The organism is Hyphomicrobium sp., from assembly GCF_019753045.1.
Classification (GTDB): Bacteria; Pseudomonadota; Alphaproteobacteria; order Rhizobiales; family Hyphomicrobiaceae; genus Hyphomicrobium_B.
In genome coordinates, this window is the sequence record NZ_JAIELN010000014.1 from 1 (window position 1) to 57,671 (window position 57,671).

Consider the following 57,671-nt stretch of genomic DNA (forward strand, 5'->3'; position numbering starts at 1 on the left):
TCCCTATAGCACCGGCATGACGGTTCTCAGCGCGGTTGCCAAGGCGGGCGGCCTCTTGGACCAGCGCGCAAATCCATCGCAGATGTTCATATACCGCGGAGAGCGACGTCAGACGCTCGAAAAATTGGATGTGAATCTCGCCAAGTTCGCACCCAATCAACAGTTCATACCGACTGTTTACAGGGTGAACTTCCGCGACCCCTCGGCCTTTTTCATGGCCCAGAAGTTCCAGATGCGGGACAAGGACATCCTCTACGTTGCCAACGCGGATTCCGTCGAGGTCGGGAAGGCGCTTAATTACATGACCCTCTGGAGCGGCTCTGCGGCCGGTTACATAGGAAATGCCGCGACTGTCCTGACGAGCGCTCAGATCCTCGGGGGCGGTGGCCCAGCTACAGCTTTGGTCGTCGGAGGACGGGCGACGCCCTGATCGGTCTGCCATCCCCAATGCCTAAATTGAATCCGGTTATTTGGGGGCTCAATCTCTAATTCTAGGGTGACTTAGGCCGTCTTGTCGGGGTCGCGCGGCGGCCGCGACGGCACGCGGTATCGTGTCATGTTCGCCTTTCGCTGTCTTGTCGTCGTTCTCACTGAGATTGCGATGAGCCCGAAACTGTCACCTTCACAATCGGCTCGATCTGGCCCGGCGGTTCTGACGAGGACCGTTCAGAATCCTAAGCGGATCCCCGCTTTGTGTGCCGAACAGTGATGACATCAAGGATAACGTTCGGGCGCTACTTAACCTCAGTGTGCTGAGCGATTTGCCTGACGGATGACTTCAAGTAATATCGTCACGGCAAAACAATCGCGGTCACCATTCCCTTCGATGATGGCGCTGCACCAGAAACGATTGCGCATCTGGCTGAGGCAGCTGCGCGTGCACCAGTACGTCAAGAACCTGCTTGTCTTTGTGCCGGTGATCACGGCTCATGAATTCAATGCCGATGCGCTGACGAAGAGCTTTTTGGCAGCCGCCGCCTTCTCCTTGTGCGCGTCCGCCGTGTACATTTTAAATGATTGGTGGGATCTGCAGGCAGATCGCGCTCATCCAACCAAGCAGTTTCGGCCTCTCGCGGCCGGAAAGATTAAGGTGCGGGACGCGCTCGCCGCGATTCCGGTTCTCCTGACCGCATCGGCTTGGATCGCGCTGTCGATATCGGGACTCTTCGCGATAATCATCGCCGCGTATTTTGTCATGACGACCGCATATACGTTCCTCATAAAGAGGAAGCTTATTGCTGATGTCGTCCTGCTCGCCATGCTGTACACCATCAGAGTCATCGGCGGGGCTGTGGCGATATCCGTACCGATCTCCGAGTGGCTCCTCTACTTTTCAATTTTTGTCTTTGCCTCCCTCGCGCTCGTCAAAAGAACAATCGAACTATTTGATTACGCGGATTTGGGCAAAGATCCTTACCCATCGAGGGGGTATTACGCCTCTGACGTCGGCACCGTTACCGCTCTTGCGGCAGCTGCCAGCATGAATGCGGTGACGGTCTTCGCGCTTTACCTGTCGTCGAGCAGCGCGGCGGGTCTCTACGCTCATCCAAAGTTTCTGTACTTGTTATGCCCGATCATGATTTTTTGGCTATTCCGCCTGATTGCACTGGCTCAGCGGAAGATCATTCACGACGATCCCATCGTGTTCGCCATCAAAGATCGGGTAAGTTGGATGACATGCTTGGTGACCGCAGTCATTTTGCTTCTCGCTTCAGTAAAATGGACCTGCGATTATGCGATTTGCATCAGTTGAGCTGCGCGCCATGGAACATGCGGCCCGCCTAAAACGGGTTCCGGCTGGAAAGTGCATCGTAACCGAAAGGTAGAGTCCGCGGATGAAGGGAGAAGCTTGGAACTTTGGCGCGATAATTCTAAGCGTGTGCTTGACTGCCAGCAGCCAACTCATCGTACGAGCCGGCATGCTGCACACGTCGCTCGCGGCTGAAATGACCAAATCAAGCAGCGCTTGGGAAAAGATCAGTCTGCTGATCTGGTCGCCCTATATTGTTTCGGGACTTCTGTTGTTTGGGCTGAGCGCGGGAACCTGGCTCGTCGTATTGAGCCGGACCCCTGTGTCGCTTGCTTATCCATTCGTCGGACTTGGGATCGTGCTGACGACGCTAGGCGGTTGGTTCCTGCTCGGTGAAGCGGTATCGGGATCGCGGTTGTTGGCCATAGGCGTCATTCTGCTCGGACTGATCTTGCTCGGAGCGAGCAAGTAGCTCGTGATAGCGCGGAAGCGGCCAGCTATGACCTCGCCGCATCAAGCCGAAGTCTGAAACGACGGATCGCGATCTCAACGTCTCGCATGACGACGATGCTGACGATGGGCAGTATCTCGTACAGGTTCCGCACTTCTCCTGGTTTCGCGCCGAGGAGCACCAGGATCACTTGAGGCGCGATCATGGCCACAGCGGCTCGGCGCAGGAATTGCGGGCATTCCGGCAGGCGAAATACAAGCCAAGCCCCAAGCCCCGCGAATACAAAAAATCTGACGATATGTTCGCGGTAATAGGGGAGCTGCTCAAACAGCCATGGTTCCATGCCCCAGCCGGGATTGTCCTGATAGACCCATCGAACCGTCCCGTACACGATCGCGAAGATGAGGACTTGGCATGAGATATCGAATATCCGTTGCCGAAGCGGGATCTTGTCCCAATAGACGGCGCCGTACGCAAACACGGCGAGAATAGCGGTTTCCTTATTTAGGCAGGCAAATATGAAGACAGCGAAGTAGAGCGCCCGGTTGCCAAGATGCATCGCCAGCAAAAGCATCATCATGAAAAACAGAACGGTGAAATCGTAGATGTGCCCGAGCTTTTGGCCAAGAAACGGCAGCAGAATTGCAAGCTGCAGGGTTCCGAGACACGCAATCGACTCGCTGCCGGGAAACAGTTCGGAATAAAGGGCGGTGCCAGCCAGCAAGTAACCGATCAGCGAGAGCGTGAGTATGGGAGCGAGCCAGAGAATTGCGCGAGGATGCTCGTTTGTGATCCCGGCGACGACCCCCGTCGCTTCTTCAACTTTGATTGCGATCTGATCGAGCTGCGAAGAGACAATGGCTGGAGTTAGGTTGTCGAGTCCCCGCAGTACGGTCGGAACCAAAACTCTGTATGCGAACGGACGACGAGCCTCTCCATCGAGATACAAGTCGAGCGAAGTGCGGGCCTCGCTCAGCATATTTGTCCTGAACAGCTGAAGTATGACCAACAGTCCGATGAGCACCGCGCTCGATATGCGACATACAGTTCCTCTAGAGGCTTGCAATTGTCACCTCATATCGATTGAGCACTGTCGTTAGGCGAATGCGTAGATTTCAGTTGAGCGTTCGCTTGGAAAGCCCCAACGCTGACAAGCGATGTCGTTGACGCTGGTCAAACGCTTTGTGGTTAAATTTACTCATTATGGGTAGGGAGGATGAAAGAGCTTTATCGAGGCGGCTTTTCGGGCGCCATTACTGGCAATGGGCCGAAAAGCCGTCACCTACAATATCGGGGGGAAATCACACCCGCAACAGTAGCAATATTTTTTGGTAATTGACGCCTATGGCGGCGGTAGCCGCTAAAGAAACATTCCGCTAGGTATCGAAGGCGAAGGGACACAGAGGAAACGCATGGCCGATGATCGCCGCGTCGTTGTTGTGGGGAGTGGTCCCGCTGGCGCAATGGCTGCGCTCGAACTTGTTCGCAAGGGCATTCCCGTAACGCTGTTGGAAACCGGAAACGAAATCCAACACGGCGTGCTCGTCAGAATTGGTGGAAGAAACCTCTATCGCCGCCTTCCGCCAATGCGAAAGGATGATGGCTTCGTTGTAACGGGCGATCCGGACACCAATCTGGATTACACGTACGCGTTAGGTGGCCTTTCAAACCAGTGGACGGGCGCCGTGCCGCGCTTTTGCGCCGAGGACTTCACTGCTGGCGAGCAGGTTCACGAGAAATTCCGATGGCCGGTGACCTATGACGAACTCGCGCCGTATTACGAGATCGCCGAACGGACCATGAGGGTGACGGCCGCTCCGGGAAGCGTCCCAAGCTTGCCCTCCGGCTACTCAGACTACCGGCATCAGATTCCAAGCGACTGGCAAGCCGTTGCTCGCTCGGCATTGAAGCATGGCCAAGGGCTTACCACGATGCCGCTTGCCGACGGGCCGCCGTTCCTGCTGCTTCGTCGGGGTACAGCGTTCAATAGCTTCTCGGTTCTATTGGAAAAGCTTCTCGAAGAACCCTCTTTCCGCCTTATCAGGGGCGCGCACGTTTTGCAGCTCGAATGGGACCGGGCGAAGAAAAGGGTGGCGGCTGCGGTCTACCATGACAACCAGACGAAGACCCAAAATCGCATCAGCGCTAGCGCGTTTGTCATCGCTTGCGGTCCGCTCAATTCACCCAAACTTCTGTTCAACTCGGCCTGCAGCGATCATCCTGACGGCCTTGGCAATAGCACTGGGTTGCTCGGCAAGTACCTCCACGATCACCCTCGCGAGTGGTGGGCCGTGGACGTCGATAAGCCGATCACCTCTTTGTCGCCGCCGGCGTATCTGACACGACTTCCCCATAAGGCATCCGACCCGCTCATGGCGTGCTCGTGGACAATCGGCGCCTTCGACACGATCGGAAAGATCAAGAGTCGCTTCGGACAAAAGACCAGATCATTTGGCGTGCAGGTTTTCGGGACCATGATTCCCGATGAGAAGTACTACGTCCGCCCATCCAAAGATCAGAAGGACGAGTTCGGATTTCCAACGCTCGAGGTTCACATCAAATTCGAAGAAGAGGTTCTGGCTAACGTCATTGGCGCTCGGGAGCACTTCCTGCGACTGATGGAAGACGCCGGTTACAAAGGAAAAATTCGGGACATCGTCCCGCAGCTTTTTCCGGGAACGGCTAAGCACTACGGCGGGGCGACGCGCATGCATGCTTCGCCGAAGTATGGCGTGACGGACAGCTACCAGCGGCTGCACGACGCTCCGAACGTCATCGTGGTTGATGCAAGCTCTTTCACGACCGGCGCGGAAAAAAATCCGACCCTGACTGTGATGGCGCTAGCGGCGCGATCGGTCGACCAGCTTGCGCGCGACCTGAAAGCCGCGTGACGGAAAAGGGGGCGCGGTGCAGTACAGAGTGTTCGGAAAAACCGGTTGGAAGGTCTCTGAGATCGGCTTCGGGGGCGCGCGGATCGGCGGGCTTCTCGCTCAAGACGGCGGCCGGAAGGCGTCCCTCGCGACCCTCGCCGCAGCATTGGACGCCGGCATAAATTTCTACGACACGGCGGATATGTATTCGCAGGGAGAGAGCGAAGTCCTTATCGGGAAGGCATTTCGGAAAGCGCGAGACAAAGTCTTCATCGCGAGCAAGGGTGGCTATTGCACGCCTGCGGGGAAGAAACTCATTCAGTTCGTGAAGCCACTCGCCAAGCCCATTGTCCAAGCGCTTGGTCTTCGGCGCGTGCGGGCGCCGTCATCGGGTGCCGGTCCGATTCCGCAGGACTTCTCACCGGGCTATCTGCGCAAGGCCGCCGAGGCGTCGTTGCGGCGCTTGGGGACGGACTACATCGATCTCTACCAAATGCACAGTCCATCGCCGGAGATGCTGCGCAGCGCGCAATTTCAGGACACGCTCGGACTATTGGCTGAGCTTAAGGCGGAAGGGAAAATACGCCACTACGGCATTGCGCTCGATGCGGTGGACGATGCGCGGCACTGCTTCGGCCTCGAGGGTATTTCAAGCTTGCAAATTCCCTTCGGCATTCTCGACATGGAAGCGCTCGACGACGGCGTTTTTGAAGAGGCTTCGAAACGCCAACTCGGCATCATCGCGCGCGGCTGCTTTGCCGGCGGGGCGCTGAAAGGATCGCTCACTGAGGCTGAGCTTCGAGCCTCGGAACCCAAATGGGAACGCGTTCTGAAACTGCGGCGCCTGGTCGAGAGGTTAGGTCGTTCACCGACCGAGGCCGCGTTGCAATTTTCGCTGCGCGAGCCCCGCATCGGCGTCAACATTATCGGGATGCGAACTCTCGATCAGCTCGCAACCAATCTCCAACACTATTCGCGGCCGCTCTCGGATGAAGAGTTTCACAAGCTTTTGACGTATCGTTCTGCTGCTGAGGCGTAGCCTGCCTTACGCCACCACGCGTCAGCCAAGAAAAGACGGGGTTTGGGTCTTGGCCATCTCGTCGCGCAGGCCTCTATAATATTGAAGATTGAATAAGCCGCTGTATGCAATTTCTTCGAGTCTTTCGACACGGAGCATGCCCGCGGCATTGGCCGCGAGCTTAAGGGCGGACGTCGTGAGAGATGTAAGTTGCGGTCTGCCCTTACACACGCCAACAAGCGAGCGGATCAGAACGTGACGCTCGTGAAACTCATTCTCGATGGCCGACAGCAACCATTTCTGGTTCCGGTCGCGCGCAAAAATGACGTCGTTGCCGCCATAGGTGTACGCGGCGTTGAGCCACGACGTGAAACTGCGCTCGGCGAAATGCATGCCCACGGCATCCATCGCGAAAACGAAATCCAAGCCCCGGTCGGCGAGGCGATACGCAAGCTCGACATCTTCCGCACGACGGAATTTTTCATCGAAGCCGCCCGCGGCCAAAATGCGAGCCCGAGGGACTGAGGCGTTGCCGGTATAGAATTGTCGAGCCGACGCCTGCCAAACGCCACCTTGCAAAGCTCGGTACTGCTTCATAAGCATCTCTTGCTCCCAGCGAACCCAGGGAGACATCACGAAGCCGTCAGGCGAAAGCAGTGGTCCGATGACGGCGACATCGCGCTCCACCTCACTGCGAGCCCGCATATGCGCCGCCAGAAGCATCGGATCCGCTACGACGTCGTCATCGACAAAGACGATAAGCTCTCCTTCTGCCTTAGCGATGGCTAAATTGCGCGCAGCGGCCGGGCCGCTATTGGCTTGCGTGAACCATCGCAAGTTTCTCTCGGAGCGATACGCTTTCAAATAGTCATCGGTGCCGTCGCTAGAGCCGTCGGATACAACGATGATCTCGTAGCATTCTGCCGGATACTGCTGGCGCTCGAGGGCCGAGATGACATGCTGCAGTCTGCCAAGGCGATTGTAGGTCGGCACGACGACGCTGATTTGAGGGGTGCTTATCTGCACTGCTTCTATCCCGCGGGTATGCCCCCTTCGGATTGACCCTGTCGCCAAACCAAAGTCGAGCAAAAAGCGCTCGTTGTGCTAACTAGTTTTCATCAAGGGTGGAGACTGCTAACACGCGAGCTCGCGCGTTGTCAGCGTTCTGCGGCACAAAATGATTGAGACCGCACTCTTCGCCAACCGACAGCCCAGAGTTCATGTTGCAGAAATCGCTGCGTCCGCAGCTTCGTGCCCGCCGGGCGCTCCCGACGGCCACGACCGGACGCTTCTTCTGCATGATGTTCTCAATACTCTTTGTCCACGAGAGAGCGTGCAAAACGTAAGGCCGCATAGCTAGCCGGGACCTTCACAAACAGTTGCTCGCGAATTCGTCCCGCTCTGGTCGGCTTGAACCAGTTCGGGAGGAATCGGATCTTCCCACCCTCGGCTGCAAACGGATCTTCAAGGTTGTTGCCGCCGTCCTCCCAAGTCATCGCGAGCATCGGGCGCGGAACCGATGTGTGGTTCGCCGTCCCGCGATGCCACACGTTCGAGGTTCGAACCAACACGTCGCCCCGCTTCAGTGGAACGCGCACACTGTTGCGTGCAACACGCTCCAGGACGAACTGGGTATACTTATAAAATCGCTTGTGCGTCCCCGGGATTGCCTCCATGGCGCCGTTCTCGATCGTCGAGTCGACGACGGCGACGTTGGCGATCATGAAGTCGCGCGTGAACGGACGGTCGAGGTGGTAATGCTGCGTGTGGCTGCCGGGCAGATTGAAGTTGCAACCCACGTTCGGCATGCGAACGACCCTGGGATCGAGCTCCTTGATCAGGTCGATGATCCCGCGTTCTTCCAGGGTGTCGTAGACGAACCGCGCACCTGCACCAGGGAAGCAGTTGAGATGGCCGCTCTTGAGGCCTCCTCCCGAGAATAGCGCGCCCGACTTCGATGCCGCGTCGAATTCCTGCTCGAGGGATCTATGCAATTCGGCAAGCCGCTCCGGCGAGACGACATTGCGAATGACAAAATAGCCATCGCGATCGAACGCCTGCTTCAAGTCTTCTTTTTCGCTCGCCGTGAGCGGGCCGCTCTTCGCGCTTCCTGCGCGAGTGCTGTCGTCTGCTGTTAACATCATGGACCTCCATTGACTCCCAATGAATTCGGAATGCTTCGCAACGCTTCGCCTCTGGAAGCAGCGACGATATTTTCGTAGCGCCTCGCGACCTCGCTACACTGCAAGCGCGGCGCAAAGCGAAGGCGGATTGTTTGCCGGGCGCGCTCTCCCAATCGCCGGCGGAGTTCTGGATCGCCCATCAGCATCGCGATTTCCATTGCGACCGCCCCAGCATCACGTTCCGCAACGAGCCGGCCGTCCACGCCGTGCGTAATGATTTCGGGAACGCCGCCGGTGCCGCAGGCTATGACTGGCTTTTGCATCGCCATCGCCTCGGCGATCGCCAGACCAAAGGGCTCGCCATACGAAGGATGAACGAACAGATCGAACGCGCGAAGAAACGGCCGGACATCTTTTTGAAATCCACCGAAATGCAGGCGATCGGCGATGCCACCCTCGCGTGCTCTCTTCTCAAATTCCGCCCGGACCTCTGGTACATTGGAGCCGAGGATCATGATGTGCAGGTCGGGGTGGGTTTCTCGCAGGAGCGCCACCGCACTAATAAGCTCGAGCTGTCCCTTCCAAGGATTCATCCGCGCCGCAATTCCAAGGAGCGGTGCATTTTCAGGAATGCCGAACTGCGCCCGAATGGCCTTCGGCCTTTCAGCTTCTCTTTGAGGGTCGAAGTGATCGGTGTCGACGGCGTTATAGACCGTATGGATTTTGTCCAGATTAAATCCCATATCGCCTAGGCCGCTTCGGATATAATTCGAGATCGCGAATATGGCTTTGGCATTCCGCATTCCCCAAAGTGTCGGGCCCGTGTGGTAATTCCCAAGGTGCGAATGCATATGTACAACAGACGCGGCCCCGGTCACGCGCCCGAGCAAGCTGGCGTAACTGGCATCTCTCGGCCTGTCGGTGGCGTGAATGATTTGTATGCGGTTACGCTTGATGAACGCCGCAGCCCGCGCCAATGACGCAGCGCTCGGTCCATAGGCAAACGCTTTGCCCAGTATGCCTCTGCTCGCCAGCGCGTCGGCCGGCTTTCCAAGCGGCAGAAACGCGCTCGAAACATGAGGCATCTCGGCGAAGCGAACTCGCATATCTTCTGCATCTGCCGCCTCGCTGTTGGATAGGACAAAGATCTTAGCTTCGTCGGGCGCGAAATTTTTCATAAGCGCCATGTGAACTGCAACATCCGCGCCACAGCTGTCGCGAGTATTTAGGAACAGTACGCGGATTGGCATATAGTGCCCCGTCGACCCTAGGAGTTTGATATCACCCCAGAATGCGTTTTTGGCATTCTCGCACGAGAGATAGCACTCTGTCTCGCGACCGCTTATCCCAAGTGCCAACTATGACAAGCAGTCTGCTCACATGTGGATAATTGGAAAACGTCTCTTTATTGGACAGTCGAATTGCCAATTCCGGCGAAGTCGACGACCGTAAGGCGTTTGTTCAGAATGCTATTGCGGATTTGATCTCTTCATAGCCGGCTGCCCAAGTCTCATCACCGACTATAAGCCGTATTTGAGTCCGACCCGCATCATTTTCTAGGCAAAAAGTTAATAGCACAAAGGGTGATCCTGCGCACATGGAATTCCACTTGCGGGGGCTCGTGCATTTCGCCCGTCCGATACCGACGGAGATATGCAACCAGATTAACACCGGTTACTTTGACGGTTTTGCGAACGAAAGTGGAGCAAGCCGGTGAAGCGGCATGGTTTCAGCTGAAAATGCCACGCGAACTTGGTGACGATTGGAATTTCCCGGTGTCACACGCTGCCGCTAATTATCTTGAGCAGTAGAGTCTTTGAGAACAGCAGCAAATCACTATAATTCATTGACAGTATGTCCGTTACTGCCTCACTGAGATACTTCCCGTATTTGGGCCGTCGGACCGACAAACTTAGCCTTCTCGACGCACCGTAACTTCGGATCTGAAACAAGGGACGCCCGTATGTTTGCTCCGTTGGGGCGCCTTCTTACCGGAGGTTTGGTGACGACTGAACGTAAGATGACGACAGCCGAACTGCTGGACGACTCGCTCGCGCTGTTGCGGGCACGGTGGTATCTCCGCAACGCGACTTCACTCGGCGAACGCGTGCGCGTGTGGGGCCGGCCCGTTGTTCGAAATTCCGGCAGCCTGATTATTGGTCAGCGGGCCAGCCTGGTGTCAGGCGCGATCCCCATTCAGCTCCGCACCGAGCGCGACGGAAAGCTTGAAATCGGGGCGCGAACGTTCATGAACTACGGCTGCTCCATTGAAGCGACGAAGCTCGTCAGCATCGGGCCGAACTGCAAAATCGGGATGGAAGTCCTCATGATGGACAATGATTTCCATCAGATCGACCCGGTCGAACGAGGCATTCGACCGCCCTCCGCACCGATCGTTCTGGAGGAAAACGTATGGCTCGGCGCGCGCGTCATCGTGCTTAGTGGTGTCACGATTGGAGCCAACAGCGTCGTTGCCGCGGGGAGTGTCGTGACACGCGATATACCCCCACGTTCTGTTGCTGCCGGTCAGCCAGCACGAGTCATTAGATCAATAGATAATTCGGGCAGCACGTCAGCGAGACCCGAATAGGCATGATCGACGGCCATCCTGAGTGCCGTTCGACAATCATACTGGGACTGTCGTGCAAACTGAACAAAGTGATCGAACAAAGCAGGTATTGCTGACGGTATCCGGGACTATCCCGCAGGATCTGCCCGCTCAGATAGCGGGCGGCCAACGTCCGCGTGCAGACTACTTGGAGCTCGCGCGCGGTCTCAAGGCCGATATTCTTGACTACACGAAGGCAAGAACTGTTGTTGGAGGCTTGGCGCCGGTTCTAGAGCGGCTGGGCGGAGCGAACTTGGTCCTCGCATACGCCTGCTGGAAACTGCGTTCACAGTATAGATTGATACTCACTGACGGCGAACAGATCGGATTGCCGTTAGCCGCGTTAATGAAGGTTACGCCAGGCTATCGGCCGCGCCATTTCATGATTACGCATATCATCTCAGTCCCCAAGAAGGCGCTGATCCTGGACGTTCTGAGGCTACACAGTCAGATCGATGGTTTTATCGTCTATAGCCGCTGGCAAAAGCGTTTCATCAAAGACCGCTGGCGCTTAGACGACAGTCGGGTGCTTTTCACACCTTTTATGGTGGATGATCAGTTCTTTGCCCCGGGCAAAGTCGAGCCCAAATCGTCACCTCGACCGCTCATTTGTGCGGTGGGACTCGAACGGCGTGACTATCCGACACTGCTCAAGTCGGTAGAGGGTCTGGATCTTGACTTAGTGATTGCGGCGGCGTCGCCATGGTCCAAGCGAAAGGACTCGACGACTGGGCAGCACATCCCCGGCAACGTCACTGTACGTAAATTCGACCAGTACGCGTTGCGGCAGCTTTATGCGGATGCCCGCTTCGTTGTCATGCCGCTGGAGCCGGTCGACTTTCAGGCGGGAGTGACCGCCATTCTCGAAGCCATGGCCATGGGCAAGGCAGTCATTTGCTCGCGCGTTCCCGGCCAGACCGATGTCATCGTCGATAACGAGAATGGCCGTTATGTACCCGTGGGCGATGCGTCAGCATTGCGTGAAGAAATCTCGCGCCTCTTGGCCGAACCAGAGGACGCTGCGCGTCTCGGCAACAATGGGCGCAGGCTCGTCGAAAATGAGATGAACCTTGACCATTATGTAAATCGCCTGGCCAATTTCCTGAACGCGGTGCCATAAGATTGATTAGGAATATTGAGATACTCTGAATAGGGCTAGGCAATCCGGTATCGCTTGGAACAGCAGGCCAACGGACGAAATAGTGCTGCGCCCAATTAGCCTTGGATACGGCTGACGCTTCACAATTTATGGCACTGCGATATATGGTTCAGCCTGGCCGAGTATCGATTTTTTACCACGACCGGAGCAGCCCGTGAAATCAAACACCACTAGGCTTCTGGTTCGTAACGTCTTTCACCTTGGAATTGGCCAAGTCGCATCCACGATCCTCGGCGTCCTTCTGACTGCGGTCCTTGGGCGCGCGTTGGGCGCCGCAGATTTTGGCGTTCTTTACTCCGTTTTAGCAATTACAGCATTCGTCGCCGTGGCAATCGATTGGGGCCAAACCCAATATCTCGTAAGAGAGGTGGCCCGAGGGCGCCCTGACGAACCCGAGTTGATTGGAAGTGCGCTCGCAATTCGACTGGCAACAACCGTCGTCGGCTGTGCGGTCGCGGTCGCCATTGCGTCGGCTCTGGGTTACAGCGAACACATAGTACTGCTGACGCTCTTGGCAATGATCGCCGGGTTGCCGGTCATCCTATACGCTCCGCTCAGCTTTAAATTTCGCGGCAAAGACCGGATGGATATCGATGCCTTTGCCAATATCGCTGGTAAGGCACTGACGCTGATCGCTTGCGCCATAGCTTTGCACTTTGGCGGTGGGCTGACGGATGTCATTCTGATGCAAGGCGTTGGCGGCATCTCAACGCTATTGGTCGGAGCATTCTTTGCCCTGCGGCTGGGTTTTGAAGTCAAAGCTCCCAGCACGAAAGTGGTTCGTGAAATTATGGAGCACGGGGTCCCGATCACGGCATTTTCGCTTGTGATCGCCTCGCAGCCCTTTGTCGAAATAATGATGCTGTCTGCCTTCGCCGGGCCGGCAGTCGTCGGATGGTACGGCGCGTCTCGTACCATATTCGGCATAATCAGCTCGCCGGCGACGATCATGCTAACGGCCTTCTTTCCTGAGCTTTCGCGTGCGTCGCGCTCGTTGCCGGACCTCCGGCGCATGATCGATGCGACCGCACGGGTCCTATTCATTGCAGCCGCACTGGCGTCCTCAGCTCTCTATCTTTTCGCCGATCACGTCGTTGCGATCATCTACGGGAAGGGCCACTTCGAGCAAACCGCATCGATACTGCGCGCGAGCGCCGTCTTTATCCCTCTGTTGTTCTTCGTGCTTTTGCTGGCAACCGCCATGACCGCGGTTGGCCGGAATAAGGCAATGGTCGGTATAAGTATTGTCAGGATCGTATTCTGTGTGGTTCTGGGCTGGTTCCTGATCGGCTACGGACAGCAGCACTACGGCAATGGGGCCATTTTCCTCGTGATTATAGCTGGTGTCGCGGAAATACCGGCAATGATTGCGTGTTTGGTTTTGCTGCCGCGGGGAGCAGTCGGGAAAACCACAACTTTGAATCTGGTGCGGGCTTGCGTTACCGCGATCTGCACGGTTCTGCCGCTTGCGCTCGTGGGGCCACTGCAGCTCTGGTACCTCATACCGCTCTTTGCGCTGATGTTCGCACTGGCTGCGATGGCTACTAGGCTCGTTTTGCCGAGCGATCTACAGCACGCGTTGGATATAGCTCGCGAAGGAGTGTCAGGCCTTCGGAGACCGAAACCCCAGCTGACGCCCGGCGCCTGAAGGCGTTAGTTGGGAAAAAAGGGATATTCGCGTGATGTCGCTCGTGACGGTCTCTGCCGCACTCTTGGTGGCGGCTCAAAGCAGCAGTCCGCTCAAATTTCAGCTACAGGGCCTGGGCCAGGGTCATTCAACGCAAGTCGCCGCTTCGGATGCTTCGCCCGCTCCTTCGGAAGAGGCGTCGGCATCACAGCAGAAGCCGGCCGTAATCATTCTCCAGGGCGACATCGCGCTCCAGCCCAATAAATCCTTGAAATTCACTGCGAGCGTGAGCGGAAATCCGAGCGGCGAGGTCATTTGGTCCATCCGGGAGTCCGCCGCCGGCGGATCGATCTCGGCCGACGGCGTTTACAGCGCCCCAGGTACGCCGGGCGTCTATCATGTCGTGGCGACGAGTGCCGCGCTCACCAAGAGCGATGAGGTCACAGTCACTGTGGCTGATGCAATTGAATGGCAGAATATTACTCCGCCGATCTCGCTTGATTTCAATAATCCGCCGAACAATTACGGCACGCAGATCGTTCTCTCGAGCCCGTCGGAGCCCACCACGCTCTATGTCGGCACAAATTACCAGGGCGTCTGGAAGAGCTTCAACAGCGGGAAAACCTGGTTCAAAGCCAACGTGGGGCTGCCGTCCGACCCTAACAATATCTATTTCGACGCCGATGGTCGTAGCGCCGGCAAAGGCGATGGCTGCGCAAGCATTGAACACAGAAATTGGGCGATGGCGATCGACCCGACGGATGCCGACGTCGTCTACACGAGCGATGGATTTGGCTGTGCGCAGGGCCTTTGGAAAACCACGAACGGCGGGGCAACGTGGCAACAAATGTTTTCACCCGACGTCGTCAAGCAGACGACGAATGACATCGGTTCAATCCATATCGATCCGTCGAACCATTTGCACATCCTCGTCGGGTCCCATAGCGCTTGGGCTCGAACCCCCGGCGCGGCCGGCGTTTGGGAAAGCGAGGATGGCGGCAAGACCTGGAAACTTCATCCGCTGCCGGAGGCACTCGGGCCGTCGTACCATCATGCGCTTTTCCTGGATTCGAAAACTTGGATCGTGAATACGCAGGATGCAGGAATCTGGCGTTCAGCTGACTCTGGCATGACGTGGAATAAGGTCAGCTCCTTCAGCAAACCCCACGGAGGAAGCAACCTTTACCGTTCCCGAAACGGTGTGTTTTTTCTAGGTGGCAACAATCGCCTCCTTCGTTCGGAGGACTTCGGGTTGACATGGTCCGACGCCGGAGCGCCCTTCACCCAGGACGGCTACATGGGCGTAATTGGAGATGGGACCTATATCTACACAGCCACCGCCAACACCGGAAAGAGCACCACCGGCCCGGTTCAATATCTCTACTCGCTTGAATCCGATGGCGCGAACTGGAAGCCTTACAATTCGCAAACGTTCGGCAACGGCCCAATGAGCATGACCTCCGATGCTCAAAACGGCGTGGTGTTCTCATCGAACTGGAACGCCGGGGTCTGGAAGCTCACGGGGCGCTAGGCCCAAATTATCAGCGAGCCCGCGGCACTGCAGGAGCGCTCCGGGCAGCTCCTACAAGGCGTCTATTGCCAAAATTCCTCGTTGACTGGATCGCCGATTGCCCCGGACGCAGTGCTGGCCGCATGCTCGGCAGCGAATCTCGAACCGATGCCGCTACCACGATGAGGTACAAGAACCAGACAGGCGTTGTCGTGAGCCACGCGGAATCCGTGAGGTTGATGAGAATGACAAAGAGCTCGATTGATAAATAGCCCCATGCCCGGACTGGATCCTTGCGCCTCACGCGTTCCAGGTAATGCAACGATGCGTAGATAAAAATCAAAAATATCCAATAGCCGATCCGGCCGGTTTCAAGTTTGACCTGCAGATACCCGCTATGGCTTGAGGGCATGTCCTTGATGTATCCCGGCGCCTGCTCTTGCGGCGAATTCGGGACGAAGTAATACGAGTGAAATCCCCATCCAAGCCAAGGCCTGTGCGATATCTGATAGTTTGTGAAACCCCATATGCCCGTACGCCCGGTGAGGGTCGCGTCTCCATAAAGCCTGTAGCCAATCTTCTCGATGGGATTGCTGACGAACAACGACGCAAATACGACGGCGGCTACGATGTAAGCGGGAGTGATCCGGAGTCTTTTGCAAGCAATCAACATGAGCCACGAGCAGCCGATGGAGAACAGTGCAAATGCCGTGGCGCTCTTTGATTGACTTGCCAGAACGAGCCAGACGCCCATTCCAATCGTGACAAGAGCGAGGTACCTCCGCCAGCCGCGGAACAACAGCTCATGACTCGAGAGAATAATTCCCGACGCGGCAAGGATGCCGAGCTCCTGCTTGTGTGTGAAATATCCGGGATGACCGATCGGACTGGCCGGCGTGGTCAAGACATAGATACCGCTGATCGCAAGAGCGATAGCAGTGCAAACGTGCAATCCAGGGATGATGTGCGACGTGCGGATGGGCAGGGCGAATGGCGCCACAATGACAATCGTGGACAGGATTGCGACGACAACACGACTGAAGGCGAAATACGGACTGTACGCCCAAATGACGCTTGCGGCCGCGAACAAAAAATACGCGACCAGACTCAAGATCGGTACGGATCGGAGGAACCGGCTATCTACTCGCGGCAAATTCTGCAGAACGAGTGTCAGCGTGACCGCGGCCACTATTGGCCACAACAGAATGTTCTCCGTACGCCCCTTTCCGTCATCGGGCATAAACGGCAGCACCAGCAATATATAAAAAAATGCGAACACGGGCATGGCTGCCAGCATTGCGGCGCCCGGAAAACTGCTGCTGGGGGATTGGGCCGTTCTCGCGCGGGAAATGTTTGGCATTCCGGAGCCACTTGTGTTCGAAATTGAAGCTTCGGAAACTCGTCTAAGTATCCGGGCGACCGTGAAAGGCAGAACCGATATCGACGCTTACTTGAAGGTTTTCACAATATTTTTCCTCTACAAAGCCTAATACACTGTGACACGCGCCGAGTGTCAACGTGCGTGAGATATCAGTCTAAATGGGCGGCACGACGGTCACTCCAGATCGGGGGCGTAAAGAAATTGCTGCGGCATTCGAGCGGTCACTTCTTTTCCTCGTTATCGATATGCGACGGCCTTCTGCCAATGGATTAAGCGACCGATGTCGGGAGCCTCCGGGAGCTGCTTCGCCCAGTTGAAGAGGAAGTGTTAAGTGATCAGGCTTCTTGACGTGCCCCTTAGCCTATGGGCCACGGCCAAATTTCGCCTAGCCGGTGCCCGTTCTGCCATCGTGACGGTGGACGGGAAGCGGCCGGTGATCCTCGCTACCGGATCGATCTCGTGTGGACGCTTGTTTCTACGCTGCAAGACTGTGCCGGTTGAAATCGGCGCCGGCAAGAATGCGTCGCTGGTGCTCGGCGAGCGCGTCTTTATCAATACCGGCGCGACCGTCATCGCCACCCAAAGCATCGTCATCGGCGACGACTGCCTGATCGGGGATTTCGTCGCCATCTTCGATACGGACCACCATCAGCTCGAGCCGTCACGGCCAATCCGGGTTGCCCCTGTCCGCCTCGGCAAAAACGTCTGGATCGGCCGTTCTGCAACGATCCTTCCCGGGGTGACTATCGGCGATCATGCGGTTATCGCCGCGGGATCGATCGTGACGGAAGATGTTCCGGCGCGGACCGTAGTAGGGGGGGTACCGGCTCGGCCGATCCGCACGCTGGATATTCCTGATGGTTGGCGCCGCGAGTGACGAAGGCAACCGCAGCGCTAGCCTCCTCTTAGGCGATACGAGCCTTCGCTTCCTCTCCCGGCAGCAGCGCCCAAGTCTTTTCTGGGGTGCCCTGCACCAGGAATTCAGCGACCTCAACGCCTTGCATCACCGAATGGTCGGTGTTGCCGATCTCATAGCGCCAGGCCCCAAACCGGCCCCGTGAATAGATCCCTTGCTGGGTGAACCACGGGTGGATTTTCGCCAAGGCACTATCGCGCCCAATTGTAGGGACCGGATAGGAGTAGGGGACCCGCATCAGTTGTCGGCTGACAATCTTGTGCTCGGCTTGCTCGGGCGTCAAAAGCTGGCTGCTCACCATACCCTTGATCGTGCGGTCGACGACGTCGTCCGCGTTCTCGTGCTTGAAGGGCGAGGCGGACACCTCGGCCAGCAGCGAGAAATGCGGACCCGGCGGCGTCATCTTCGGCGAGTAATTCGAAAGATAAGTTACGCGGTAGAATGGCGAGTCCGACTCCGGGAAGTACATCCAGCACTTCGTACTGGGGCACGGACCGGCAACGCCAATTCCAATGAACATACCCTCGGTATGATGCAGGTCTCGCGTTGCCGCGTGAATCTCTTCCGGGCAACCTTTGATTTTCTTAACGAGCTCTTTGATCGGCATCGTATTGATCAAGAGATCGTAGTTGGTCGAGCGGCCGCTCGCGAACGTTACGACTTTCGCCGCCGGGTCGATCGACACCACCTCCTGACGGAGATTGACCGGCTTGGGCAAAGCCTCGGCCATGCGGTCATAAAGCATTCCGGTGCCGAGCAGCGGAAACTTGAATTTGTTGTTTGGCCCCCACGATACATCATCGCGGTTCTCGAGGTGATTTTCGAGAATGCGAGCGATATCGACGCTGGGCACACGATCACCCTGCCAGGAGGCCGACATCATCTCGAGCGGATGGGCCCACACTTTGAAATTATAAGGCATCATGAAGTATTTCGCGATGCCGGCGCCGAAAACCGAGTTGATCCAGTTCTCGAAGTTGTCGCGCCCTAACTTGCCCTTCTGCGCCTCGATGATGCCCAAAACGCACTCGAGGAACACTTTCGGGGGTAGGCGGTGGATATTGTTCTGGAACGGGTAGGGCACGAACCGATCGAACATCCACACCCATGCTTCGCGCATATGCTGATCGTAGTCGCCGCGGAGCATCTTTTCGACGAGGTCGTCGAAATAGCTGTAATGGCTGAACATGACGTGTCCGCCATGGTCCCAGATGAAGCCGTGTTCATCGGTGAAGCTCGAAGCCAGGCCGCCCACATGGTCGTCGCGCTCGAACACCTCCCAGTCTTCATGACCGAGTTCGGCTAATCGATATGCTGCACCAAGTCCTGTCGGTCCCGCCCCGATAATAACGATCTTCTTCCCCACGCGGGATTCCCTCTTCAGTTTTTCTCGGTGTACAGCAGTGTCGTCCGGTCGACGCTGAACTTGAGCCCGCCGCGAACCCCTTGGACGAATCCCGTGAGGTAATCGACTTCGGCAGGGCGGCGTCCCAGTGCGCGTTTGATGATGACCTTGGTGCCCACCGTGATGAAATTCTTCGCGGCCAACCACGTAGCGTATGCATCCCGGCAGCGCGCATGCTTGGAGTAGAAAGCGCCGTCTCCAAAGCCGTAGGCGCGAAGCAATGCCGGCCAGTCTTCGATCTCGCGACGGCCGTCGTGGCGGACGATGACCTCGGGCCGCAAGAGTATGACCGCGTTCCTCCGGAAGGCGCGATATGCCAAATCGAAGTCCTGGGAGGATTTGAGCGGCCCACCGCCTCCGAGCGCCTCATCGAATAATCCCGTTCGCTCGAACAACGATCGTCGCGCGGCGAAATTCGCGCCCATGCCGAAGACCCGGAAGCCGTTCGCCCGGTCAAGCCGTTCGGGTTTCTCGATGCGCAGCAGCGGTGTCAGTGCCTCTCCGTTATTTTCAGGATACGCGGGGACAACCTGACCATAGATCAATTCGCCGTCTGGCTGATCCTCGAACGCCGACACGATCTTTTCGATCCAGTCAGCGGGCACAAGGCAGTCATCGTCAGTGAACGCGATAATCGGACCGGTCGTGCTTGCGATTGCCAGATTATACGCCCGCGACAGTCCGGATGTGCTCATTCGCTTGTAGCGGACACGTCCGTCGCGTTCTCCGATGCGGCGGACTATGGCCTCCGTCTCGTCGTTGGTGCTTTGATCTATGATCGTGAGATCGAAGTTCGAATACGCATTGGCCAGAATGGTTTCGATCGCGTTCCCGATCTTGTCGGGGCGGTTCCTCGTGCAGATGACGGCAGAGACGAACGGCAAATGAGTGTTTTCCATTTCGCTTCTTTGATCAAAACGGCATGAGGCTGCATATCCGATGCGGTGAGCCTAATACCAGCTACGCCTATAGACCTCGTTAATCCTCCGCCGACCCCGTACCATTTTCAAATCGGTTCGGCGCTTTCCGGTTGATGCACGCGAATAACGTGCCAGTTTATTTGCTGCCCGTGACAGTCCATTTCTCGTTCATCCGCGACAGATTCGACATCATTTCCGGACATCGAACGAAGGGTTGTGCCGAATTGAACAAGAAAACGGTGACGGGTCGGAGATACAATCTTGGCCGCCTCCGGAGACGCCTTTTATTATTTTAATCGGCCGACATTGGGGCTTCGTTACTTTCGGCATCGATAGGGCATCGCTCAATTGACATAGGGTGCCAGAGCCAAAATGTAGGCCGCCTGATATCCTGTGCTTGGTTCAGTGACTGCCCAAGAATTTGCCGGCCAAGGGTCGTTAAACTGGAGGTAAGATTTCGCGGGCGGTTGACCGAGCGGAGGTGAGAAGCCTTGGCGGCACAAGGAAAAAGCGCCCGACATGTAACATTTGAAGTTGGGCGCGCCGGAAGCCGCAAAGCAACACGGGTCGAGCGAATAATACGGGTTCGGCCCCCCGACCAGAAAGCCCGGCGCTGGGCCTGGATTTAATCCGCTCACTGTCGACCAGCGTCGGGAATTGTATGCGAACCAGGAGTGGTACATCGTATTGGCTGAATTTTCAGCACCTGCGGCTTTCATATTCGTCAGGTAAACAAGGCCGAGCGGGTTCACGCCATGGATGTAGTTCAGAAATCCGAGCCCAGCAGATTTTGCCAAAGCCGCTAAGTTCGGGTCGGGAGCGTAAGATGCGAGGAGCTCGTACAATCTCGCCTGTGTCGCCTTCGAGAAGTTACTGCCCCAGGTAAAATCCTTCATGGGCGCGCGATACGGGTCGTTCTTGCCAATGACCATTGGCAGTTGGTCGCCATTTTGCGTCATCCGGGTAGCGAATTTCGCGATGATCGCCGACTTGACGCTGTCGCTCGCGCCGGGAAGTCGTGCGTAATAGAGTAATGCTTCCTGGCCGACGGCATCCCACTGAGACGGACCCCACTCCGGCACGATCGACGCAAAATTCGCCTCCACCAATTTCGCGTATTCTGCATCGTTCGTGATCTCGAAGAGATAGACAGCGGCCTCGAAGCGCGCGGCCAAACGATGGGCGTCGTCCATTTCCTGTTGACCAGCCGCAAGTCCCTGCGAACCGGGCTGCTTCCCATCGTCATTGTTGTAATAAAGGACGCTTGGATTTTTCGAAGCCCATGTCCACGCTTCTTTTGCGCGTTTGGCCAGATCCGCCCCATAGGCTTTCAGTTCCGGTTCGGCGCGAGCCGAAAACACTTTGGAGGCATAAGCAAATACCGCAGCGCCCATCAGCGTAGCGCCGGTGGTCGGAGGACCATAAAAGCTTGGCCCCTTCGCTGCCGAGGGCGGACTCCCGTCTGCCAGAGATTGGACGGAGAGCAGAGAGCCGTCCGCATTCTGCATGCGTTCGAGCCAATCCAAACCCCATTTGGCTTCGTCGAGAATGTCCGGAATTCCGTTGCCTGATTCCGGAATGTCGAAGTCGTCCCCAAACGCGGCAGGGTTCTGGTCGTAGGCGCGCAGCAAAGAGATGATGTTGCGGGCCGCCCAGCTCGTATACTTGTTGTAGTCGCCGGCATCGTACCAGCCGCCTCTCAGGTCTTTCTCTTGAGACGGGTCGTCTTTGGCGAGCCATGAGCGGGTGAAAGGATCTTGCCCCGGGCCGAGATGGCTCGCCCGATCGGCCCATGATTGACCGGCTGTCTTCTCAGTCTTCTCGAAGCCGGCGCGCTGGTAGAAGAACATTCTTACCGCGTGCTTGAGAACCCGGCGGTAAATGTGATCGTCGATCTCGAACTCTACCGACCGCTGATTGTGCTCGGTGTCGACGATCGCATATGTGCCCGGCGTCTTCACGTCGGAGAAGTCGAACCACCAAACCTGATCGCCTGAAACGGTATCCGTCGCGCCGTTATTCCACGGCGTCGGCGCGCCGCTTTTTACGATTTTTCCCGTGCTGCGATCGACCACCTGATATTCGCGGCCCGGTTTGAAGGATGCGTCGATGTCGTATCCCGTTTGAGGATTTCGAATGACGGCGACCTTGGTGCTTTGCGTCGGGTAGCCGAATTGGTCGACGACGATGACGGGGATCGGTCCATTGGCGCCGGACTTCAATCCCTCGCGCCATGATGTGTCGGTACTTGGCTTATCTGCCGAAGCGGCAGTTGCCGCTTGCGTCTGGTCGGCTCTCGCGGCGGCAAAGGAGGCGTCTGAGATCACTATACAACTGATGGCGATCCAGAAGGCTGATCCGCAAAGCGCCAGATTTCGCATCGACCTCATGCCTACGTCCATCACCTTGGTTGGTTCATACGATGGCGACCGGAGATTTCGCGATGTCTCGCGAGCACGCACCAGTTTTTCGATCAAAGATCAGTAACGATGAATGCCATCCGCTGGTGCCTCAACTGAAATCGTTCTTAACTCCCGGCTTTTCGATGCCGAACTGCGGGAAGGGCAAACCAGTCAAAAGATGGCATTTGGGGCGTCCATCACTCCCTTAGGCCCGAGGGCCGACCAACGCAAAAGCTTCACGAAGAAATTCGGAGAGAACGAGACGCAGCCAAAAGCGTCGTCAAAACGCCCCGCGAAACAGGACGAAAATCGTGCGGATCATGATCTCGATGTCGAGCCATATCGACCAGTTGTCGATGTAATAGAGATCGTGTTCCACGCGCTTGCTGATATCCAAGGTCGTCTTGGTCTCTCCCCGAAAGCCATGAACTTGCGCCCATCCCGTCAATCCCGGACGAACGCGCCGGCGAAGCGAAAACAGGTCGAGCTGCTGATCGAATAATTGATCGTGAGCCAAGGCATGCGGACGGGGCCCGACGATCGACATGTCTCCAGTCAAAACGTTGATCAGCTGCGGAAGCTCGTCGAGGCTCGTGCGCCGTAAAAACCATCCGATGCGTGTAACCCTCGGATCGTTACGTTCGGCCTGCTTGATGTGCGCTCCATCCTCGGCAACGAACATCGTTCGGAATTTGTATATCCGGAAGATGCGGTTGTTCTGACCGTATCGGCGCTGCCGGAAAAATACGGGTCCCGGGCTGTCGAGTTTGATGGCGATCGCAATAAGAATGAGGAGGGGCGACAAGAGGAACAGGCCGACGCCTGCCAAGATGTAGTCGAGGGCCGCCTTGAGAACGCGATTGCTTTCCGACTGCGGCACCAAATTGACGATATCGGCGCGAAGCGTTCCGATATGCCGTGCGCCGCGGACAATGAGTGGTTCGCGTTCGAGCTTCGTGCAGAGAAGCAGTTCCGTGGAATACGACGCCAAATCGTTCACGGCCGCTTTGATAGACTGAGTCTGTTCCGCCGGGAAACCGATTATGATCGTATCGTACCGTCTCCGCTCTATCGCGTTCTTGAGTTCGTCGAGCCCGCCATCGGAATGAAGGTCCTCGGAACGAGCGCTCGTCGGCGCCAGATAAATCCCTTCGATCGCGGGTGAAGGATCAGCGATTTCGACGCTGGCTTTCATGGCGGCAATGAAATCTGGATCGCCGAACATAGCAATCCGTTGCCGAATTCTGCCCTGGGTCACCATCCGGCGCACACAGTGCATTCCAACGATCCGTACAGTGATCAACAGTAGCGCGCTTATGACGAACCACGAGAGGAACCACCCTCTCGAGTACCAATCCGCAACCTTGAGAATGTATAGAATTCCGAGAAGAAGAAGGAACGAAGTCACCAACACACCGAAGATCCTGCCATATGGCACGGCCGGTTGGCTGACAGAACTCGCGTCGTAGAGGTCAGCCCGCTTCAAGAAAAGATAAAGCGTGGTCGCCAATAGGGGCGCTGGCGCTAGATACGGCCACCACGGCTGCAGCCGGCCGATGAAGAGATCGATGTAGAGAAATTTGGCAGCGGCTGCCGCCAAAATTACCGATGCAGCTTCGAAGATTGCGAGCACGGAAACGCAAGTCTCGATCTTCGAAAACATGGAAGCCCAGGCTCGCGGAAGACGGGAAAGTTTTTGGCGAGGAAGGCCGCCAAGCTCAACGCGGGCACTAGTGTTAGCCATATACGCCGCCACACAGCTAAAATTAGATCATCTTCAGAAGAACCGCGCGGAGGGCTTGCTCACCCTCTCGGAAATTGGCACCCGATCTCTTTGAAACTGTCGCTATTTTTAAAGAGGATATTTAGCTCGGGTTAAGCATTTCGCAAGTATTAGCATGGAGCATGATTAAAGCGCTATGACAATTGGTCTCTTTCGTTGGTCGATGCCAAACCGAATAGCTCGTCGTTTTTCTTTCGAACTCTTTTCGCGAAAGTGCTGACCGCTTTGTCGGTTCGCGATCTGGACCTTTTAGTCTCCCGCGCCGCGAATTGACCCGTCACCTCAATTGAACGGTGTCTCGGAAGTACAATTGGATTACTGTCCGTAGGCTGAGGAAACGTTCGGACCATCGTTCGCTTCGCTTCACTTGAAAAGCGAAAGGCGGATTTCTAACCTGTTGCTTAGCTTGGCGATTTGAGAGAAAGCCCAAAAAGTCGCTGCAAAAGTCTGATCCAGCGCAGTGCGGATTGAGCCAAAAAACTTGGCGAATTACGAATTACCTGCTCCGTCTATCGGCGCTGCCGGTGGCTTTGAATGAAATATCTGTTGTATTGCTGCAGAATATCGCGCGTACGTTGAAACGGATGAATGGGGGATATTTTGCACGCACATGAACGATAACGATTTTAATTTACCCGCGCACTCACCGGTGGTGCTAAACGCAAACTACAATCTTAAATCCAGCAATTCGCTCGACTTAATAAACATCGATCTCCGTCGCGCTCCGGAGCTAGCCAGCGTTGGTGCTGAATTCGCGTCCGTGGCAAACCTCGCGGCGGGACGGCGCCAACAACCTAAGGCTCGCTCCGGGCGTCGTGTGGACTAATGCCGTGAAATTCTTCGCAGAGTTGCTCGATCCTAGAATTGCGATCGCCGAAGCCCCGCTCACGGGTGAACCTCCTGACCTCTTGGCCGACGAAGCGCTCGTCGTTACTCGTGCCGTTCCGCGCCGCCGTTTGGAATTTGCGATCGGTCGGGATTGCGCGCGCAAAGCCATGGCGGCCCTGGGCCACGCGGACGTGGCCTTGCCCCGGGGGCAGGATCGAATGCCGGTCTGGCCGGTCGATCTTGTCGGCAGCATCACGCATACCGGCGGGTGGGCGGCTGCGGCCGTCGCGCGTCGCGACCAGGGCTTCGTGGCGATCGGCATCGACCTCGAGCCGGCAGACGAACTCGCGTCGGATCTATGGGATTCGGTTTGCTCGGCCGAGGAGCGGGTGAAGCTGGCTGTCGTTTGCGGAGCAACGCCGGGCATCGCTGCTCACCTCATCTTCTGCATGAAGGAGGCAGCCTTCAAGTGTCAGTATCCGCTCAGTGGGGCAATGTTGGAGTTCGCTGATTTGGCAGTCGACGTCGACGCTCGAGCCGGTACATTTGCGGTGACCTATCAGAGGGCCGTACCGCAGTTCCAGATGCATGATAGACTCATCGGACGTTTCGCCATCAGAGACGGTTATATTGCGAGTGCGGTCGTCGTGACGTCGGAGCGCGCGTCGTGAGACAGGCGCGTACGGGCTGGCTGGTCGCTCTAGCAGCCCTGATAATCTTCACTGGCAACGGAGGCTTGGCCATGAGCGAAGAGGCGCGTGGGGCTCCCGGCACGCGGGCATGGGCGCCCAAGGATCACGTTCGCGCCTTCTATTCCGGCCACAGCCTCAGCGAAGGCGTTCCAGAGGTCGTCGAGCAGATCGCGCGGTCTCTCGGAAACCGCTTGGATTTCGAGGTGCAGGTTCTTGGCTACTCACTTTTGCGCCAACGGACGAAAGGGGAGGTGGCTTCCGCCTCCGAGTGGACGGGATATAGCGCTGGTCACAATCGGCAGGGTGCCGGCTTGAACGTCGCCGAGGAGTTGCGATCGCCCCGGCGCTTGTCGCCCGGCGACAAGTACGATGTGCTGGTGGTCACCGAACGTCACGACCTCCCGGCCATCGCGCGCAAAGAGCGTACGGCATTCTATTTGACCGAGATGGCAAAGCAGCTATTGGCGGGTAATCCCGATGCCGAGGTCCTGCTCTATCACACGTGGCTCAACGTGGACCCTGACGCGCCTTGGCCCTGGATCAATTACGAGCGGACGGTTTCGTTGATGTGGGAGTGCATCGCGAGCCGTGCGAACCTCGACTTGCCCGCGCGCGGCGATGTTCCGCGCGTACGCGTGTTGCCGGGTGCAGGCGCACTGGCGGAATTGGCGGCCGCCCTTTGGGAAGGCAAGGTGCCGGGCATCGCGGCCACTTCTCCCGGTGCGCGAGTGCGCCTCCTCTTCTCCGACACCGTTCATTTGAGCGACGTCGGACGTTACTATCTGGCGCTGGTTCACTATGCGGTTCTCTTTGGCCGGAGCCCCGAAGGTGCCGCGGTTCCCGCGCCAATTTCTCCTGAGACAGGCCGCTACATGCAGACGCTGGCGTGGAAGTATGCCGTCGCGTACGGCGAGCGCGCCAATGCCGCCGCGCGGCGCGGCATGGCTGACTGCCGGGAACTGATGCAAGACAAAGTCTGTCCGGCCTACGCAAACTTTCTGCATGGTTCGGGTATGCCGGTGGTGAGCGCAGTGAGGCGTCAGCTTGTCACCAATGCGTGCAGGCGCGACTACGCTGGGGCCCAGGATTCTGAGAACCCCTTCGCGTCACCGTAGGATGATCGAAGCGATAGGCTCGCCCAGGGCGGCAGCGATGCCGCCCCTTAAATCGCGCTCGCGTCGGATAACTCCGCGCTGCTGTCGAAATGGAAAACCGCAGCCGGTCCGGCTTGATCACTGGGCTTAGCGCACGCCTTTTCCAGAGCTCTGTTGAGGTGCCCCATCAGCACTTGGGAATTGGCTCCGAGCATAAGGGTATCGTGATTGCCGGGGATCACTACGGTTTCAACGCCGCCCGTTATCACCTTGTCCCAACCATAGGAGAGTTCTTCGCTTCTGAAGACGTAACTCGCGCTTGCCGCCCGGAACAGGATCGCTCGGCCGGACCACGGCTCAGGGTGGTATTTCGAAGCCGCGTTACCGAAATTATCCGTAAGATGACGATTCCGGAGGTGCAGGGGAACAATCTTGTTTTGCCGGATGCAACGTGAGATCTGCCAGCGCTCGCGTGCTTCGCGGAGCCAATGAAGTCTGACTGATACGATGTCCCTGAGGTAGCCGAGGCCTTCATTACGCAGGCGCGAAACCTTGCGCGCGAAGTCTACGGTCTGGATGGGCATTTGCGGATGATAGGTATCGAAGAAGACGACGAGAGGTACGTCTTCGCCGAGTTCGGTCAACTGCCGCGCCATTTCGAACGCGACCACACCCCCGCCGGAATAGCCCGCCAGCAGATAGGGACCATGTGGCTGCTGTATGCGGATTTCCTCGAGATAGGCCTTAGCCATCTCTTCTATAGATTCGTGCGGCCGGCTCGTCCCATCGATGCCGCGGGCCTGCAAACCAAAGAATGGCTGTTCAACCTGCAGCCCCCGGGAAATATCGCGGAAGTTGAGGACGTTGCCGCCGGCGCCATGGACGCAGAACAGGGCCGGGCGATTTCCGCCTTTGGCAATGCTGACCAGATACTGAAAGCGCTTCGGCGCGGGTTGTGTTCTTGCGCCAGCCCCGGCCGCTGTTTCCAACGGTTTGATGCTTGTCGCAGAATCCGTAGCCGGCGGCGCGTCGCCTGCGGCGGGCGGCGATGAAGCTTCTGCTTCGTCCGCTTTGAAAGGACCGCGCAGCAGTTCCGCCGTCGCGGCAATCGTCGGAGCCTGAAACAGAACGGATAGTGGCAACTCGACCGCGTAATGCTTGCAGATCCGATTGAGGAGACGGACTGCGATCAGCGATTGACCCCCGAGTTCGAAGAAGTCGTCCGTGATCGAAATATGCGGTACGCCGAGCATCTCCTTCCACATTGCCGCCAGTTCCCGCTCGACTGTGTCGCGGGGCGCGACGATATCGGTGTCGCTGCGCGCAGCGTCGGCCGAAACTTGGGCTGTGGTCGACCGCGCTCCAGACACGCGATGAGCGCCGGTATTCAGCCGGGAAAGCCAAAGTTCGACGTCGAGCGTCGAGGCAATGATTTGGGGAGAGATATCATTGGCAAGAATGCGGTCGAGCGCTTCCAATCCTTCCGAAGGCGTCATGCCTTCGCGCAGGTAGCCTTCCGCGGCGCTCTCCGCGACCCGCGGCTTGGCCGAAGCGGCGGTGTCTGAGACGGCGACGCCCGTCGTCGCGAACGATTGTGCGCGGCGCATGATATAGCGCTCAACGGATACGAGCACATTGCCGTGCTCATCGAGCAAGGTGGCATCGAAGATCGCGCTTTTGCCGTCCGCGGAGCGCAATCTCACATGACTGTAAAGTTTCGAGGTAAGACCTTGGCGCACCAGAACGCGGCCGTATGAAAACGGCACGTAGAATTCCTCGAGGGCGTTGAAGCCCGGGATAAGCATCTGCGCTGCGCCCGTCGCCATGTCGAGCATACCGGGGTGCAGTGCGCACTCTGCAAGATCGGAACTGTAGGCGTCCGGTAACGCGATGTGGATGAGCGCCTCGTTCTCTCCGAATTGGATCGACTCGATGTTGGCCCAGCGTGGACCGAAATCCATGAAGTGCTGCACAAGTCGACCGTTCGGCACCTCGACGGAACGGGAACAACGCTGGCGGATGGCCGGCACCGATTCCTGGGGCGCCGCCGGCGCATCGAAATACGCTACGTGAGCCGTCGCGAAAGGCTGCTCCTTTGAATCGCCAAACGCAGTGAAGATATGATCGCCATTGCGGCTCAGCGTGATATTCAACGTACGCGTCTCATCGACGCCGACAGTAAACGGCTGCAGGAAAGTAAGGTCGCGGATCTCGATAGGTCTGTCTTCGGGCCGATGGGCCAAAGCCGCGCGCGCAAGCTCCAGGTATCCTGTGCCCGGCATCACCGATTGGCCGCCCTTGACGACATGATCCCCGAGCACCCAGTGCGTCTTCCGGCTCAGCGCCGAGCGGAAACGCGACTGTTCCGCGTCATCGCTCAAACACTCGCCGAGCGGGGGACCTGTATGGGCGACGGCTCGAACGCCATGCTGTTGCGGCTCGCGAACCAGTGTCGCAAGCATGCCGACTTTCCATGCGTTCCAGTCGATGCTGATGGTCCGCGTGCGGCAACCGCGTGCCGCGCGGGCCTTCGCGAGTGAGTCGAGGAAAGCATTCGCAGCCGTGTAGTCCACCTGTCCCGGCAGACCGAGAACCGAGCTGACCGACGAGAACAGCACCAGGAAATCCAATTCGCTCTCACCGAAGAGCGACTGCAATACCAAGGCGCCCTTGGCCTTGACATCGAGAACAGCCGAGTGGGCGACTGGCGGTCTGAGCGCGATCAGCTGATCCTGCAGCAGGCCGGCGCTATGGAAGACGCCATTGATCCGGCCGAAACGCCGCCGCGCCTCTGAAATCACACCCGCCATGGCTCTGCGATCCGTGACGTCGGCCTCGGCCAGCATCACCTCGGCTCCCATGGCACGGAGCTTCCTGACGCCCCTGATCTTGCGCGAGGTATCGTCATCCTCGCCGTGGTCGTTCAGCCAGGAATTCCAGGCCGCTTCTTCAGGAAGCGCGGAGCGGCCGACGCTTACGAGACGGGCTTTCCCATGAAGCGCCAGATGCTCCATGACCTCTAAGCCAATGCCGCCAAGTCCACCCGTGATGAGGTAGACGCCGCGCTCCCGCAGCCAGGCACGCTGCGTCGGCGCCGGTTCAAGCGGCAATTGTTCGAAGCGTTGGACCCAACGGCCGTTCTTGCGAAGGACGACGAGGGGGCTGCGATTGTCGCCTTGCACCTCGGCCAGAAGCCGATCCGCGAGTTGAGCTTCGGCGTCCGACCCGGCTGGAGGGACGACCACATCCACAACGGAACATGAGGCTTCGGGCGTTTCGCGCGGCAAGACTCGGCAGACGCCTGCCAAGGTCGCCTTTTCAGGATGCACCTCTCGCTCGCCTTCGAGCGCTTCTATCGCCGTACCGATTGCAGTCAGCCGGAAGCTATCCCCGCCCAAGGCAAACGCTTGCGATAAGTGAAACAGGCTATCGTAGTAACGAACGACGTCGCGATCCCAGGCGGCAAGATCAGCATCGGGTGCGGAACGCAAGAGCCGCCATGGACGCTGCGCCAAAGCCCAGAGGTGCACGACATGTGCAGGGCTCGCGTTTTCCTGGCGTAACTCTGCCTTCAGTCGTGCGTAGTCTTCAGCGTTCGACGGATCGATGCCGAAGGCCAGTCCGCCGCGCACGGCGAAGCGGGATGCCGCCTCCACGGTCGCAACCGTCGCGCCGGATCGGCGAAGACGTGTCACGAGCGCGCTCGCCAACGACGAGCCGTCCGTAAATATCAGCCAAGGCTTGCCGAGCTCTTCCGGCGACAGCGGATCGGGCTGAACAGAACGATGGAAGGATGGCGCAGAGAACCAGGTTGTTAGATCGTTCCTCCGTTTCAGCTGAGGCTGAGCGGAAGGGGCCACGCCCTTTTCAATCCAATACCGCTGATGCTCGAAGGGATACGTGGGGAGCGGCACCCGGCGTTGAGAACCGCGCTCCAACCGGCTGAGATCAATGTTGCCGCCAGCGGCCCACACCTTACCGACGGCTTCCAACAGGAACCCGACGTCGGACACGCTCTCCTGAGAATGGCGCAACGTATTGGCGACGACCGCGGCCTTGACCGGCTGCTGCCGGCATAGGCTCGAAAGCGTGCGTCCGGGACCTACCTCAATCAGTGCAACGCCACGGGTTTGCAACAACGTTGCCGCGCCTTCGTCGAAGCGCACCGTATTGCGCAGATGGCGAACCCAGTAGGTAGGGTCGGTTGCTTCGGCGTCGGTGATCCACGTTCCCGTCAAGTTGGAAACGAACGGGATCCGCGGCTTCTGGAACGCAATCTTCCGGCAGTAGCGTTCGAACTCCGGCAGGATCGGCTGAAGCATCGCCGAGTGCGCAGCGACATCGATGTGAACGCGCGTGAACTCGACTTGAGCGGCGGATAGCTTCTGCTCGAGGTTCGCGATCGCGCGAACGGGACCCGATGCGACGCACAGCGCCGGACCGTTGATCGCGGCGATAGAGAGTTCATCGCAGAGGAATGCGCGCGCTTCCGCCTCGGGAAGCGGGATGGATAGCATCGCACCACGGGGCAGCTTTTCGAACAGCCTGCCGCGCATCGCGACCAGAGAAATCGCATCGTGCATCGAAAGAACGCCGGCGACGCAAGCCGCCGCATACTCGCCCGCGCTATGGCCGATCAGGGCAGCAGGCGTCACGCCCCACGATGCCAGCAGTTTGGCCAGCGCGTATTCTGTTGCGAAAAGAGCAGGCAGGGCGAGTGATGGCGCGGCGAGTCTCAGGTTCGAGATCTCAGCCGAGCTCGGGGGCGCGAACATCAGCGAGCGCAGATCGACACCAAGTTCTGGCTGAACGACGGCAAGACATTCGTCGATCGCCTTGCGATATTCAGGGAACTTTTCGTAAAGCTCCGCCCCCATTCCGCAATACTGCGCCCCGCCGCCGGGGAAAAGAAATGCCGTGGAATGAGGCTCGCGCGCGGCCTTGCCCGTGAACACTCGGCGCACATCGTTCTCATCGAGCAATAGAGCGGCTGAGGCCGCGCTGTTCGCGACGAACGCCCGGCGACACTCGAAGCTCTCACGTCCATTCATCAGCGTGAAGGCGACGTCGTCGAGCCGTTGTTGCTGATCTCCGCGCAAGTGATCGGCGAGGTTCTTGGAAGCCGCATCGAGCGCCTTGTTGCTGCGCGCCGAGAGCACCAGCAACTGCGGTTCGTTTTCACGGCCGACGGTTGCCCTTCGCGGCGGTGCCTCTTCGAGCACGAGATGCGCGTTGGTGCCTCCAGCACCTAAGCTCGTGATGCCCGCGATCCGCCGCTTGCCGGACCGGACGTTCCACGGCTGAAGGTCGGCATTGACGAAAAACGGCGTGTTCGACAGATCGGCCTGCGGATTTGGCTTTCGGTAGTGAAGACTTGCTGGAAGCTCGCGGTGCTCGAGTGCGCAGATCACCTTGATGAGGCCACAAATGCCGGAGGCCTCGCCTGCGTGCCCGATATTGGATTTGAGCGAGCCGATGGCGCACGACTGCTTCGGCACTTCCGGACCAAACGCCTCGACAAGCGCCGCGACCTCGATCGGATCGCCTATCAGCGTACCGGTTCCGTGGGCCTCAATGTACGATACGTCACTCGGGTCGATACCGGCCAGATCGAGTGCTTCGGAGATGACCCGTGCCTGCCCGCTGACGCTTGGCGCAAGATAACCCACCTTGTCGGAACCGTCGTTGTTGACGGCAGAAGCCCGTATCACTGCACGAATGCAATCGCCGTCGCGGATGGCGTCCGAAAGCCGCTTCAGCAGAACGCAACCCGTAGCCGAAGCCATGACGGTTCCACTGGCATCCGCGTCGAAGGGGCGGCAATGGCCGTCAGGCGAGAGGATCTCTCCGGGCCTATAGAGATAACCGGTTTGCTCCGGATAGATCGTTGAGCCGCCAGCCAGCGCCACATCGCATTCGCCGTTGAGAAGGCTCTGACATGCGACGTGCACGGCGACGAGCGACGACGAACAGGCCGTCTGCACGTTCATGCTCGGGCCGCTGAGGTTCAGCTCGTATGAAACCCGTGTGGCAAGGAAATTGGAGTCGTTGCCGGTATGGCGCAAAAGCCATGCGCCGATCGTTTCCAGCACCTCTTGGTTCGTGACGAGATTGTAAGTGAAATATTCGGTGGCGCCGGAGGAGGCAAAGACTCCGACCCGTCCGTCGATTTTTTCGCCTACGTAGCCCGCGTCCTCGAAAGCTTCCCAAGAGCATTCCAGAAAGAAACGGTGCTGCGGATCAAAGACCGCGGCATCGCGCGGCGACAATCCGAAGAATGCAGCATCGAATTGGTCTATTCCGTCCAGATAGCCGCAAGCTTTGACGTATGCCGGATCGCGAACGGTTTCGAGTGAAACGCCGGAGGCAAGTAATTCTTCTTCGCTGAATACGCGAATGGACTCGCGACCTTCTCTCAGGTTTTTCCAGAAGGTGGCGACGTTGGATGCACCTGGGAACCTGCCCGAAATGCCAATGATCGCTATCGCATGATCTTGGTCGTCGTTCCGATCCCCCTGTGTCATGCAACCTCCGAGAATTTACCCCATACCGACTTCCCGATAGCGAATTCCCCATCGATGTGTTGGACGAGAAGGCTTGAGTAAGGCGTCAACTGAACCTGCATCAGCCTTTAATCAATGCCGGCTATTATACGCGAAGTGTTGATTTAAAATTAGTGTAAGGATGGATAGGTTGACTTGCATCAAAATGCGACTGGTTTGCATGTCCCACACTCTAGGCCAAAAGGCATAGGCCCTGCAAAAAATTCCGTTCAACATCGGACTTCGCTGTCCGGGTATGAATCGCGGATTAATTAATTTTGCATTGCAGACATCCTATTGAAAGTTCGAACAATGATCGAAGATTTGTATCCCCTTTCCCCCCTCCAGCAGGGAATGCTGTTCCACCATCTCGAGGCGCAAACTCCCGGTGTTGACGTGGAGCAGCTCGAGGTCGAACTCAACGAGACGATCGACGCTAACCTTCTGGCGCGCGCCTGGGCCATTGTCGCCGCGCAGCATCCGATCCTTCGCACCCGCTTTAGCTGGAAGGATTTGCGAAACCCCATTCAGGAAGTTTTAAGCGAGGTTAAAATCCCGCTCGACGTGCGGGATTTATCGGCATTGTCGCCTGACGAGCAGGTAGCGGCGCTCAGAGCCTTCCTGACGGAAGATCGATTGACGGCTTTGCCTTTGGACGTGGCGCCGCTCTGGCGTGTAACTCTATTTCACCTTGGTGCAGACCGGCACCAGCTTGTTTTCACCTACTCCCACGCGATCCTCGACTCCTGCTTCGCGTTCATTGTCCGGGACGTGTTCGATACGTACGCCGCCCTTGGGCGAGGCGAACAACCGTCCTTTTCACATCGTCCGCCGTATCGCGATTTTATAACCTGGCTCGGCGAGCATCTTGCGTCGAGCGCTGATGCTGCCGAGACTTTCTGGCGGACTGCCCTCGCGGGGTTTCAGACGCCGACCAACTTGGAGGCACTACGCCTTTCAAGTAGCTCGGCGCGCACATCCGGACCTCACGCCACGCTCGAGTTTGCGCTGTCTCCGGCGCACACGGCGAAGCTTCACGCACTCTGCGATAAGGCTGGTCTGCGAACGTCGACTGTCATAGAGGCCGCCTGGGCGCTCGTGCTTTCGGCGTTTTCCGGCCGTGACGATGTCGCTTTTGGCGTTACGCGGACTTGCCGCCGGTCATCGATCAAGGACGCCGATCGGATCGTCGGGCTTTTCATCAATACCTTGCCCGTGCGGGTCAAGCTTGACGGCGATCTGAGTGCGCTCGAATTCTGCCAGCAAATGCGGCGCAATCAGATTGAAACGCGCGCCTTCGAGCATTCGCCCCTGCCGGATGTGCTTCGTCACAGCGAGCTGCCCCGCTCGCAGACTCTCTTCGACACGATTATCGTCTTCAACGCAGAGACCAACGACGCGCGCTTCAAGTCGTTTGGACCTGAGTGGCAACTCCGGCATTTCAAGCTGCACGACCAGACGAACTTTGCGTTCAACGTGATGGCCTACGACGGCCCTCAGATTACGTTCAAGCTCTCTTACGATGCGGGCTGCTTTTCCCGATCGGCGGCGGACAGGATCGGCGACATGCTGCAAGTGGTGCTGCACGCGATCGCCGACAATCCGGATGCGAAGATTGCCAATCTGCCGCGTCTCCCATCGCATGATGAGCAATTGGTGCTGCAGACCTGGAACGCGACGGACAAGCCGTTGCCCGGCCCCGGCTGCATTCACGAGGCCTTTGAAGCGCAGGTCGATCGTACGCCGGATGCAGTAGCGCTTGTCGATGGCAACAGGTCGATCACCTACCGCGAGTTGGACAAACGCGCCAATCAGCTGGCCCACGAGATCCTCGCCCAAGGCGTGAAGCCGGATCAGATGGTCGGAATTTTCATCGAGCGTTCCATCGAGATGATGGTGGGCCTCCTCGGCATTTTGAAAGCCGGCGCGGCGTATGTGCCGATGGACCCGTCTTACCCGAGCGAGCGCCTCGCGATCATTCTCGAAGACACGCAAGCGCGGATCGTCGTTACGACATCGGACCTGCGCACCAAATTGCCCGTGGGATTGAATGTCATTTGCGCAGACCCAGCCGGTCAGAATGGAAATGACGAGCGGCCGCGGGTTGCGGTGAACGCCAACAACCTGGCGTACGTGATCTTCACGTCCGGCTCCACGGGACGCCCCAAAGGCGTGATGCTGGAACACCACAACGTAACGAGCTTCTTCACCGGGATGGATCATGCCCTCGGAACAGCGCCCGGCGTGTGGCTCGCAACAACCAGCATCTCGTTCGACATCTCGGTGCTCGAGCTGTTTTGGACGTTGGCTCGCGGATTTAAAGTGGTGATCCAGAAGGAAGCTGAGCGCGAGGCACGCGCGGCCCAGCAACGAGCCAGCGCCACACCCATCGATTTCAGCTTGTTCTATTTTGCAGCCGACTCCGACGATGCCGCCGGCAAGGCCAGCGGCAGATACCGTCTGTTGCTTGAGGGCGCAAAATTTGCTGACGAGAATGGCTTTTCCGCTATCTGGACGCCGGAACGGCACTTCCATCCGTTTGGCGGTTTGTACCCGAACCCCGCGGTAACAGGTGCGGCAGTCGCGGCCGTCACGCGGCGCGTCGCCATCCGCGCCGGTAGCGTCGTGCTCCCCTTGCACAGTCCATTTCGTATCGCCGAAGAGTGGTCGATGGTGGACAATCTCTCCAACGGCCGCGTCGGTCTGAGCTTCGCCTCTGGCTGGCACGTACGCGATTTCGCTTTGCAGCCTCAAAACTACAAAAGCCGGCGCGAGCTTTTTGCCCGCGGTATCGAAACGGTCAAAGCGCTGTGGCGCGGCGAGGCCGTCGAAACGATCGATGGCGACGGGCAGACGGTTCAGCTGAAGACCTTCCCGCCGCCGGTGCAGAAAGAACCCAAATTATGGGTAACTGCCAGTTCGCATCCCGATACGTTTGCGCTCGCAGGGCGAATGGGCGCCAACGTCCTGACGAACCTTCTGGTGATGAAGCCCGAGCAGTTCATCGAGAACGTTGCCGTTTATCGCAAGGCCTGGGCCGAAGCGGGCCATGAGGGGCGGGGATCGGTGTCGCTGATGCTCCACACCTTCGTCGGTGCAGATGAAGAAGAAGTGCGGCGCAAGGTTCGCGGCCCCTTCATTGAATACCTCAAGACGTCGACCGACTTGGTCGCGAAGATGCGGTGGGAGTTGACTCCCTTTGCCAAGCGCGATGACCGCGATGCTTCCGACCCGCGTATGGCTTTGTCGGATCTGCAGCCGGAAGAACTCGACGCCATCATGGAGCACGCTTTCGCGCGCTACTTCGAAACGGCAGGCTTATTTGGAACGCCGGCATCTTGCGTCGCCAAGATCGAGAAACTGAAGGCGTATGGCGTCGACGAAATCGCCTGCTTGATCGATTTCGGCATCTCGACCGAAGACGTGTTGGCTAACCTTCCGCACCTTGATGAATTGCGCCGGATGACCAATCCCATCGGCGAAGAACTGAACCAGGATATCCCTTCACAAATCGTCCGCCACGGCGTGAGCCATATGCAGGCCACTCCGTCTCTTGCGAGCATCCTGGCGTCCGACGATGCCTCACTCAATACGCTGGGACATTTGCGCATGCTGCTGCTGGGCGGCGAGGCGCTCCCGCGTGTGCTGATCGATCGATTGCGTTCCAGATACCAGGGACCGATCCACAATATGTACGGCCCGACCGAGACCTGCATCTGGTCGACGACAGCCAAGGTCGGCGGTGCTGGCGATCAGATCACCATTGGCGGCCCGATTGCGAATACTCGTGTCTACGTGGTCGATCAATTCATGCGTCCACTGCCGATTGGCGTGCCCGGTGAAATTGTCATTGGTGGCGCGGGCGTTGCGCGCGGCTATCTGGGACGGCCAGAGCTCACCGAAGAACGGTTCGTCCCCGATCCGTTCGGCCGGGACGACGGGCGCCTCTACCGCACGGGCGATCTCGGGCGCTGGCTCCCCAATGGCACGATTGAATACCTCGGCCGGCTCGATCAGCAGGTAAAGATTCGCGGTCATAGGATTGAGCCTGGCGAGATCGAGTCGGTGCTGAGCCGGCATCCCTCGGTGAAGCAAAGCGCTGTCGTCTCGCGGTCCGACGAAGGCAGCAGCGAGCAACGCCTCATTGCCTATGTCGTGCCTGTCGCCAATAGCAGCGGAGCGTCTGCCGCTCCGAGCACGGCGCATTGGGAAACGATCTGGGACGAGACCTATCGCGGCACGGGTGACGCTGTCTCTGAAACGGTGGGTTGGCGGAGCAGTTACACCGGCGAACAAATCCCCGACGCTGAAATGCAGGATTGGATCGAGCGGACGGTTGAGCGAGTCCAGGATCTCCGGCCACAACGCATCCTCGAAATCGGCTGCGGAACGGGCATGATCCTTTTGCGCGTTGCGCCCAACTGCGATCGCTACCACGGCATTGACCTCTCCGCGGCTGCACTTGCGCGCGTGAGAAACGAAGCTGATCGGAAGGGGCTAGGCAACGTCGTTCTCGAGCAGCGGGCGGCAAACACGGTCGCTTCCATGGACGGCGGGCCGTTCGACACGATCGTCATAAATTCCGTGGCGCAGTACTTTCCGAACGTCGAGTACTTCATCGATGTACTCGAGCAGTGCATCGAAAAGCTGGCGCCGGGCGGGGCGATCTTCGTCGGCGACGTGCGTAGCCGGGCCCTTCTTGAGGTCATGCTGGCGGAAATCGAACTGCTCAAGGCCTCGCCGGACACGCAGGCGGACGAGCTTCGCACGCGTCTGCGCAAGCGGGTCGATGACGAGGCGGAACTGGTGCTGGACCCGGAGCTGTTTCGGGCACTACTGAAGTTCATTCCCTCGGTCGAAAGTGTCGAAGTGGAACTGAAGACCGGGCGCGCGCAGACCGAGATGACGCGCTTCCGCTACGACGTCGTCATCCGTAAGCAAGGTGGAATATCGCTTTCGCCCCTCGCAACGACGGCAGTGCAGGCGCCGCAACCATGCACGGTCGAGGCGTTGGGCGACATCTTGCGATCTGCACAATCACCCATCCGCGTGACCGGTATCCCGAACGCCCGCGTGGCATCGGCGATAGCGGCGCTTGACCAGCTCAATGCACTGTCACCTTCGGCAAAACTAGGTTCTCTGGCGGGTCATTCCGACAACAGCCGTCAGCATTCCGTTGGGATCGACCCCGAAGACGTCAGATCGCTCGCTGAAAAGGGCGATGTCGCCATCGAGTGGTCAGCCGCCGGACGGGAATTCTTCGATGCAGTCTATCGTCCTCGCGTGCCGGGGGTGACACACGCGACCGATACGGGCGTCATTGGTGTTGCAAACTCTGATGACGGCGCTTCGCCGGATTGGTCTCAGTATGCAAATCGCCCAGTGCTCCGGGCCGCAGGGGAAGATTCGCTCATGCCGGCTCTGCGTCAGCATCTGCGCAAGGCGCTCCCGGAGTACATGCTGCCGTCGGCATTTGTCTTGCTCGATGCGTTGCCTTTAACTCCCAACGGCAAGCTCGATCGGCAAGCTCTGCCCGCGCCCGATCGCGCCCGCCACGAAACAGCGACAGCCTTTGTCGCGCCGGCGACGGACGTGGAACGCGAGCTTGCAAGTATCTTCCAGGACGTTCTGGGGTTGGCCGAGGTCGGGCTCGATGACAACTTCTTTGACCTCGGCGCCAGTTCCCTGACGATGGTCAGTGTCGTCGAGAAGATCCGCACGCGGATGGGAACGAAAGTGTCGCTCGTGCGCCTGTTTCAGTTCCCAACGTTGCGAAGCTTGGCCGCTTCGCTCGCAAACCGCGAGCGTGAGGCAGCAACGGTCGCGCCGGAACAGAGCCGCGCCAGCTTCCGCAAGGACTCGATGCAGCGCCGGCGCGAAGCACGTGCTCGATAGTCGATTGGTCCGCAGCAAGCTTCCGTGCACGCGGGACTTCAACGATTATACGACAAGTAACCCCAGTTTATCCTGAAGCTGGGGAGCTACCAGAGTGGCAGTAATGATTGCTCGGAGCGACCGCTCGCGGTAGCGGGAAACCATGTCGAACAGAGCTCGGCTTCTGTAGCCTTTGCGGACCGAAAAGCCTCCCGCATAGGAGATGACGTGCGGATCCCAGCGAGCTTTCGAAATATCGGTTCCGGTAGATAGGTTCACGATCCGCAACTTGTTGTCGATCGCCCATTTGACGGCTTCCACAACGACTGTCGTCATTACACTATAGCGGCCCCAGCGGGGATCGTAACCGGAGTAGTAGAGATATAATTCGTCGCCGAATCTGAAGCCAATTCTGGTCGCCACGACCTCGTCGTTTATCACGAGCTGAAAAATTCGGAGCGCTCCGCGCCGAGCGAGTTCCGTGCAGTACTGAAGCATGAAGGAACGGCTGACAGGCGAAGCAAAAACATTGTTGTGTTTGATCGAAGCGGCTGCATTGGCGCGAGCCGCATGAAGAGCAAAAAGTCGATCAAGCGCTGCTGGTACATCCTCAGGCTTGTCTATGATGCGGAGCTGAGGCGTGATTTTTTCGCTGGCCAGAGAATTGTAACACTTTCTGATGGCCTGTTTCATATTCCTGGATAAGTTCGCTCTGAACTGCTCCCAGGTCGGTGCCAGATGGAGAATATGAACCGTCGTGTTTAGATAAGGCGTTTGACGGATTCTCGCGGGCAACGTTGTCGCCGCCTGTTGCAATCGCAGTCCGCGCCACTGCACCCAGTCGGCTCCGTTCGCGTTATCCAAAAAAACAGAGATCGAGCGAACGACTGCGGGTGTGTGCTCGGGCAGACAGAGAGGACCGCGGAATTCTGTGACGTTTGAGTCCGCTCCGAAAAACTGAAGTTCCTTCGCGCTCAGCGGCCCATAGCCAGGCCGTTGCGTCACAATCATAGGGGCAACCGCGACAAGCTCGCCGCTGTCGTTACGCAATAGGAAAAGGCGAGGGAAGTCTTTGGCCTTTACATTGTTGCGCTTGTAGTGTTGCCACCAGGTCGAAGCCCATAAGTGCGTCGTAAACGGCAGGCGAGGCGAAATGCGCTCGTGGAGCGAATCCCATTGCGCAATCAAATCGTTCAGGCCGGAGTCGTCGATTATCGTCTCGACGCTCAGCGTCGGATCGCCTTCGGCACAAAGATGTGCGGCATTCGCGATGCCTGCCTCTAATTTCATCATTGTCGTTCCGGTCGTAGATATCGCGCCCCGGGTATCGGAATTGAACACGGCAATCTTTGCTCAGCTAGCGGAAAGGCCTTGTAACCACATTCCTAAACCAAAATTCAGAAATTATAGGTGAATCGCGGCGAATAGAGTGGTCGATATGGCAGGAAAGTCAGCATGCGGCCAATCGCGTTAAGTCGCAAAAAGCGGGCATAGCCAACTCTATTCAGGGAGTGCCGAGGTAACGGTAATGCGGAACTAGCGGCGGCTCGACGCCTTGCGGAATCCGCCAAAGAAATGACGAGGGAAGGATTCCCAGAGGTGACGCTCTTCCAAAGAGCCCAAGGCATTCAGTGTTCTAATTTCGAGCCCGCTGTCGTCGATGGCGGCGTCTAACCTCTTTCCGGCGACGGAAGCTGGCGCTTGGTAGCATCCGCTTTTCGAGAGAGCTTCGATTACGATGTTTTCGGCACGGACCGGATTCGAAACGCGCCAGCAACGGTAAATCCCGAACGTAGTCTCTACGTCTGCTGCCCGATTGATTTCCTTGAGCCGATGCTCGACGGTACGGGTCGTCATCCCGGCCGAGATCAGCTCACTTTCGGAATTGGCCAGCATGAAAATCCAACCGGCTTTCGGCTCGTCCGCAATCTTTTTCCGCTTCAGAAAAGCATAGACGCAGCGGCGAGTGGGAAGCTCGAGAAGGACCTTTCGCGCATCAGCAAAGGCGTCCCGGTCCCTGTCTTTGATTGCTGCACTGAGAGCGCGGATTTCCGCAGCAATGGCCGCCGCGAGCCGAGCTGACGGATACCCGAGCTGACCGGCAATGGTAAACCAGTCGAACGAATCCCGCCGCGCGACGCGGCCAAACAATCCTTCGACGTCGTTGGCGGACACGAACGTCTCTTCGCGCCAAACCGGCAATAAAAAAGAGCTCAGGATATTGAGTAATCGCCAACAGGACGCTTCTCGCCGCTTCTGTGTTTCCACCGGCGGCGCCGCCGTTCCGAATGCGCACATCTCTACGGGGCGGTCATTCATCCCGCTCGATCTCAACTGGGGCGACGCTAGAGGAAGGGCGTCATCCTGATGCCGCCACGGCTGACGAGAAATCCAGCCAGTCATGATCGGCAAGGAAACTGAAAGAACGCTATCTTAACAATCGCGACTGTGTCGAGGACGATTCCGTCTGTGTGCTGCTGAAATGTAAGGTTTGGCTGATTGTGTGGCGTACTTTCGCCATCCGGGATAGCCGGAACTGCTGGAGACCTGGGGCTCTCGATTAGGCGCTTTCGGCCGTGGAGGCCGCCGGCGGAGTCTTCTCGCCGTCGCGCGCAAATCTTGCCTTGAGCTTCTCGAGCAGCAGGTAGATCACCGGCGTTGTGTAGAGCGTCAGGATCTGAGAGACGACAAGCCCGCCGATGATCGTGATGCCGAGCGGCCGGCGCAATTCCGACCCAGGGCCCACCGCAACGGCGAGCGGAATGGCGCCGAGCAACGCGGCCAGCGTTGTCATTAAGATAGGACGGAACCGCTGCAGACAAGCGTCGTAGATCGCAGCCTGCGGCGAGAGCCCGCGCTCGCGCTCCGCATGCAACGCGAAATCGACGAGCATGATGCCGTTCTTCTTCACGATGCCGATCAGCAAAATGACGCCGATGAGCGCAATGACCGAGAGGTCCATGCTTGCCATCTGCAACGCAAGCAACGCACCGAGGCCCGCCGAAGGCAGCGTCGAGATGATCGTCAGCGGATGCGCGAGACTTTCGTACAGAACGCCGAGCACGATATAGATCGCGACGAGCGCCGCCAGGATCAGCAGCGTCTGTTGGTGCGCCTGCTCGACGAACGCCTTGGCGTCACCCGCAGGTTCACCGTGAATTGTCTCCGGCATATGCAAAGCCTGGAGAGCGGCGTCGATGCCTTGGAGACTTGTATCCATGCTGACGCCGGGCCGCAGATTGTAGTTGATCGTCACGGCAGGGAACGGGCCCTGATGGTTGACGACCAGCGGCGCGATACCTTCGCTCGTCGAAATGACGCTCGAGAGCGGGATCTGCTGCGTGCGGTCGATCGTCGGCACATAGATCCGCGATATATCCTTGGGATGCGCCTGGAGCTTCGGATCGATTTCCAGAATGACTTTGTATTGGTTACGATCGCCGTAAATCGTCGAGAATTGGGTTTGCGAGAAGGCGTTCGAGAGCGCGTTGTCGATATCGACGATTGCGACGTTCAGTCGTGACGCGACGTCGCGATTGATGTTGACGTTGAGTTGCAGTCCCCCGGCCTCGCGATCGGACGTCACGTCCGCAAGTCCAGGAACGGCACGCACCGCATCGATGACTTTCGGCACCCACGCGTAGAGATCCTCGGCGTTGATCGCCCACAGTGTATATTGATAGTCGGCCTTGCCGGAGCGTGCTCCGGCCCGAATGTCGCGAGACGGCATGAGCCTCGTCGCCAGTCCGACGATTTTGCCGAGAGGCGCGCGCAATCGATCGATGACGACTGCGGTCGAAACATTGTGGCGCTCTTCGATCGGCTTCAGGCTGATGAACATGCGGCCTTGGTTCTGCGTCGGATTGGGGCCGCCGGCGCCGATGGATGAGCCGACGTTGTCGACCGCCGGATCGGCGAGGATCACGTTGAGAGCCTGCTTCTGGAGCCGGCTCATCTCTGCAAATGACACGTCGGCGTTGGCCTCCGTCGCAGCGATGATCAGGCCGGTGTCGTCCTCGGGCAGGTAGCCCTTGGGCAGCACTGAATAGAAATGGATGGTCAGCACGATCGTCGCCAGGAAGACCGCGAGCATCACGAGCTGATTGCGGAGGGCAATTCTAAGCGTGAAGGCATAGCCCCTGACGACAAGGGCAAGCGCCCCCTCGAAAATGCGGTCGGCGAGATTCCTGTGTGCCTCGGCTCCAGACTTGATGAAGTGAGCGCAGATCATCGGCGTGACCGTGAGCGATACGACGGCCGAGATGGCGATGGCGAATGTCAGCGTCAGTGCAAACTCGTGCAGCAGCCGGCCGACGATCCCGGTCATGAACAGAACCGGGATGAATGCCGCGACCAGCGATACCGAGATCGAAATGACGGTGAAGCCGATCTGCCTGGATCCTGCGAGCGCGGCGGCATAGGGCTTCATGCCCTTTTCCATATTGCGATAGACGTTCTCGATCATCACGATCGCATCGTCGACGACGAAGCCAACGGCGACGGCGAGCGCCATCAGCGTAAGATTGTTGATCGAAAACCCTGCGGCCCACATCGCAGCGCATGTACCCGCGAGCGACAGCGGCACCGTTATCCCCGCCGCAATCGTCGGCGTCGGGCGTCTGAGAAAAACGAACACGACGGACATGACGAGCAGGATCGTCAACCCGAGCGTGAACTGCATATCGTGAACGGACGCACGGATAGTCGTCGTCCGGTCGCTGAGGATCGAAATGTCTATCCCAGCAGGAATCCATTCCTTGAGCTGGGGAAGCAGCGCTTTCACCCGGTCGACCGTGTCGATGACGTTCGCCTCGGGCGTCTTCGTGATGATCAGAAGCACCGCTGGAGCATGGCCAAACCGCGCGGACGAGCGCGCGTTTCGCGTTGCCTTGATGACTGTCGCGACGTCCCCGACCTTGACGATATCGCCGTTCGGCATGTTCTTGACGACGATGTTTTTGTACTCGTCGGGCTCGGTCATCTGCTCGTTCGACTGCAGTATGATCGTTTGCTGTTCCCCATCCACCGATCCGATTGGCGAGAGATCGTTGGCGTTGGAAACGGCATTCTTCACATCCTCGAAACTGACGCCCATCGCAGCAACGAGCGTGGGATCGACCTGGATGCGCGTCGCCGGTTGGTCCGCGCCGCTGACAGTCACATCCGCCACGCCCTCGACCTGCGAAATACGCTGGCCGATGACGGTGTCGGCGGTATCGTAGATGGCGCCCGTCGCCATCGTCTTTGACGTCAACGCGAGGATGAGAATGGGCGCGGCGGAAGGGTTCGCTTTCCGGAATGTCGGAACTTGCGGAAGGTCGCCCGGAAGATCTGCGGTCGCTGCGTTCAAGGCCGCCTGCACGTCGCGGCCCGCGCCGTCGATGTTGCGATTGAGGTCGAACTGCATCGCGATAGACGTCGAGCCGAGCGAGTTCGTCGACGTCATCTCCGTGACGCCAGCGATTTCGCCGAGACGCCGTTCGAGCGGCGAGGCGACGCTCGATGCCATCGTGGTCGGGTCGGCGCCGGGACGCGTCGCCATGATGCGCACGGTCGGAAACTCGATCGCCGGCATGCTCGCAACCGGCAGGAGCCCGTACGCAACCGCGCCCGCTAGAAACAGGCCGATGGCGAGCAGCGCCGTTCCGATGGGCCTCTCGATGAAGATGCGCGAGACGTTCATCGCCTACTCCGCGGCCGCCGGGAGGCTGTTTGCTTTGGCTGTCATCCCGGCAGCAGTTGGCTCGATCTCTTCTCTCGTATCGACAGACCGGCCGCCGCCGAGGCGCGCGCGAAGCCGCTCCATCGTCAGATAGATGACCGGCGTCGTGTAGAGCGTCAGGAGCTGGCTCAAGAGCAGACCGCCGACGATCGTGATGCCGAGCGGATTTCTAAGCTCCGAACCCGTTCCGCTTTCGAGCGCCAGCGGCAGCGCGCCGAACAGCGCGGCAAGCGTCGTCATCATGATCGGCCGGAAGCGAAGCAGTGCCGCCTCTTTGATCGAATCCCGCGGCGAAAGTCCGCGCTCGCGTTCGGCATCGAGCGCGAAGTCGATCATCATGATCGCGTTTTTCTTGACGATGCCCATCAGCAGAATGATGCCGATGAGCGCGACGAACGAAAGATCGTTGCCGGTGAGCTCGAGCGCCAGAGCCGCGCCAATGCCGGCGGACGGCAGCGTCGTCAAAATCGTGAACGGATGGATGAGACTTTCGTAGAGAACGCCGAGAACGATATAGATCGTAACGATGGCGGCGAGGATCAGCCAGGGCTGGTTGGCGAGCGACTTCGAGAATTCAGCCGCATCGCCATAGAACGTGCCTGTCACCGATGCCGGCAGATCGACCTCTTTCTTTGCCGTGTCGATTGCGGCGAGCGCGTCGCTGAGCGACGCTTGGGGCGCCAGATTGAAGCTGATCGTGATCGCCGGGAACTGATCCTGATGGCTGATCGCGAGTGGCGCCGTATCGTATGCGATGGTTGCGACGGAGGTTAGCAAAACCTGCGTCCCCGTCGTGCTCGACGGAACGTAGAGCCGGTTCAATCGCGACGGGTCGCTGCGATATTCGGGAGCCGCTTCGAGGACGACGCGATACTGATTGGCCTGCTCGTAAATCGTAGAAACCTGACGCTGGCCGAATGCGTTGCTCAGCGCATCGTTGACGGCTTGCATCGTGACGCCGAGCCGTCCAGCGGTGACGCGATCGACGTCGATGCGCGCAATGAGTCCGCCGTCGACTTCCTCCGATGCGACATTGCGAAGGAACGGTGACGCATGAAGTGCGGCCGCCATCTTCTTCGACCACTCGGAAACCTCTTCGACGTCGGTGCTGGCGAGCGTGTACTGATAACGCGCGCGGCTTGACAGCGTCGAGATCTGTACGTCCTGGACAGGCTGGAAGTAGACGATCGCTCCGGGTGTTGGCCTGACGGCGTGCTTCAGGCGCTGGATCACCTGCACGACGTTCGATTTTCGCTCGTCGCGCGGCTTCAGCATGATCTTGAGGCTGCCGACGTTCTGCGTAGCGTTGAGCTGCCCGATGCCGACGATGGACGCAACGCCCGTAACGTCAGGATCGGCCGCGGCGATGGCGGCAACATCCTGTTGCAAGCGGGACATCTCGGCAAATGAGATCTGCGGGCCACCTTCGACGACAGCCGTGATCGCGCCGGTGTCTTGGTCCGGCAAGAAGCCTTTCGGCATGATGACATAGAGCCAGATCGTGACGACGACCGTCAGCAGCGCGACGAGAAGCGTCGCCGTTTGATGCCGAAACACGAATTCCAGTGATCGCCCGTAGCCGTTGATGACGCGCTCGAAGAACCGCCCGATCACGCCTTCCTTTTCGTCATGGCCGCCGCTGCGCAGGAGCTTCGAGCACATCATCGGCGTCAGCGTCAGCGACACGACGGCCGAGACGACGACGGCGATCGTCAGCGTCATGGCGAACTCGCGGAACATGCGTCCGACGAGGCCGGTCATGAAAAGCAATGGTATGAAAACCGCGATCAACGACAGCGTCAGCGAGATGACGGTGAAGCCGATCTCCCGCGCGCCGTCGAGGGCGGCCTTCATCGGCTTTTCGCCCTTTTCGATGTGGCGCACGACGTTCTCGATCATCACGATCGCGTCGTCGACGACGAAGCCGGTGCCGATCGTCAAGGCCATCAGGGAGAGATTGTCGAGGCTGAAGCCGCAGAAGTACATGACGCCGAACGTGGCGATCAACGACACCGGCAGAGCAACGCCCGCAATGATCGTCGCGCGGAAGGAACGCAAGAACAAGAGCACGACCATGATGACGAGGCCGACGCTCAAAACGAGCGTGAACTGCACGTCATTGACGGACGCTTTGATCGTGCCCGTGCGGTCGCTGACGATTGCGAGATTGACGCCGGCCGGCATGCTGCGTTCGACGCGCGGCAATTCCTGCTTGATGCGCGAAACGGTGTCGAGGACGTTGGCGCCCGGCTGCCGCTGAATGTCGACGATGACCGCGGGCTTGCCATTATACCAGCCGCCGACGCGCGTATTTTCGAGACCATCGGCGACGCGAGCGACGTCCTTGATGCGAACCGGCGCGCTGTTGCGATACGCAATGATGACGTCTTCGTAGGCCTTCGCATGATCGATCTGGTCGTTGGCGGCGATCGTGTAGGATTGCTTCGCGCCATCGAGCGAGCCCTTGGGCCCGGCGACATTGGCGCTGGCAATGGCGGTGCTGAGATCGGCCATGCTGAGGCCGTAGCTCGCAAGACGCGAGACGTCGGCTTCGACGCGGACAGCGGGCTTGATGCCGCCCTCGATCGCAACGTGTCCGACGCCCGACACCGAGGCGAGGCGCTGCGCGAGCAGCGTATCCGCAAGATCGGAAAGCGATCGCAGCGACTGGGTGTCCGACGTCAGCGCGAGCGTGACGATCGGCGTGTCGGCTGGGTTCACCTTCGAGTAGGTCGGAGGGTAGGGGAGGTTGCGCGGTAGCGTCGAGCCGGCCGCGTTGATGGCGGCTTGCACGTCCTGGGCCGCAGCATCGATATCGCGGTCGAGATTGAATTGCAGCGTGATGCGGCTGAGGCCGAACGAACTGGTCGACGACATCGACGCAAGCGATTGGATCTGCCCGAACTGGCGTTCGAGCGAAGCGGTGACGAGCGTCGACATCGTCTCTGGGCTTGCGCCCGGAAGTTCGGTCGTGACCTCGACGGTCGGAAAATCGACCTGCGGTAGGGACGATATCGGCAAGGCGAAGTAGCCGAGCATACCGCCGAGAACGGTCGCGACCGCGAGTAGGAACGTCGCGATCGGCCTCTCGATAAAGGGCCGGGAAACGCTCATGGCGATGCGCCGCTATCCCGGTGAGACTGACTGTGTTTGCCCGAGCGCTTGCCGCCCTCGCTGGTCGAGCCCGTCACGAGAGCTGCTTCCGGTGAGGCCTGAGCCGCAGCTTGTGCCGCTTGCATGCTGCTCGCGGTTTTGTCCGCATCGGCAGCTTGCTTGCCATCCGACGGCTTCTTCTTTACCGCGGGCTTCTCCGCCGGAGCCGCCGAGCCGTCGGTGACGGAAACGGCCGCGCCGTCCTTGAGCCGGCCGAAACCGCTCGTGACGATTTTCTCTCCAGCCGTCAAACCTTCGGCGATGACGGCGAACTTATCGTCCTGCCGCGAAATTTTCACCTGACGCATCTCGGCTGTGTTGTTGGCGCCGACGACGTAAACATACGTGCCGTCCGGACCCCGCTGCACGGCTTCTGTCGGAGCAACGACGACGCCCTTCAGCGTATCGACAAGAAGGCGGACGTTGACGAACTGCCCCGGCCAAAGCTGGCGCTTGTCGTTCGGGAACTCGGCCTTGAGACGGATCGTGCCGGTCTGCTGATCGACCTGATTGTCGATGACCTTGAGCGTACCTGTATCGAGCTCGGTCTGGCTGTCGGTCGACAACGCATGCGCCACCAGCGTCCCTTCGGAACTCGATTTGGTCAACGTCGGCAACTGTTGTTGCGGCAGCGTGAACACCACGGAGATGGGCTGTACTTGCGTAATGACGGCGATGCCGCCGGCGTCTCCCCCGCGAACGAGGTTGCCTTCGTCGACGAGGCGGATGCCCGTGCGGCCGTCGAACGGCGCGACGATCGTCGTATATCCGAGGATCGCGGTCGCATTCTCGATCGACGCCGTATCGGATTTGACCTGTGCTTCCTGCTGCTTGATGAGCGCGATCTGCGTATCGATCTGCTGCTGTGAAATAGCCAGCGTACCCACCTTTTGAAATCGTTCGAGATCCTTTCTGGTGTTGGCGAGCAGTGCCTCGTCCAACGCCTTCTTGGCGATGGCTTGATCGAGCTGCGCCTGGTAGGTCACGGGATCGATCTTCGCCAGCACATCACCCTTCTTGACGTCTTCGCCTTCGGTGAAGTTAATGCTCAAGAGCCGGCCGTCGACCTGCGCGCGGACCGTTGCCGTGTTGAGTGCTTTGACCGACCCGACACCCTCGAGATAAACCGGCACGTCCGCCGTATCGGCGTTCTTGGCGACCACTGCGACGGGGCCGCCGGCTCCCATGCCGCTGCGCCGGCTGGCAGCGGCGCCATCAGGCGTCCGGCCTTGCATTGTGTAATAAACGCCACCGGCGAGAGCGCCGACAACGACAACCGTAGAAACCCACCGAAGTAGCGTCATCGTCGCTCTTTTCCGCTTCAATCCTGCCGGATGCCGTCACAACACGGCACGCATCGGCTCTGTTCGTCCTGTCACCCGGAGATGAAACGCCCGGTTCGGAGAAATCCGTTGCCCCCGCAAGTCCCACATCTATACCCGCCGAGCTTCGCTTGCGACATACAACGCATGGCGTTGCCGCCGTGCTCCAGACTACCAGGCCAATCTTTCGAAAAAGGCCTACATCCGAGGCCCTTTTATGCTCGGATGGGCTCGTCGCGCGCTGTGCGCAAGGCGCGAACGCCCCATATTGTAAAATTAGCGTCTTATTTCAAACGGTCAGGACAGCGCTGCGTCGGTAGCACTCAGCCGGGAGCATAACGAGTTCCCCCACCGCCCCAGTTATCCGGGCGCAGGCCGGGGTCGAAGGCAGCCACAATGAACACGCTGTCACAAACCAATCCGCGAACCCCGGAACGCAAAAAGCCGCCGCGAAATTGCGCGACGGCCCATGAAGGGAGTTGCCGGCGGGGAGATTGGGCGATTAACCGATCGCCTTCGGAATGAACTTCAGGGCCACGCCGTTCATGCAATAGCGCAAACCCGTCGGCTTCGGCCCGTCCTCGAAGACGTGTCCGAGGTGTCCGCCGCATCTCCGGCAGTGAACCTCCGTACGCGTCATGAAATAGCTGTTGTCGGTGGTTGTGGCGACAGCGTTGTCCAGCGGCTTCCAAAAGCTCGGCCAGCCTGTGCCGCTATGGAACTTGGTTGCTGAAGAAAAAAGCGCCAAATCGCAACCCGCACAGTCATAAGTGCCGGCGGCGTCATTTTGGTCGAGGGGAGATGTCCCGGCGCGCTCGGTGCCATGCTTGCGCAGAACGTTGAACTGTTCCGGCGTCAGCTCTTTCTTCCACTCATCATCGGACTTCGTAATCTCGAACGTCTCAGGCGCCGCTTTAGCATACCCTGAAGCCGACTTCAGCATCGCTAAGGCTCCACCCAGAGCGATGCCCAATCGTGAAAAATCGCGCCGTGAATACATGGCTCGTCACCTTGGGTTCCGTTTCCTTTTTCGGCGCCCTAACGCCGTCGTCTTGTGGAGAGTACGTTGGCTCTCTCTTTTTCGTTTCGGCCGTTGTTCGGCTTTTTCCTATGGAAGGTCGGCAATCTCGATCCGCTTCTCAACCTCGATTTCCATAGGGCTGAGGCGGCACGTATAGCAGAGCATTTCGACTCCGGAAGCCGCCGCGGACCGAAACGCCGCGGCATATGCGGCATCGATATCGGCGGCTACCGAGAATTTCTGGGCGTCGCTGCGCTGCACAAGAAACACCATGACCGCGCGATGCCCCTGCTCGACCATGCTCGAAAGCTCGCGCAGATGCTTGGCGCCCCGCTCGGTTTTGCTATCCGGAAATTCCGCGAGCCCCGACGTCCGCATCAGGTGCACGTTTTTCACTTCGACATAGCAATCGCGGTTATCGGGGCCGCCCGAAAGAAGAATGTCGATCCGGCTGTTCAGCCCGTATTTCACCTCGCGCCGCAGCGTCGAATAGCCGGAAAGCTCCGTAATGAGCCCCGCCTGAATGGCCTCGGTCACGAGCGCGTTCGGACGCCCGGAATTGATGCCGACGATATGCGACCCTTGGCCGAGATCGGCTTCGATCATTTCCCACGTATGGCGATATTTCCGCGTCGGGCTGTCGCTTTCGGAGAGCCAAACCCGCGATCCCGGCGTTGCGAGCCCAAGCATCGAGCCCGTATTCGGGCAGCTGGCCGTCACCGTGACGCCTCCCGACGTCGTAACGTCGGCGAGGAACCGCTTGTAGCGTTGAATGAGAATGCCGGGGACGAGGGGATGTGCGAATTTCATCGCTAAGCCCTTATCGGGCGGCGGGACCGGCGGGCAAGTGTTTTCGTGCAGCGGCCGGTGATGCTAAGACAAAAGAGCAATGCACATATCGGTGAGCGGCACCTTGGCAGAAGAACGGATCGTGACGGCGGCTCTGCTCGTCATTGGCGATGAAATCCTTTCCGGGCGAACCAAAGATCAGAATATCGGAGCGCTGGCCGAGCATCTGACGAATGTCGGTATCAGGCTCCGCGAAGTCCGCGTCGTGCCGGACGATGAGGCCGATATCGTCGCCGCCGTCGACACCCTGCGCCGCCGCTACGACTATCTCTTCACAACCGGCGGCATCGGCCCGACCCACGACGACATCACGGCCGACAGCCTGGCGAAAGCCTTCGGCGTTCCGATCGTCAACGACGCGCGAGCCGAAAAAATTCTGAGCGATTATTACGCCGCCAAGGGCCTCGAATTGACGCCGGCGCGCCTTCGCATGGCGCGGATACCGACAGGCGCGGACTTGATCGAAAATCCTGTGTCGGCCGCGCCCGGCTTTCGCCTTGGCAATGTTTTCGTCATGGCAGGCGTCCCGAGCATCATGCGGGCGATGCTTCAATGCCTGACGCCGACGCTGGAGACCGGCGCCAAGCTTTTGTCCATCACGATACCGGTCAATCGTCCGGAGAGCGAAATCGCCGAAATCTTCTCCGCCCACCAGAGCCGCTACCGGGATGTGCAGATGGGAAGCTACCCGTTGCTGCGCGATGGCCGGCCAGCGTCGGATCTGGTGCTGCGCTGTTCGGATCAAGACCGCCTGACGGAGGCGGCCGACACGCTCAGAGCGGCGTTGGGCGTGTAAGGCACTCCCGATCGCGTCAGTTGAGTCGCGCCCGCTCGCTCTCTTCGGCGTCGGACGTGCGCACGTTCGACGTGACCGGCGCATCGCCGCCAAAAAGATCGTACTGTACGTCGAGCGCATCGAGAAATGCCGCCGCCATATCGAGTAGCGGGCCGAGAGCGATGCGCTTCGCGATGAGGAAATTGTCGTCGATCGTCAGATCCGAAGCCACGCGAATAGCCGGGGCATCCAGCGCGATGAGGCCGCGGCTCCGAACGTAGGAGACGATGTCGTCGGCTGTGTCGAAATCCGAGGCTCTGGCGTCGCCGCTTTCCTCGACGGCATCGAGCAGGATAGCCGTGCCCGAGACGAAGAGCTTTGCAATGGCACGGAAGCGGTCGTCGCACTCGGCGAGTGAGCTTGCGTGGGTGCGGGCCTTCAGGATGCGGGCGACGAGCATCAATTCGAAGCTGCGCACCTCTTCCGCAACTGCGCGCTGACGCAGGATGAAGTCGCTCGGATCGGCAGGCGTCTCGGTAAGCGCGCGCCAGTCGCCGCCGCGAGCCATCAAGTCCTCGCCCGCTGCGAGCGCGGCATCGAGATGATCAGCGAGCATGTAAACCGACAGGGGTGCCCGCACCTGCTGTGCCATCTCTAACTCCGCATTTCTCAAAGATTAATCTGGCCGGAAATTGCCCTGATTCGCGGGCCCTGAGCCAGCCGGACACCGAGTCGCCACGGAACAATGGGGAGAGATGAGGATAAGGTGTGGACCGTGTTTAGCTGCTTATGCGGAACGTGAGAAAAACCGCGCAAAACCGAGCGTCTGCTGCTGATCCGGAAGAATCACGATTGAGCAAATGGCGCGCTGAGACGCTTTAAGAAGGTCTGTTTTGGGTGGTTTTATCAGCCACAGTCGCACAGAAATTCACAGCTCATTCGCCGCGAGGACGCGATAGCCGCGCGGAGGCACCCCAACGATGCGGGTCTGAGCCTGCGCCGAGGCCAGAATGTTTTCCGCTCCGGCCTTCCGGCGAATGCGCCGAACAGGTGTTTTCTCCTGCACGCTTCGTTGTGCAAGCACCTTCAATTCCTTCGTGCTTACCGCTTCAGGCGGCTTCCGGCTCGTCTTCGGACCCGAAACCACTTTGCGGTTCCGCGATTCCTTGAGGCGAATGTCGAGCCGCGGAGCAATCGCGCCGAGCTTCCAAGCGCGAAGAAGTTTTGAATCGAACAATTTCGTGCGCGCGACGACGGGAGCGGCAGGCGCGGGAAGATCCGGCGCCTGATCGGATGCTGTCGCAACGGCCGGAGCGGCCGGCTCTGCGATAGGCTCCGGCGCGGGCGGTAGCGTGGCCGCGATGCTCGGCCTTTGCAGCACTGTCGGCGGTGGCGATGGAGCGAGGGTCGCCCCGATGCTCGGCTTCAGCGCCGTGCGGAGTGAAGGCTTTGGCGGTTCTAGAGTTTCCGCGACCGGCTTATCGGCAGCGTCAACGGCTCGGACGACGTCGGCCGTCGTGGGCTCGGCGGATGATCGCGGCGAAGAGTAAACCCGGGCAGGCGCCGGCTTCGGCACGTTCGCGGCCACGACTGGGGGCGACGCGGTTCGCGGCACATCGACGGTCGGGGAAGCAGGTGGAGTTGCAGAAACGGGAAGGGGCGCCGCCGCTTTCGGAGCGACCGCATCTTCTGCTCTATTCGGCGTGACGCTCGACGATTGCCGGGCTCGGGAACGACGGTCGAGCCAGGAGAAAAACCGGAAAACAAGGCCGCTGGCGACGACGAAGAGCAGAGCCAAGGCGAGGGCGAGGACTTCCGGCGGCAAAGGAACCTCCAACAGCAACGCTACGATGAACAACGTCCCCAAAACGCCGCGGCGCGTCAACAGTCGGCGGCAAAATTATTCGTACTCACACGGAGAGTTACTTCAGCACAATGAAAAAAGGCGCGGCCTACGGGCACGCGCCTTTCCGAACAAATCTGATTTCCGCCGCCGTCGTGGGCTTCGAAAATCAGAACACTTTCGAGAAGATAACGTAGAGAGCGCCGGCGAGAACGACCGAGACCGGCAGCGTCAGCACCCAGGCCATGAGCAGGTTGCGCACGGTCGCCCACTGCAGGCCCGAGCCATTGGCGGCCATTGTTCCGGCGACACCCGACGACAGAACGTGGGTGGTCGAAACCGGCAGGCCGTAGGCGTCGGCGGCGCCGATGGTCGCCATCGCGACGAGTTCTGCGGAGGCGCCCTGCGCGTAGGTCAGATGCGTCTTGCCGATCTTCTCGCCCACCGTCACGACGATGCGCTTCCAGCCGATCATCGTGCCGAGCCCGAGCGCGATCGCGACCGCGACCTTCACCCAGAGCGGGATGAAGCGCGTCGCCTTATCGAGCGAGCCCTTGAACGCGGTGATCGACTTCACTTCGTCGGCCTTCAGATTGTTGGCCTTGTCCTTGAGCAGGAAGCGGAGGGCTTCCGACGCCAGGTACATGTCGTTACGAACGTTCGAGACGGCGGCCGCAGGAACCTTGTCGAGCGCGCCGTAGGAGTCGACCTGCTGAGAGATCTCGCGCACCAGGACGGCAAGGCTCGGATATGTGCCCTCGTTGATTGTGCGCGCCGAGATGTAGGCTTCGACGGCCGGACGCGGATTGCCGAGCACGTTGTAGCCCGAAGCCTGCTTCTCGATCACGGAAGCGGCAGCCGCGGCGTTCGCCTTGAACTCGACGATCTGCGACGGACCCGGCGTACGGTTCAGAGCGTAGGCCATCGGAACGGTACCGATGAGGATTAGCATGATGAGGCCCATGCCCTTCTGTCCGTCGTTCGAGCCGTGTGCGAACGAAACGCCCGTGCAGGTGAGGATCAGCAGGCCGCGGATCCACCACGGCGGCGGCTGCTTGCCTTCCGGTTCCTTGTAGAGCGCGGGGTTGCGGAGGACGAACTTCAGGATGAGAAGCAGCAGCGCCGCGAAGCCGAAGCCGACGAGCGGAGATACGAGCAGCGAGGTGCCGATTTCCTGAGCCTTACCCCAGTCGACGCCTGACGTGCCGTTGCCGCCATGGAGCAGCGAGTTGGCGACGCCGACGCCGATAATCGAGCCGATCAGCGTATGCGACGACGAAGACGGCAGCCCGAGCCACCACGTTCCGAGGTTCCAGATAATGGCCGCGATCAACAGCGCGAAGACCATTGCGAAGCCGGCGCTGGAGCCGACCTGCAGGATAAGCTCGACAGGAAGCAGCGAAATGATGCCGAAGGCGACGGCGCCCGTCGAAAGCAGCACGCCGAGGAAGTTGAAGAAGCCGGACCAGAGCACGGCGACGTTGGCGGGCATCGAGTGCGTATAGATGACGGTCGCGACTGCGTTGGCGGTATCGTGGAAGCCGTTGACGAATTCGAAGCCGAGCGCGATCACCAAGGCCACGCCGAGCAGCAAGAGCGGCACCCAGGTCGTAACCGGAACCTGAGCGGCTTGCATGTCCTCATAGAGGCTGTAGGCAGTGAAGAATAGGCCACCGGCCAGCAGCGCAAGGAAAATGAAAACCGTAAGCGTGTTGGCACCGTGATCGAGGTTGGGTTTGCCGCTTGGTGCGGCAGCCCCCGCCAATGCAGCGCTCAACGCCACGTCAGACATGATTATTCCGCCCCCGAATGAGAATTTCCGCGGGGAAATAGCGCTCGTTTCATTACACTATAGTGACAATTCGCGGAGGGGAGGGCGAAGCATCGGTCGACGGTTTACCGAGAGGAAATAACGTGCACTCGCACATTTCTCGGGAACAAATCGTCAGCGCGTCAGCCCAACCATTTCCCGGCCATTCGCTGCGAAAATTTCCTGCTGAGCATTTCACTTTATATTCGTTCGCTTTTGGGAAACCGGTCCCTAGCGTTGGGTGACAGCTCAGAACGGCTGTGACCAGCTCGGGGAAAATGAAAATGAAGTTCGCGAAATTGGTTTTGCTCGGGGCGTTCGTTTTGGGCGCGAGCATCTCCGCCGAAGCCGCAACGTCAGCGCCAAAGCTCCATGCTCCAGGCGCGAAGACGCTCGTCTCGCATACGGCGAAGGACGAGAAGAAGAAAAAGCACGTTCACGCGCACCGCGTGCACAAACACAAGCACAAGGTCGCCGAAGCGCATGCGAAACCCAAACCGCATAAGGCTCACGCGCACAAGCCGAAGAAACACTAACCCCTGATCGCGTTCCGGCCGGGGGGGCGGGATAGCGTTATCAGCAGCCGCCAAAGGGCACTTTCCGTTCCGCGTTCGGAAAGTGCCCTTGGCGGGTTTGGTTTTTGGGCGCAGAGCTAAAACATCGTCATCCCGGCGAAGGCCGGGATCCAGACAACGCGCAACGCAAAGACTTGCTCGGCCGATCTCAAATGCTGCAGTATTGCGGTCCGAGCGAGGACCGGCTGGTGCGCAGCAAATCACCGTGCGTCTACATTTTGGCGAGCAACCGAAACGGCACGCTCTACATTGGCGTCACGAGCAATCTTCACGCGCGGATGGCGCAGCATTCACAGAAGGTGATCCCCGGCTTCACCGCACGATATGATGTGACACGGCTTGTTTACTACGAATTGCATCCAACGTTTGTGCAGGCCATCGGACGCGAGAAGCAACTGAAGGAATGGCAGCACCAGTGGAAGCTCCGCTTGATCGAGCAGATGAACCCTCAATGGCTCAACTTGTTCGATCCGCAAACCGGCGAAATCAGTTCTGGCCCGTTTGATAAGTCGGAGCAGTTCTTCGAATAAACGGCTTGCTGCCGCTTGTCTGGATGCCGACCTTCGTCGGCATGACGGTGACGGGATATAGGGGCGCGGATGCACAACTGTCATCCCGGCGAAGGCCGGGATCCAGATAAGCCAAAAACAAACAAGGCACCCCCTGCGAGGTGCCTTGAAGGAATTCGGTCGTCTACGACGAGTCTCACGCTAGATCCCCGAACGCGATCGCTCCGCTCACGCGTTCGAGGATGACGAAAGAATGTTAGCGCTTTTTGCGAGGCGTATTTTTGTCGGAATGGGAGGTACCAATCGGGCGATTTAACACCCGAGTAGTTGCCTTTGGCCTTTTCGTCGCGATTGGAGCTGGAAGATGTTGCCGAGGTTCAGTGCGTAAAAGTGACTTTCCTTCGATCATGGGTGGGATCATTCTGGGGCGTCCCGTGATCTCGTCCGACAATTTATGAGCTAGATCCATCGCTTTGCCATCGTTGGCCCGCTGGGCATGGATACACCTCAACGCCCAAGTGAGCGCCCCCGTCAAAGCCAAAATCACCGCACTCAGAACATACTCAATCACATTGATCTCCAGCCGCGTTCTAGCTCGCTATCTGCATCCACTCATCAAGAACACCCGCTCGTGCTTCCACACGTGTCACACTTCAAGCACGTGCCGTTCCGCACCATCGTGAAGTTGTGGCACTCGCTGCACGAGACGCCTTCATAACCGCGCAACTTCGCTTCCGAGACGCGCTGCTTGAAGATCTCCGACTTCGTCAGAACCGGCGATGAAGATGCAACGGCGTGCATCTCTTCGCTGACCGAGGCGAGGGCGGTAGCGCCATGCGTCAGCGTCTGCTCCACAAACCGCGAACTGACGTCGATGCTGCTCTTGCTCTGAATGGCGGCGGCGCTGAGAGACGAAGCTTTCAGTCCGCTCTGAGTCGTGCTGCTGGCAAGCCGAACGATCGGATTGCCGCGAACAAGACCCTTCGACACGTTCTTCATGACGGCTTCCGGCAGATCGAGTGCGAGCTGCTCATCCGTCGTATCGTCGCTCGAACCGAGCCCCGTCTCGCCGACGATCTCACGCGGGTCGACGTGGGCCAGATCATGACGGCCGAGGTAGGACACGGCGAGTTCGCGGA

The 57,671-nt window shown here is 58.8% G+C and carries 37 protein-coding genes and 1 pseudogene (1 of these 38 running past the window's edge); 17 read left to right on the top strand and 21 right to left on the bottom strand.

Features of this window, described 5'->3' with window-relative positions; genetic code table 11:
* The 3 genes and pseudogenes from K2Q04_RS15795 to K2Q04_RS15805 form a co-directional block, all read left to right on the top strand.
* Positions 1-430, top strand: a pseudogene (locus K2Q04_RS15795) (hypothetical protein); the annotation flags it as partial.
* Positions 431-772: 342 nt separating this feature from the next.
* Positions 773-1,753 carry a UbiA family prenyltransferase gene (locus tag K2Q04_RS15800; RefSeq protein WP_291165657.1) on the top strand — a complete coding sequence of 327 codons (981 nt, stop codon included), beginning with the start codon at positions 773-775 and terminating at the stop codon, positions 1,751-1,753.
* A gap of 82 nt (positions 1,754-1,835) precedes the next feature.
* Entirely contained in the window at positions 1,836-2,222 is a 387-nt protein-coding gene (locus K2Q04_RS15805) for a hypothetical protein (RefSeq protein WP_291165658.1), read from the top strand.
* Positions 2,223-2,247: 25 nt separating this feature from the next.
* Here K2Q04_RS15805 and K2Q04_RS15810 read toward each other — a convergent pair whose 3' ends face one another.
* Complete coding sequence (locus K2Q04_RS15810) at positions 2,248-3,180, bottom strand: hypothetical protein (protein ID WP_291165659.1); 933 nt, start codon at positions 3,178-3,180, stop codon at positions 2,248-2,250.
* Between the two features lie 433 nt (positions 3,181-3,613).
* Here K2Q04_RS15810 and K2Q04_RS15815 point away from each other — a divergent pair, with 433 nt between their 5' ends.
* Together K2Q04_RS15815 and K2Q04_RS15820 are read left to right on the top strand one after the other, a co-directional pair.
* On the top strand, positions 3,614-5,092 hold the full coding sequence (locus K2Q04_RS15815) for a GMC family oxidoreductase (protein WP_291165660.1): 1,479 nt from the start codon (positions 3,614-3,616) through the stop codon (positions 5,090-5,092).
* 16 nt (positions 5,093-5,108) lie between these two features.
* Positions 5,109-6,110 (top strand): aldo/keto reductase, encoded by a 1,002-nt coding sequence (locus tag K2Q04_RS15820; RefSeq protein ID WP_291165661.1) that lies wholly within the window; start codon positions 5,109-5,111, stop codon positions 6,108-6,110.
* Between the two features lie 21 nt (positions 6,111-6,131).
* Here the strand turns inward: K2Q04_RS15820 and K2Q04_RS15825 are convergent, their stop codons facing one another.
* From K2Q04_RS15825 to K2Q04_RS15835, 3 genes are all read right to left on the bottom strand, one after another.
* Positions 6,132-7,115: a glycosyltransferase gene (locus K2Q04_RS15825; protein WP_291165662.1), complete on the bottom strand. Its 984-nt coding sequence runs from the start codon at positions 7,113-7,115 to the stop codon at positions 6,132-6,134.
* A gap of 281 nt (positions 7,116-7,396) precedes the next feature.
* Entirely contained in the window at positions 7,397-8,230 is an 834-nt protein-coding gene (locus K2Q04_RS15830; RefSeq protein WP_291165663.1) for a phytanoyl-CoA dioxygenase family protein, read from the bottom strand.
* Positions 8,230-9,399, bottom strand: a complete 1,170-nt coding sequence (locus K2Q04_RS15835; RefSeq protein ID WP_291165664.1) for a glycosyltransferase family 4 protein — start codon at positions 9,397-9,399, stop codon at positions 8,230-8,232. Before K2Q04_RS15835 ends, K2Q04_RS15830 begins: the two co-directional genes overlap by 1 nt.
* An 815-nt stretch (positions 9,400-10,214) precedes the next feature.
* Between K2Q04_RS15835 and K2Q04_RS15840 the strand changes: the two genes are divergently transcribed.
* From K2Q04_RS15840 to K2Q04_RS15855, 4 genes are all read left to right on the top strand, one after another.
* Positions 10,215-10,802: an acyltransferase gene (locus K2Q04_RS15840; RefSeq protein ID WP_291165665.1), complete on the top strand. Its 588-nt coding sequence runs from the start codon at positions 10,215-10,217 to the stop codon at positions 10,800-10,802.
* 52 nt (positions 10,803-10,854) lie between these two features.
* Positions 10,855-11,940 carry a glycosyltransferase family 4 protein gene (locus K2Q04_RS15845; protein WP_291165666.1) on the top strand — a complete coding sequence of 362 codons (1,086 nt, stop codon included), beginning with the start codon at positions 10,855-10,857 and terminating at the stop codon, positions 11,938-11,940.
* Positions 11,941-12,133: 193 nt separating this feature from the next.
* On the top strand, positions 12,134-13,627 hold the full coding sequence (locus K2Q04_RS15850) for an oligosaccharide flippase family protein (protein ID WP_291165667.1): 1,494 nt from the start codon (positions 12,134-12,136) through the stop codon (positions 13,625-13,627).
* Positions 13,628-13,661: 34 nt separating this feature from the next.
* Positions 13,662-15,137 (top strand): hypothetical protein, encoded by a 1,476-nt coding sequence (locus K2Q04_RS15855; protein ID WP_291165668.1) that lies wholly within the window; start codon positions 13,662-13,664, stop codon positions 15,135-15,137.
* A gap of 10 nt (positions 15,138-15,147) precedes the next feature.
* Here K2Q04_RS15855 and K2Q04_RS15860 read toward each other — a convergent pair whose 3' ends face one another.
* Positions 15,148-16,317, bottom strand: coding sequence for an O-antigen ligase family protein (locus K2Q04_RS15860; RefSeq protein ID WP_291165669.1), 1,170 nt, complete (start codon positions 16,315-16,317; stop codon positions 15,148-15,150).
* A gap of 82 nt (positions 16,318-16,399) precedes the next feature.
* On the opposite strand from K2Q04_RS15860, the gene K2Q04_RS15865 reads away from it, so the two are divergent.
* Both K2Q04_RS15865 and K2Q04_RS15870 read left to right on the top strand, forming a co-directional pair.
* Entirely contained in the window at positions 16,400-16,606 is a 207-nt protein-coding gene (locus K2Q04_RS15865; protein ID WP_291165670.1) for a hypothetical protein, read from the top strand.
* Positions 16,607-16,828: 222 nt separating this feature from the next.
* Positions 16,829-17,374 (top strand): acyltransferase, encoded by a 546-nt coding sequence (locus K2Q04_RS15870; protein WP_291165671.1) that lies wholly within the window; start codon positions 16,829-16,831, stop codon positions 17,372-17,374.
* Positions 17,375-17,402: 28 nt separating this feature from the next.
* Here the strand turns inward: K2Q04_RS15870 and K2Q04_RS15875 are convergent, their stop codons facing one another.
* From K2Q04_RS15875 to K2Q04_RS15890, 4 genes are all read right to left on the bottom strand, one after another.
* Positions 17,403-18,779 carry an FAD-dependent oxidoreductase gene (locus tag K2Q04_RS15875; RefSeq protein WP_291165672.1) on the bottom strand — a complete coding sequence of 459 codons (1,377 nt, stop codon included), beginning with the start codon at positions 18,777-18,779 and terminating at the stop codon, positions 17,403-17,405.
* A 14-nt stretch (positions 18,780-18,793) separates the two neighbouring features.
* The gene (locus K2Q04_RS15880) at positions 18,794-19,717 is read right to left on the bottom strand and encodes a glycosyltransferase family 2 protein (RefSeq protein WP_291165673.1); all 924 of its coding nucleotides are present in this window, start codon (positions 19,715-19,717) and stop codon (positions 18,794-18,796) included.
* Between the two features lie 365 nt (positions 19,718-20,082).
* A complete protein-coding gene (locus tag K2Q04_RS15885; protein ID WP_291165674.1) occupies positions 20,083-22,128 on the bottom strand; it encodes a glycoside hydrolase family 9 protein in 2,046 nt (681 codons plus the stop codon).
* 292 nt (positions 22,129-22,420) lie between these two features.
* A complete protein-coding gene (locus K2Q04_RS15890) occupies positions 22,421-23,803 on the bottom strand; it encodes an undecaprenyl-phosphate glucose phosphotransferase (protein WP_291165675.1) in 1,383 nt (460 codons plus the stop codon).
* 863 nt (positions 23,804-24,666) lie between these two features.
* Here K2Q04_RS15890 and K2Q04_RS15895 point away from each other — a divergent pair.
* Positions 24,667-25,422, top strand: a complete 756-nt coding sequence (locus K2Q04_RS15895; RefSeq protein WP_291165676.1) for a 4'-phosphopantetheinyl transferase — start codon at positions 24,667-24,669, stop codon at positions 25,420-25,422.
* A gap of 71 nt (positions 25,423-25,493) precedes the next feature.
* A complete protein-coding gene (locus tag K2Q04_RS15900) occupies positions 25,494-26,558 on the top strand; it encodes a hypothetical protein (RefSeq protein WP_291165677.1) in 1,065 nt (354 codons plus the stop codon).
* A 47-nt stretch (positions 26,559-26,605) separates the two neighbouring features.
* On the opposite strand, the gene K2Q04_RS15905 is transcribed toward K2Q04_RS15900, so the two are convergent.
* On the bottom strand, positions 26,606-33,061 hold the full coding sequence (locus K2Q04_RS15905) for a type I polyketide synthase (protein WP_291165678.1): 6,456 nt from the start codon (positions 33,059-33,061) through the stop codon (positions 26,606-26,608).
* A 330-nt stretch (positions 33,062-33,391) separates the two neighbouring features.
* On the opposite strand from K2Q04_RS15905, the gene K2Q04_RS15910 reads away from it, so the two are divergent.
* Positions 33,392-38,974: a MupA/Atu3671 family FMN-dependent luciferase-like monooxygenase gene (locus K2Q04_RS15910; protein WP_291165679.1), complete on the top strand. Its 5,583-nt coding sequence runs from the start codon at positions 33,392-33,394 to the stop codon at positions 38,972-38,974.
* A gap of 45 nt (positions 38,975-39,019) precedes the next feature.
* On the opposite strand, the gene K2Q04_RS15915 is transcribed toward K2Q04_RS15910, so the two are convergent.
* The 7 genes from K2Q04_RS15915 to sfsA all read right to left on the bottom strand — a co-directional run bounded on the left by K2Q04_RS15915 (position 39,020) and on the right by sfsA (position 50,981).
* On the bottom strand, positions 39,020-40,246 hold the full coding sequence (locus K2Q04_RS15915; protein WP_291165680.1) for a GNAT family N-acetyltransferase: 1,227 nt from the start codon (positions 40,244-40,246) through the stop codon (positions 39,020-39,022).
* Positions 40,247-40,489: 243 nt separating this feature from the next.
* Positions 40,490-41,128 (bottom strand): hypothetical protein, encoded by a 639-nt coding sequence (locus K2Q04_RS15920; RefSeq protein WP_291165681.1) that lies wholly within the window; start codon positions 41,126-41,128, stop codon positions 40,490-40,492.
* A gap of 385 nt (positions 41,129-41,513) precedes the next feature.
* Positions 41,514-44,636 carry an efflux RND transporter permease subunit gene (locus K2Q04_RS15925; protein WP_291165682.1) on the bottom strand — a complete coding sequence of 1,041 codons (3,123 nt, stop codon included), beginning with the start codon at positions 44,634-44,636 and terminating at the stop codon, positions 41,514-41,516.
* Between the two features lie 3 nt (positions 44,637-44,639).
* On the bottom strand, positions 44,640-47,789 hold the full coding sequence (locus tag K2Q04_RS15930; protein WP_291165683.1) for an efflux RND transporter permease subunit: 3,150 nt from the start codon (positions 47,787-47,789) through the stop codon (positions 44,640-44,642).
* On the bottom strand, positions 47,786-49,132 hold the full coding sequence (locus K2Q04_RS15935; RefSeq protein WP_291165684.1) for an efflux RND transporter periplasmic adaptor subunit: 1,347 nt from the start codon (positions 49,130-49,132) through the stop codon (positions 47,786-47,788). The genes K2Q04_RS15930 and K2Q04_RS15935 overlap by 4 nt, the downstream gene beginning before the upstream one ends.
* A gap of 520 nt (positions 49,133-49,652) precedes the next feature.
* On the bottom strand, positions 49,653-50,093 hold the full coding sequence (msrB, locus tag K2Q04_RS15940; RefSeq protein WP_291165685.1) for a peptide-methionine (R)-S-oxide reductase MsrB: 441 nt from the start codon (positions 50,091-50,093) through the stop codon (positions 49,653-49,655).
* Positions 50,094-50,258: 165 nt separating this feature from the next.
* Entirely contained in the window at positions 50,259-50,981 is a 723-nt protein-coding gene (gene sfsA / locus K2Q04_RS15945; protein WP_291165686.1) for a DNA/RNA nuclease SfsA, read from the bottom strand.
* A gap of 79 nt (positions 50,982-51,060) precedes the next feature.
* Here sfsA and K2Q04_RS15950 point away from each other — a divergent pair, with 79 nt between their 5' ends.
* The gene (locus K2Q04_RS15950) at positions 51,061-51,816 is read left to right on the top strand and encodes a molybdopterin-binding protein (RefSeq protein ID WP_291165687.1); all 756 of its coding nucleotides are present in this window, start codon (positions 51,061-51,063) and stop codon (positions 51,814-51,816) included.
* 16 nt (positions 51,817-51,832) lie between these two features.
* Here K2Q04_RS15950 and K2Q04_RS15955 read toward each other — a convergent pair whose 3' ends face one another.
* From K2Q04_RS15955 to K2Q04_RS15965, 3 genes are all read right to left on the bottom strand, one after another.
* Positions 51,833-52,447 (bottom strand): hypothetical protein, encoded by a 615-nt coding sequence (locus K2Q04_RS15955; RefSeq protein WP_291165688.1) that lies wholly within the window; start codon positions 52,445-52,447, stop codon positions 51,833-51,835.
* A 276-nt stretch (positions 52,448-52,723) separates the two neighbouring features.
* On the bottom strand, positions 52,724-53,620 hold the full coding sequence (locus tag K2Q04_RS15960) for a hypothetical protein (RefSeq protein ID WP_291165689.1): 897 nt from the start codon (positions 53,618-53,620) through the stop codon (positions 52,724-52,726).
* A 187-nt stretch (positions 53,621-53,807) separates the two neighbouring features.
* The gene (locus K2Q04_RS15965; RefSeq protein ID WP_291165690.1) at positions 53,808-55,430 is read right to left on the bottom strand and encodes an inorganic phosphate transporter; all 1,623 of its coding nucleotides are present in this window, start codon (positions 55,428-55,430) and stop codon (positions 53,808-53,810) included.
* A 302-nt stretch (positions 55,431-55,732) separates the two neighbouring features.
* Here K2Q04_RS15965 and K2Q04_RS15970 point away from each other — a divergent pair, with 302 nt between their 5' ends.
* Complete coding sequence (locus K2Q04_RS15970; RefSeq protein ID WP_291165691.1) at positions 55,733-55,984, top strand: hypothetical protein; 252 nt, start codon at positions 55,733-55,735, stop codon at positions 55,982-55,984.
* A gap of 191 nt (positions 55,985-56,175) precedes the next feature.
* Positions 56,176-56,553: a GIY-YIG nuclease family protein gene (locus tag K2Q04_RS15975; protein ID WP_291165692.1), complete on the top strand. Its 378-nt coding sequence runs from the start codon at positions 56,176-56,178 to the stop codon at positions 56,551-56,553.
* A gap of 594 nt (positions 56,554-57,147) precedes the next feature.
* Here K2Q04_RS15975 and K2Q04_RS15980 read toward each other — a convergent pair.
* Positions 57,148-57,671: the 3' portion of a vitamin B12-dependent ribonucleotide reductase gene (locus tag K2Q04_RS15980; protein ID WP_291165693.1), read on the bottom strand. 3,238 nt of this gene lie beyond the right edge of the window; the window shows 524 of its 3,762 coding nt (coding positions 3,239-3,762); its start codon lies beyond the right edge, outside the window; it ends in the stop codon at positions 57,148-57,150.

Coding starts and splice junctions, on each gene's coding strand:
- K2Q04_RS15815 (WP_291165660.1), top strand. CDS start 3,614: ATGGCCGATGATCGCCGCGTCGTTGTTGTGGGGAGTGGTCCCGCTGGC.
- K2Q04_RS15950 (WP_291165687.1), top strand. CDS start 51,061: ATGCACATATCGGTGAGCGGCACCTTGGCAGAAGAACGGATCGTGACG.
- K2Q04_RS15970 (WP_291165691.1), top strand. CDS start 55,733: ATGAAGTTCGCGAAATTGGTTTTGCTCGGGGCGTTCGTTTTGGGCGCG.
- K2Q04_RS15965 (WP_291165690.1), bottom strand. CDS start 55,430: ATGTCTGACGTGGCGTTGAGCGCTGCATTGGCGGGGGCTGCCGCACCA.
- K2Q04_RS15925 (WP_291165682.1), bottom strand. CDS start 44,636: ATGAACGTCTCGCGCATCTTCATCGAGAGGCCCATCGGAACGGCGCTG.
- K2Q04_RS15805 (WP_291165658.1), top strand. CDS start 1,836: ATGAAGGGAGAAGCTTGGAACTTTGGCGCGATAATTCTAAGCGTGTGC.
- K2Q04_RS15855 (WP_291165668.1), top strand. CDS start 13,662: ATGTCGCTCGTGACGGTCTCTGCCGCACTCTTGGTGGCGGCTCAAAGC.
- K2Q04_RS15865 (WP_291165670.1), top strand. CDS start 16,400: ATGGCTGCCAGCATTGCGGCGCCCGGAAAACTGCTGCTGGGGGATTGG.
- K2Q04_RS15910 (WP_291165679.1), top strand. CDS start 33,392: ATGATCGAAGATTTGTATCCCCTTTCCCCCCTCCAGCAGGGAATGCTG.
- K2Q04_RS15935 (WP_291165684.1), bottom strand. CDS start 49,132: ATGACGCTACTTCGGTGGGTTTCTACGGTTGTCGTTGTCGGCGCTCTC.
- K2Q04_RS15915 (WP_291165680.1), bottom strand. CDS start 40,246: ATGATGAAATTAGAGGCAGGCATCGCGAATGCCGCACATCTTTGTGCC.
- K2Q04_RS15880 (WP_291165673.1), bottom strand. CDS start 19,717: ATGGAAAACACTCATTTGCCGTTCGTCTCTGCCGTCATCTGCACGAGG.
- msrB (WP_291165685.1), bottom strand. CDS start 50,093: ATGCTGAAGTCGGCTTCAGGGTATGCTAAAGCGGCGCCTGAGACGTTC.
- K2Q04_RS15955 (WP_291165688.1), bottom strand. CDS start 52,447: ATGGCACAGCAGGTGCGGGCACCCCTGTCGGTTTACATGCTCGCTGAT.
- K2Q04_RS15835 (WP_291165664.1), bottom strand. CDS start 9,399: ATGGCGCTTATGAAAAATTTCGCGCCCGACGAAGCTAAGATCTTTGTC.
- K2Q04_RS15810 (WP_291165659.1), bottom strand. CDS start 3,180: ATGCTGAGCGAGGCCCGCACTTCGCTCGACTTGTATCTCGATGGAGAG.
- sfsA (WP_291165686.1), bottom strand. CDS start 50,981: ATGAAATTCGCACATCCCCTCGTCCCCGGCATTCTCATTCAACGCTAC.
- K2Q04_RS15885 (WP_291165674.1), bottom strand. CDS start 22,128: ATGAGGTCGATGCGAAATCTGGCGCTTTGCGGATCAGCCTTCTGGATC.
- K2Q04_RS15930 (WP_291165683.1), bottom strand. CDS start 47,789: ATGAGCGTTTCCCGGCCCTTTATCGAGAGGCCGATCGCGACGTTCCTA.
- K2Q04_RS15900 (WP_291165677.1), top strand. CDS start 25,494: ATGAGCGAAGAGGCGCGTGGGGCTCCCGGCACGCGGGCATGGGCGCCC.
- K2Q04_RS15975 (WP_291165692.1), top strand. CDS start 56,176: ATGCTGCAGTATTGCGGTCCGAGCGAGGACCGGCTGGTGCGCAGCAAA.
- K2Q04_RS15905 (WP_291165678.1), bottom strand. CDS start 33,061: ATGACACAGGGGGATCGGAACGACGACCAAGATCATGCGATAGCGATC.
- K2Q04_RS15830 (WP_291165663.1), bottom strand. CDS start 8,230: ATGTTAACAGCAGACGACAGCACTCGCGCAGGAAGCGCGAAGAGCGGC.
- K2Q04_RS15890 (WP_291165675.1), bottom strand. CDS start 23,803: ATGTTTTCGAAGATCGAGACTTGCGTTTCCGTGCTCGCAATCTTCGAA.
- K2Q04_RS15800 (WP_291165657.1), top strand. CDS start 773: ATGACTTCAAGTAATATCGTCACGGCAAAACAATCGCGGTCACCATTC.